Source organism: Mariniradius sediminis (assembly GCF_021491425.1).
Classification (GTDB): Bacteria; Bacteroidota; Bacteroidia; order Cytophagales; family Cyclobacteriaceae; genus Mariniradius; species Mariniradius saccharolyticus.
On record NZ_JAKEVZ010000009.1, the window covers coordinates 171728 to 229398 of the forward strand.

48 protein-coding genes (2 of these 48 running past the window's edge) are annotated in these 57671 nt (G+C 47.4%); 30 read left to right on the top strand and 18 right to left on the bottom strand.

Going from position 1 to position 57671, the window contains the following annotated elements; translation table 11 throughout:
- The 4 genes in view from L0U89_RS13100 to L0U89_RS13115 are tightly spaced (at most 44 nt apart) and all read right to left on the bottom strand, a layout consistent with a single transcriptional unit that may run on beyond the window.
- Positions 1 to 970, bottom strand: partial view of a TolC family protein gene (locus tag L0U89_RS13100; RefSeq protein WP_234861934.1) — the 5' portion only. It extends 335 nt beyond the left edge of the window; only the first 970 of its 1305 coding nucleotides appear in the window; the start codon lies at positions 968 to 970; its stop codon lies beyond the left edge, outside the window.
- A 44-nt stretch (positions 971 to 1014) separates the two neighbouring features.
- Positions 1015 to 4077 (bottom strand): efflux RND transporter permease subunit, encoded by a 3063-nt coding sequence (locus tag L0U89_RS13105; protein WP_234861935.1) that lies wholly within the window; start codon positions 4075 to 4077, stop codon positions 1015 to 1017.
- Between the two features lie 2 nt (positions 4078 to 4079).
- Complete coding sequence (locus L0U89_RS13110) at positions 4080 to 5180, bottom strand: efflux RND transporter periplasmic adaptor subunit (RefSeq protein ID WP_234861936.1); 1101 nt, start codon at positions 5178 to 5180, stop codon at positions 4080 to 4082.
- Positions 5181 to 5211: 31 nt separating this feature from the next.
- A complete protein-coding gene (locus L0U89_RS13115; RefSeq protein ID WP_234861982.1) occupies positions 5212 to 5991 on the bottom strand; it encodes an alpha/beta fold hydrolase in 780 nt (259 codons plus the stop codon).
- On the opposite strand from L0U89_RS13115, the gene L0U89_RS13120 reads away from it, so the two are divergent.
- Both L0U89_RS13120 and L0U89_RS13125 read left to right on the top strand, forming a co-directional pair.
- On the top strand, positions 5990 to 7651 hold the full coding sequence (locus L0U89_RS13120) for a T9SS type A sorting domain-containing protein (protein WP_234861937.1): 1662 nt from the start codon (positions 5990 to 5992) through the stop codon (positions 7649 to 7651). The genes L0U89_RS13115 and L0U89_RS13120 overlap by 2 nt on opposite strands.
- A complete protein-coding gene (locus L0U89_RS13125; protein WP_234861938.1) occupies positions 7648 to 8415 on the top strand; it encodes a hypothetical protein in 768 nt (255 codons plus the stop codon). Before L0U89_RS13120 ends, L0U89_RS13125 begins: the two co-directional genes overlap by 4 nt.
- 311 nt (positions 8416 to 8726) lie before the next feature.
- Here L0U89_RS13125 and L0U89_RS13130 read toward each other — a convergent pair whose 3' ends face one another.
- Complete coding sequence (locus L0U89_RS13130; RefSeq protein WP_234861939.1) at positions 8727 to 10904, bottom strand: S9 family peptidase; 2178 nt, start codon at positions 10902 to 10904, stop codon at positions 8727 to 8729.
- A 1015-nt stretch (positions 10905 to 11919) separates the two neighbouring features.
- On the opposite strand from L0U89_RS13130, the gene L0U89_RS13135 reads away from it, so the two are divergent.
- The 5 genes from L0U89_RS13135 to L0U89_RS13155 all read left to right on the top strand — a co-directional run bounded on the left by L0U89_RS13135 (position 11920) and on the right by L0U89_RS13155 (position 18522).
- Positions 11920 to 12237, top strand: a complete 318-nt coding sequence (locus L0U89_RS13135; protein WP_234861940.1) for a hypothetical protein — start codon at positions 11920 to 11922, stop codon at positions 12235 to 12237.
- A 1-nt stretch (position 12238) separates the two neighbouring features.
- Entirely contained in the window at positions 12239 to 12919 is a 681-nt protein-coding gene (locus tag L0U89_RS13140; RefSeq protein WP_234861941.1) for a hypothetical protein, read from the top strand.
- A gap of 712 nt (positions 12920 to 13631) precedes the next feature.
- Complete coding sequence (locus tag L0U89_RS13145) at positions 13632 to 14951, top strand: S8 family serine peptidase (protein WP_234861942.1); 1320 nt, start codon at positions 13632 to 13634, stop codon at positions 14949 to 14951.
- Between the two features lie 20 nt (positions 14952 to 14971).
- Positions 14972 to 15199 (top strand): hypothetical protein, encoded by a 228-nt coding sequence (locus L0U89_RS13150; RefSeq protein WP_234861943.1) that lies wholly within the window; start codon positions 14972 to 14974, stop codon positions 15197 to 15199.
- A gap of 197 nt (positions 15200 to 15396) precedes the next feature.
- Entirely contained in the window at positions 15397 to 18522 is a 3126-nt protein-coding gene (locus L0U89_RS13155; protein ID WP_234861944.1) for a WD40/YVTN/BNR-like repeat-containing protein, read from the top strand.
- A gap of 154 nt (positions 18523 to 18676) precedes the next feature.
- Here the strand turns inward: L0U89_RS13155 and L0U89_RS13160 are convergent, their stop codons facing one another.
- The gene (locus L0U89_RS13160) at positions 18677 to 19909 is read right to left on the bottom strand and encodes an ammonium transporter (protein ID WP_234861945.1); all 1233 of its coding nucleotides are present in this window, start codon (positions 19907 to 19909) and stop codon (positions 18677 to 18679) included.
- Positions 19910 to 19962: 53 nt separating this feature from the next.
- On the bottom strand, positions 19963 to 20301 hold the full coding sequence (locus tag L0U89_RS13165) for a P-II family nitrogen regulator (protein ID WP_008623944.1): 339 nt from the start codon (positions 20299 to 20301) through the stop codon (positions 19963 to 19965).
- Between the two features lie 350 nt (positions 20302 to 20651).
- On the opposite strand from L0U89_RS13165, the gene L0U89_RS13170 reads away from it, so the two are divergent.
- Positions 20652 to 21557, top strand: coding sequence for a nucleotidyltransferase family protein (locus L0U89_RS13170; protein ID WP_234861946.1), 906 nt, complete (start codon positions 20652 to 20654; stop codon positions 21555 to 21557).
- 266 nt (positions 21558 to 21823) lie between these two features.
- On the top strand, positions 21824 to 22912 hold the full coding sequence (locus tag L0U89_RS13175; protein WP_234861947.1) for a glycoside hydrolase family 43 protein: 1089 nt from the start codon (positions 21824 to 21826) through the stop codon (positions 22910 to 22912).
- A 44-nt stretch (positions 22913 to 22956) separates the two neighbouring features.
- Here L0U89_RS13175 and L0U89_RS13180 read toward each other — a convergent pair whose 3' ends face one another.
- Entirely contained in the window at positions 22957 to 24096 is a 1140-nt protein-coding gene (locus tag L0U89_RS13180; protein ID WP_234861948.1) for a TlpA family protein disulfide reductase, read from the bottom strand.
- 117 nt (positions 24097 to 24213) lie between these two features.
- Between L0U89_RS13180 and L0U89_RS13185 the strand changes: the two genes are divergently transcribed.
- The gene (locus tag L0U89_RS13185) at positions 24214 to 24627 is read left to right on the top strand and encodes a DoxX family protein (protein WP_234861949.1); all 414 of its coding nucleotides are present in this window, start codon (positions 24214 to 24216) and stop codon (positions 24625 to 24627) included.
- Here L0U89_RS13185 and recF read toward each other — a convergent pair.
- On the bottom strand, positions 24621 to 25733 hold the full coding sequence (gene recF, locus L0U89_RS13190) for a DNA replication/repair protein RecF (RefSeq protein ID WP_234861950.1): 1113 nt from the start codon (positions 25731 to 25733) through the stop codon (positions 24621 to 24623). The genes L0U89_RS13185 and recF overlap by 7 nt on opposite strands.
- A 105-nt stretch (positions 25734 to 25838) precedes the next feature.
- On the opposite strand from recF, the gene pdhA reads away from it, so the two are divergent.
- From pdhA to panB, 7 genes are all read left to right on the top strand, one after another.
- Positions 25839 to 26858 (top strand): pyruvate dehydrogenase (acetyl-transferring) E1 component subunit alpha, encoded by a 1020-nt coding sequence (pdhA, locus tag L0U89_RS13195; RefSeq protein ID WP_234861951.1) that lies wholly within the window; start codon positions 25839 to 25841, stop codon positions 26856 to 26858.
- 119 nt (positions 26859 to 26977) lie between these two features.
- On the top strand, positions 26978 to 27685 hold the full coding sequence (locus L0U89_RS13200) for a tetratricopeptide repeat protein (RefSeq protein ID WP_234861952.1): 708 nt from the start codon (positions 26978 to 26980) through the stop codon (positions 27683 to 27685).
- 80 nt (positions 27686 to 27765) lie between these two features.
- Entirely contained in the window at positions 27766 to 28242 is a 477-nt protein-coding gene (ribH, locus tag L0U89_RS13205) for a 6,7-dimethyl-8-ribityllumazine synthase (RefSeq protein ID WP_234861953.1), read from the top strand.
- Between the two features lie 111 nt (positions 28243 to 28353).
- Complete coding sequence (locus L0U89_RS13210; protein ID WP_234861954.1) at positions 28354 to 29673, top strand: aspartate kinase; 1320 nt, start codon at positions 28354 to 28356, stop codon at positions 29671 to 29673.
- A gap of 31 nt (positions 29674 to 29704) precedes the next feature.
- Positions 29705 to 30535 carry a hypothetical protein gene (locus L0U89_RS13215; protein ID WP_234861955.1) on the top strand — a complete coding sequence of 277 codons (831 nt, stop codon included), beginning with the start codon at positions 29705 to 29707 and terminating at the stop codon, positions 30533 to 30535.
- Between the two features lie 115 nt (positions 30536 to 30650).
- Positions 30651 to 31154, top strand: a complete 504-nt coding sequence (locus L0U89_RS13220) for a phosphoribosyltransferase family protein (RefSeq protein WP_234861956.1) — start codon at positions 30651 to 30653, stop codon at positions 31152 to 31154.
- A 6-nt stretch (positions 31155 to 31160) separates the two neighbouring features.
- Positions 31161 to 31982: a 3-methyl-2-oxobutanoate hydroxymethyltransferase gene (panB, locus tag L0U89_RS13225; RefSeq protein WP_234861957.1), complete on the top strand. Its 822-nt coding sequence runs from the start codon at positions 31161 to 31163 to the stop codon at positions 31980 to 31982.
- On the opposite strand, the gene L0U89_RS13230 is transcribed toward panB, so the two are convergent.
- Entirely contained in the window at positions 31976 to 34048 is a 2073-nt protein-coding gene (locus L0U89_RS13230; protein WP_234861958.1) for a T9SS type A sorting domain-containing protein, read from the bottom strand. The genes panB and L0U89_RS13230 overlap by 7 nt on opposite strands.
- Positions 34049 to 34178: 130 nt before the next feature.
- Here L0U89_RS13230 and L0U89_RS13235 point away from each other — a divergent pair, with 130 nt between their 5' ends.
- Complete coding sequence (locus L0U89_RS13235) at positions 34179 to 35477, top strand: UDP-N-acetylmuramoyl-tripeptide--D-alanyl-D-alanine ligase (protein WP_234861959.1); 1299 nt, start codon at positions 34179 to 34181, stop codon at positions 35475 to 35477.
- A gap of 45 nt (positions 35478 to 35522) precedes the next feature.
- On the opposite strand, the gene L0U89_RS13240 is transcribed toward L0U89_RS13235, so the two are convergent.
- On the bottom strand, positions 35523 to 36398 hold the full coding sequence (locus L0U89_RS13240; protein WP_234861960.1) for a helix-turn-helix domain-containing protein: 876 nt from the start codon (positions 36396 to 36398) through the stop codon (positions 35523 to 35525).
- A gap of 190 nt (positions 36399 to 36588) precedes the next feature.
- Here L0U89_RS13240 and L0U89_RS13245 point away from each other — a divergent pair, with 190 nt between their 5' ends.
- From L0U89_RS13245 to L0U89_RS13265, 5 genes are all read left to right on the top strand, one after another.
- Positions 36589 to 37479: a dihydrodipicolinate synthase family protein gene (locus tag L0U89_RS13245; protein WP_234861961.1), complete on the top strand. Its 891-nt coding sequence runs from the start codon at positions 36589 to 36591 to the stop codon at positions 37477 to 37479.
- Positions 37480 to 37620: 141 nt separating this feature from the next.
- Positions 37621 to 39066, top strand: coding sequence for an aldehyde dehydrogenase (NADP(+)) (locus tag L0U89_RS13250; RefSeq protein ID WP_234861962.1), 1446 nt, complete (start codon positions 37621 to 37623; stop codon positions 39064 to 39066).
- Positions 39067 to 39328: 262 nt separating this feature from the next.
- Positions 39329 to 40333, top strand: coding sequence for a 4-hydroxyproline epimerase (locus L0U89_RS13255; RefSeq protein ID WP_234861963.1), 1005 nt, complete (start codon positions 39329 to 39331; stop codon positions 40331 to 40333).
- Between the two features lie 122 nt (positions 40334 to 40455).
- Positions 40456 to 41637: a CynX/NimT family MFS transporter gene (locus L0U89_RS13260; RefSeq protein ID WP_234861964.1), complete on the top strand. Its 1182-nt coding sequence runs from the start codon at positions 40456 to 40458 to the stop codon at positions 41635 to 41637.
- Positions 41638 to 41699: 62 nt separating this feature from the next.
- Complete coding sequence (locus L0U89_RS13265) at positions 41700 to 42302, top strand: DUF2179 domain-containing protein (RefSeq protein WP_008624012.1); 603 nt, start codon at positions 41700 to 41702, stop codon at positions 42300 to 42302.
- A 59-nt stretch (positions 42303 to 42361) separates the two neighbouring features.
- On the opposite strand, the gene L0U89_RS13270 is transcribed toward L0U89_RS13265, so the two are convergent.
- A complete protein-coding gene (locus tag L0U89_RS13270) occupies positions 42362 to 42793 on the bottom strand; it encodes an META domain-containing protein (RefSeq protein ID WP_234861965.1) in 432 nt (143 codons plus the stop codon).
- Between the two features lie 519 nt (positions 42794 to 43312).
- Between L0U89_RS13270 and thrA the strand changes: the two genes are divergently transcribed.
- The 3 genes from thrA (at position 43313) to thrC (ending at position 48234) form a co-directional block, all read left to right on the top strand.
- The gene (gene thrA / locus L0U89_RS13275; protein WP_234861966.1) at positions 43313 to 45766 is read left to right on the top strand and encodes a bifunctional aspartate kinase/homoserine dehydrogenase I; all 2454 of its coding nucleotides are present in this window, start codon (positions 43313 to 43315) and stop codon (positions 45764 to 45766) included.
- Positions 45766 to 46695, top strand: coding sequence for a homoserine kinase (locus tag L0U89_RS13280; protein WP_234861967.1), 930 nt, complete (start codon positions 45766 to 45768; stop codon positions 46693 to 46695). Before thrA ends, L0U89_RS13280 begins: the two co-directional genes overlap by 1 nt.
- Positions 46696 to 46920: 225 nt before the next feature.
- Positions 46921 to 48234 carry a threonine synthase gene (gene thrC, locus L0U89_RS13285; RefSeq protein ID WP_234861968.1) on the top strand — a complete coding sequence of 438 codons (1314 nt, stop codon included), beginning with the start codon at positions 46921 to 46923 and terminating at the stop codon, positions 48232 to 48234.
- Between the two features lie 8 nt (positions 48235 to 48242).
- Here the strand turns inward: thrC and L0U89_RS13290 are convergent, their stop codons facing one another.
- Positions 48243 to 49400, bottom strand: a complete 1158-nt coding sequence (locus tag L0U89_RS13290) for a class I SAM-dependent methyltransferase (protein ID WP_234861969.1) — start codon at positions 49398 to 49400, stop codon at positions 48243 to 48245.
- A gap of 63 nt (positions 49401 to 49463) precedes the next feature.
- On the bottom strand, positions 49464 to 50453 hold the full coding sequence (locus L0U89_RS13295) for an aspartate-semialdehyde dehydrogenase (protein WP_008624027.1): 990 nt from the start codon (positions 50451 to 50453) through the stop codon (positions 49464 to 49466).
- 161 nt (positions 50454 to 50614) lie between these two features.
- On the opposite strand from L0U89_RS13295, the gene L0U89_RS13300 reads away from it, so the two are divergent.
- From L0U89_RS13300 to scpB, 4 genes are all read left to right on the top strand, one after another.
- The gene (locus tag L0U89_RS13300) at positions 50615 to 53986 is read left to right on the top strand and encodes a lamin tail domain-containing protein (protein WP_234861970.1); all 3372 of its coding nucleotides are present in this window, start codon (positions 50615 to 50617) and stop codon (positions 53984 to 53986) included.
- A gap of 56 nt (positions 53987 to 54042) precedes the next feature.
- Positions 54043 to 54201, top strand: coding sequence for a hypothetical protein (locus L0U89_RS13305; RefSeq protein ID WP_234861971.1), 159 nt, complete (start codon positions 54043 to 54045; stop codon positions 54199 to 54201).
- 115 nt (positions 54202 to 54316) lie between these two features.
- The gene (locus tag L0U89_RS13310) at positions 54317 to 54700 is read left to right on the top strand and encodes a TraR/DksA family transcriptional regulator (RefSeq protein WP_040478832.1); all 384 of its coding nucleotides are present in this window, start codon (positions 54317 to 54319) and stop codon (positions 54698 to 54700) included.
- Positions 54701 to 55261 carry an SMC-Scp complex subunit ScpB gene (scpB, locus tag L0U89_RS13315; protein ID WP_234861972.1) on the top strand — a complete coding sequence of 187 codons (561 nt, stop codon included), beginning with the start codon at positions 54701 to 54703 and terminating at the stop codon, positions 55259 to 55261. It abuts the gene before it with no gap.
- 2 nt (positions 55262 to 55263) lie between these two features.
- Here the strand turns inward: scpB and L0U89_RS13320 are convergent, their stop codons facing one another.
- The 4 genes from L0U89_RS13320 to era form a co-directional block, all read right to left on the bottom strand.
- On the bottom strand, positions 55264 to 55881 hold the full coding sequence (locus tag L0U89_RS13320) for a transcription elongation protein SprT (protein ID WP_234861973.1): 618 nt from the start codon (positions 55879 to 55881) through the stop codon (positions 55264 to 55266).
- Between the two features lie 73 nt (positions 55882 to 55954).
- Entirely contained in the window at positions 55955 to 56167 is a 213-nt protein-coding gene (locus L0U89_RS13325; protein ID WP_040478815.1) for a hypothetical protein, read from the bottom strand.
- Between the two features lie 80 nt (positions 56168 to 56247).
- A complete protein-coding gene (gene der / locus L0U89_RS13330; RefSeq protein ID WP_234861974.1) occupies positions 56248 to 57561 on the bottom strand; it encodes a ribosome biogenesis GTPase Der in 1314 nt (437 codons plus the stop codon).
- Positions 57562 to 57573: 12 nt separating this feature from the next.
- Positions 57574 to 57671 carry the end of a GTPase Era gene (era, locus tag L0U89_RS13335; RefSeq protein ID WP_234861975.1) on the bottom strand. It continues 793 nt past the right edge of the window, so only the last 98 of its 891 coding nucleotides appear in the window; the start codon falls outside the window, past its right edge; the stop codon is at positions 57574 to 57576.

Sequence of the window (57671 nt, forward strand, 5' to 3'; positions counted from 1 at the left end):
TTATCCGATCGATCTTGGCGTTTTGGATTCGGCGATTGATCGTGAAGCCGGTAAACAGATTCACGCCGACGGTCGCTCCATAATTGAACCCTTGTCGTTGGTTTTGGATCAAAAACCCAGCGTCCGACTTAAATGTATTATCGACGAAGGAACCATTCAAATTGACAAAGGGCAGTCTTAATGCCTGGGTTTCTTTAAGTGCGAGAAACGCGGCATTTTCTTGTCTCTGTGCCAGAAGAAAGGCTTTGTTATTCATATACGCATTTTCCACCAAGTCCTCGAGCGACAATCTCCCCTCTACGACGATAGAATCTTGTACCGAGAAGTCTGTTTCGGGAGTCAAGGCCAAAAGTTCGTTGACGTTGATTTTGGCGTTTTTTATCACAAGATCCTGGTTGACCAAGCGAGAAAGATCGGCGTTGTAATCTACCTGTGCGGTCAGGTAATCACTTTTCCCGGCCCCACCGAGTTCGTAGCGTGCCTTCGCAATGTCCAATCTGGCCTGTGAAAGGTCAAGCGTGGTCTTCAACACATTGTAGCGCTGTAGCTCAAGGACCAGTCGAAAATAGGCAACCGATATCGCAGCAACAGTATTTTCCACCAAAACCTTTGCCTGCAAGTCATTGATTTCTGCCAATTTCCCGAGCCTTTTTACGGTGTATATGGTTTCAGGTCTAAACCCATAAAACCCTACAACCGAAAACGCTTGGTTATTCGATTTTGCGCCGTTGATCTGTCTTGGATTCTCTGGATCTGAAACAAAAGTCTGCTCTACGTCTTCCCGACCGAACGACCGCACCCAGGTAGCGTCAATTCTTGGCATAAAGAAACTTCCCACACCGATCTTAACGTCCCGTTCGGCCATGGCGACGTTATTGGCTGCAATTTTCAGCCCAAAGTTTCGCTCCAAACCTGTCAACACAGCCTTTTCAAGATCCATCAATTGCGGTTCCTGGGCGAAAACCGACATGGTTGTCCCCAAAAGGAACAGTATCAAAAACATTGCTTTTTTCATCAGACTCTTGCCAATCTTCCTTTCTTGGAGGTTAAATAAGAATAAATTGCTGGGATCACGAATAGCGTGAGGATCGTGGAGAAAGTCAAACCACCGATGACGGCAACGCCCATCGGCACGCGACTTTCCGCACCTGCCCCCAAGGCCAATGCAATCGGAAGGATACCTAGGATAGTTGACAAACTGGTCATCAAAATCGGCCTAAACCTAGCACCCGCGGCACCTATGATGGCTTCATCGACGCTCATGCCTTGGGCCTTGCGCTGATTGGCAAATTCCACGATGAGGATACCGTTTTTGGTAACCAAGCCTATCAACATGATGATACCGATTTGGCTGAAAATATTCAAGGTGAAATCAAATATCCACAGTGAAGCCAAGGCACCAAATAAGGCTAGCGGCACTGTAAACATGATCGTCAATGGGTCCATAAAGCTCTCAAATTGTGCAGAAAGTACCAGATATATCAAAATCAAGGCAAACATGAAAGCAAAAATTAAGCTGTTGGAGCTTTCCCTAAATTCCTTCGATAAACCCGCTACGTCAGTACTGAAGCTATCATCCAAGACCTCGTCAGCGATACGATCCATTTCATCTAGGCCGCTTCCGATCGTGTAACCTGGCGCCAAGCCGGCAGAGACAGTGGCACTCACGAAACGATTGTTACGATAGAGCTGCGGTGGCGTACTATTCTCGCGAATTGTCACCAAGTTGTCCAATTGAACCAGCTGCCCATTTTCTGCGCGCACATAAAGCATCCTGAGATTAATCGGCTCATTGCGATCTTCAAGCTGCATTTCACCGATTACCTGGTACTGCTTGCCATTCATGATAAAGTAGGCAAAGCGCTGACCAGAGTAAGACAACTGGAGCGTGCGTGCGATCTCCTGTACCGATACGCCAATGTTTCTAGCCTTTTCCCTGTCGATTTCGACTTCGATTTCAGGCTTGGTAAACTTCAGGTTGATATCAGAAAAGCTGAAAATCTGGCTTTGTCCGACTTTTTCCATAAATGGAGGAATCACCTCCTTCAACTTGTCCAAAGTCGGTGCCTGTATGACATACTGCACTGGAAGTCCGCCCCGACGATCCCCAATCGACTGCGGTTGGGTCACAAACGCACGTACCGCAGTGTACTTCCTGACCATTCCAGAGACTTCGTTAAAGATCTCCATTTGACTCCTCTCACGGGTAGACGCGTCGGTAAGGATAAGTCTTACGAAGCCCGAGTTGGCACTAGCTGTTCCAAAACCTGGGGATGTAACCGTAGTAAATGCTTCCACTTCATCCTTTGAGAATTTTGCAGACATGTCGGCGTAGATATCGTCAAGGACTTTGTCCATATAACCAAAAGTAGCCCCCTCAGGACCTGTGACGTTGATCCTCATTTCTCCACGGTCTTCGACAGGTGCCAGTTCCGTTGGAATCACAGTGACGAAATAATAGATCCCCAAACCCATCACCAAAATGATCGCAAATGCGGACCATCTCACCTTCATGAATTTCTCCAATGCGCCGTCATACAGGTTATTCAGCCAAACAAAGAAGGGCTCGGTGAAATTGTAAAACGCATTTTGCTTTTCACGACGCTTCAGCAGCTTGGCACTCAGCATCGGTGTCATCGTCAACGCCACAAATGAGGAAATAATCACCGCCCCAGCAACCACAATCCCAAACTCCCTGAAGAGTCTACCCGTCGTACCTGTAAGGAAAATCACAGGCATAAACACCGCAGCCAAGGCTACCGTTGTTGCGATAACAGCAAAAAAGATTTCCTCGGAACCTTTTTCAGCTGCCGTATCAGGATGCTCTCCTTTCTCTATCCTTGTGTAAATATTCTCAAGAACGACAATAGCATCGTCAACCACGAGGCCTATCGACAAAACGATACCCAAGAGTGTCAGAACGTTGATCGAAAATCCCATCAAATACATCACAAAGAACACCCCAATCAACGAAATCGGGATCGTAATTACAGGAATGAATGTGGTCCTCCAGTCTCTCAAAAAGAGGAAGATGATGGATACGACAAGTATAAATGCGATGATGATCGTCTCTTGCACCTCGGCAATGGAGTTGCGGATAAACTTGGTGGAATCAAAACCAATATCCGTGATGATGTCCGCAGGAAGATCCTTTCTGATGGCTTCCAAACGCTTGTAGAATTCATCCAAAATCTCGATGTGATTGGATCCAGGTAGCGGTACCAATACGACACCGACCATGGGAATCCCATCTCTTTTCAAAACGGTACGTTCGTTTTGGGCAGCCAATTCGGCGCGGCCAATATCCTGGAAGCGAACAATGTTGTTTTGATCTTCCTTGACGATCAGTGTGTTGAACTCCTGTGGCGTACTCAGTCGGCTTTTGGTTCGTACGGAAAGTTCTATCGCGGAACCTTCGATCCTACCGGAAGGCAGTTCCACGTTTTCGCTTTGCACCTTGCTCAACACATCAAGCGGCGTCACACCATAGGATGCCATCTTCAAGGGGTCCATCCGCAATCGGATAGAGTATCTTTTTTCTCCCCAAATCTGCACGGAGTTTACGCCTGGAATCGTCTGTAACCGTTCCTTGATCACATTGGTAGCAAAATCAGTCAGTTCCAACAGGTTCCTCCCATTGCTCTGCACGGTCATAAACACGATCGGCTGCGAGTCCGCATCGGCTTTGGAAACGACGGGAGGCTCTGTATCTGGCGGAAGGCTTCGCATAGCGCCCGATACCTTATCCCTGACGTCGTTGGCCGCAGCTTCCAAATCAGCGCCCACATCAAATTCTACAGTGATATTGCTCGTGCCATCGTTACTGACCGAGGTTAGCGACTTGATACCTGCAATTCCATTGATGGCTTCTTCCAGTGGTTCAGTGATCTGCGCCAAAATGACGTCAGCGTTGGCACCCACATAGGCAGTCCGCACATTGATGACTGGCGGATCAACCGAGGGAAATTCGCGCACGCCCAAAAAACTCACACCGATGATCCCAAAAAGGATAATCGTCAAGGACATCACGATTGCTAAAACCGGCCTTTGGATACTTATATTCGATAACCCAGACATAATCAATTGATTTTGGTGTAGTTGACAAGCATTCCTTGCCGCGCCTGCAATACTCCGGTGGTCAATACCAGATCACCTTCCTTCAATCCATCTACAATTTGGACCTCTCTTTCTGTCCTTGTTCCAATGGATACCTGTCTGTCTTCCACTTTATTTTCAGCGTTTACCACATACACCTTATAGCCGTTCAGTTCGGGAATAATGGCCTCCGCCGGCACAAAATAGGCATTCGCCAATGTGCCCAATACATATTTAATCCTCACAAACATCCCTGGCAGATACGCTCGGTTGCTGTTTGGACTTTGCGCACGAATTTTCAAAGTTCTTGTCCCTGCGTCGATGTTTGGCTCAAATGCATAGACGGTTCCCTCTACATTTTCTCCACCAGCATCATTTGTAAAATATATTTTAGAGCCAACCTTCACCTCAGACGCATAACGCTCCGGAATGGAGAATTCAATCTTAATCGGATCAATGTTAACAATGCTAGCTATAATATCGTTGGGGCCGATGACACTGCCTTCTGAAATCTGTCTTAATCCAAGCACTCCGTCAAATGGCGCCCTCACCACCGTCTTGTTCAACTGGACCTGTAACAACTTTATATCCGAGAGGTTGGTATTGAATTGGTTGAGGACGATGTCATACTCTTCTTGGGAAATGGCCTCTTTTTCCAATAGTTGCTTTTGCCTGTTTTCCTGGCTTTCAAATAGTTTCTTGGTGAATTCAAGTTTCTGCAACTGAGCCCTCAACTCGTCGTCATTGAGGTACAAAAGCGGCGTGCCTTTTTTCACAAATTGACCCTCTTGGAAGGAAACCTTGGTCACCAAGCCAGAAATCTCGGTCCTGAGGTTTACTGTTTCGTTGGGAATAATCGTTCCAGTCACGCTCAGGTTATTTTCGAATACTTTGGGTGCTACCTGCACGACGTTCACAGGAAGTGGCTGTGCCCCACCTCCTCCAGGTCCTCCCGCTGAGGGTCCTGCTGCAGGTCCGCTTGACGGACCGCTTCCAGTTATCTGACCCCAGCGAGGGTAGAGAAAAATAAAAGCCAAAACCAGGACGATGGCAACAGTTAATATTACTTTCGTTTGTTTTTTCATGCGAATAGGTAGAGAAAAGGATAATGCTGGTTTATTGGTTTTTGATAAATTCCAATGAGTATTGATTGAAAATCTCGGGGCGCTCAACGTTCACCACATGCCCACAGTCTTTGACCACTTTGAGTATCGAAAGTTTATGCTCGCGGACGATTTTTTTGACTGGTTCCAAAAACATGATGTCCTGCTCCCCCATGATATACAGTGTCGGAACAGGAATGTCTTTCTCCTTGAAGTATTTCAACAGCGGATTGATGTCCTTGGTCAGTTTAAACCATTTCAAAAACTCCTTTTGGCAAAGCCTTTTGGCCTCCCGGACAAAAAGGTTGCGGGACTCGGCATGATTGGCGCGAGGCATGATGATCCAAGCAAAAAGCCTGTAAAGCCACATATACGGCAGGACGTTTTTGAAAGTATTTCCAAAAAACACCAAAAACCTGGAGGTCACTGTCAGGCGAGTCACCGCACCTGCCATCACCATGGACTTGACCCGGTGGGGAGCGATTTCGGCCAACTGACGCGCCAGAATCGTTCCGAGCGAAACACCCATCAGGTGCGCCGGCGGCAAGGCCAAATGCTCCAACACCTCGATGATGTCCTTGGTCACCGCTTCAAAGGTATAGGCCTCGTTCCAAAGGTTTTTGATCTGGTTGGCGGACTTGCCGTGGCCGCGCAGATCGATCAGCAGGAGGTTGAAATTCTCCCGAAATTCTCGGATTTGCTTGTGCCAAACGGCCGAGGAACCCCCTGCCCCGTGGATAAACACCACCCATTCCTCGCTGGAAGGATGCTTGTAGGTCTTGTAGTACAACATGCCCTTTTTCATTGATCCAGAATATAACTTGGGGATGGATGCGATGTTTATCAATCCGAAAACTACAGCCAAACAAGCGCCTTTGAAACGAAATACATACGGGTGGCGATTGCTGTCGATTAATGGTCTTTTTCAGTCCCAGGGGCTCCTTACCATACACATTCTGCCGGATAATCGAAATATCAATCAATGTCTCCCAGGATTGATTTCCTCGTATTTTCGATCCTTCCCGACCACAACCCAAACGGAAAAAGCCAAATTCTGCTCCTCAAAAAAATATAGGTCAAACAATAGTTTTTTGATTCGTTTTGTTTTAGTTTTAACAAAAAAAGAATTCAAAATGAAGTACAGTCCAATTCTAGTCCCTTTCCTTTTGACATTTTTTGCAAGTCCGTGTTTTTCCCAAAGTTTTTCCTGCTATGCCCCGACAGATGATCTTTATTGGAATATTGGTTCCCAATACGGCTCAAAAAGGCTTTCAGAGTGCAGTTTGTCTGCCGATTACAATTGTCACGGTTTTGCGATGGCTTTCTTTGAAGTTCCCTGTGCAGCACCGAGCTGGAACTTTCCTGGACCTAATCCTTACATCTGCCCGACATCAGGATATTCACTGAAAACCTCTCCCGAATACAAATTTGATAACAGGTATGTCAGAGTCTGTAATGAATCGGATTGCAAATTAGTGTTTTACAAAACTACTGATGCTCAATCCCAAGACCATACCTCGGTTAGGGACCAAACGATAAATTTTCCACCGTTCAAATATATCTCTAAGTATGGGAAATCTGGTCCATTGGTCGCGCATAACCTTCATGGTTCATTTTACCACATCAACGGAAATGTTGATATTACACAAACTGAATTCTGGACTTATGTCGGACAGATAACCACCTCCAACCCGACGCTACCGCTCCAAATCGGGGTGACAAAATCTTTTGCAGTACAGCAAGCATCTGGGGTGACCTATACTTGGACCTCGATCTACGGTAAATTTAATATCTCTTCGGGTCAGGGCACCAATGTCGTAGTCATTAACCCCGTATATTCTGGCAACGATATCCTTCGGCTCACCGTTTCCTCGGGTAACTGCGGAAGCGGAAGCACTAAGGTTCAGGAATTCCCAATCACAATCACTCCAAAATGCATGGATGGAACCTATTCGCTTGGATCGACAAGTAACATCCCCATGAATTCAGTGAATTTTATCGGCACTGGGCAGGTGATTACTAAAATTACCTGCCCAAGTGCTGCTTCAATCACTTGGGTTAAAACATCCGGAAATTTGATCTTTACTCCTTGGAATATCACAAACGTACTGTTCAATATGACATCAGGGGGAAGTATCAGCTTTACCGCCACAGCACGTGATGCCTCAAATCAAATCATCCAAACAAGGAATATTTCTTTTTATAACATGAGTTCCTTTAGCGCATATCCAAACCCATCAAGCGACGAAATTTCTCTTGATCTACCACAGGAATTGGAATTTGAAGTTTACCTGATAGATCTCAGAAATGGAACAAAATACGATTTTCAAACGAAACAAATCTCAGAAGGGGTGATCAGTATTGGGAACATTCCAAACGGAGAGTATCTAATTGTTGTAAATCACGATGGAAAGCCAGTAGCTGAACAAAAACTAATTATTCAAAGGAAATGAAAAAGTGGTTCATCATAATCCTACTTGTTTTTCCCTCATTGGGAAAAGCACAGGGCAGCTCAGAGAAGTTCAACCGCTTTTCCGTTGATTTCAAAGTTGGTGCGGCAATCCCGGTGGGTGCATTCGCCTCAAAGTCTACGAGTAACCTGACGAGAGATGACGAATATGTCAACGGAGGCAGATACATTGGTGTGTTTACAAAAGAAGGAAACGGCTTTGCCAAACCTGGGTTCACTTGGAGCGGTGCGGTCACCTACAGGTTTGCCAAGGCTTTTTTCGGTGGGCTGATGTACCAAAGGGCAACCAATCCCGTGGACCTTGCTGCCGTCAACGACTATCTTCGTACACTCGACAACCGCGTCACCATGCGCCAAGACGATTACATGGCCACATTTTTTGCCCCAATGGTCGGATACCAAACAATGCGCGGAAAATTTGATTTCCGCATCTCCCAGGCGATTGGTAAGTCGGAGCTTGTATTTCCCTACTTCGAAATGGAGTTTGACGCGCCACCCCCGAATATCTTTAGACATCTGTACGAACCAGAGATATTGAGCTCATGGTTTTCAAGGACAGAAATACAGGCAAACTATCGGGTACATAAATACCTGCATGTGGGTGCCCACCTTTCCTACCTTTACAGCAACTTTGACTACAACTTAACTTTAGTCATGTTTCCAGGTGGTTCGGGAGAATTTCGCACACCTGACACCGTCAACCTGCGCCTGCTGAATCTCGGGCTTCATCTTGGAGTCGAATTTTGATAGTCCCTTCGTTGCTATTCGCATTTCTTCAAAACCAAAAAAGCGCCCAACTCGGACGCTTTTTGGTTTTATCCTGTTTCTTGCAACTTGGAATATAACGCCAACTTCAGGATTCATCGTTCGGCGTTCATTTTTCTTGATTCTGATTTCCTTTGAATATCGAATTTCGAACACCCAACTCCGAATTTCGAATGGAGGCCCACTTCAGGGTTCATCATTCGGCGTTCTTTATTCTTGATTCGATTTTTTTAATTTCGAATGTTCAATATCGGTGTAGCCCTCGTACTTCTAACCCCATACTTCCGTCTTTTTTACAGCTTTCGCTTGATAAAATCCGTCATCATGCTGTACAGGTGCCAGGTGGTATTGCCCCCGTAGATTCCATGGTTGCGGTTGGGATAATACATTGTCTCAAACTGCTTGTCGGCCTTGACAAGCGCATCGACCAGATCGACGGCATTTTGAAAATGCACATTGTCGTCGCCCGTGCCATGCACCAAGAGCAAATTCCCTTTCAGCTTGTTGACATGGGTGATGGGGCTGTAGTCATCGTAGCCCGCGGCGTTGATTTGCGGAGTCTGCAGGTAGCGCTCGGTGTAGATCGTATCATAATACCGCCAAGTCGTCACAGGTGCCACGGCGATGGCTGCTTTGAATACATCATTCCCCAGCATCAGGGAAAGCGAAGACATATAGCCCCCGTACGACCAACCCCAAATCCCAATGCGAGCCGCATCAACATAAGGCAAAGTCCCGAGGTATTTGGCTCCGGCGATTTGGTCTTGGGTTTCATACTTGCCCAAATTGGCGTAAGTGACATGCTTGAAATCCCGACCACGGGCTCCCGTGCCACGGTTGTCCACGCAGACCACGATGTAGCCTTCCGCCGCCAAGTGATGGTGCCAAAAATCCCGCGTGCCGCCCCAGGCATTGATTACGTTTTGGGAACCCGGTCCGCCATAGACATACATCAGCACGGGGTATTTCTTGGCCGGATCAAAGTCCGCAGGCTTGATCATGTAGCCGTTGAGCGCCGTGCCATCCATGGTGTTGAATTGGAAAAACTCCCGGCCCGAAAGCGTGAATCCTGACAGACGTTCCTGAAGCTCGGCATTGTCTTCCAGGACCTTGACCATCTTGCCAGAGGATTCATGCAGCGATACCCGCAGTGGCTGCTGTGCATTGGAATAATTGGCGATGAAATATTTGAAATCATGACTCATGTTGATGCCATGTGTCCCTTTTTCGGGAGTCAGTAGCTTCTTCCCTTTCCCATCCATCCCGATGACAAAAAGATTCCGCTCCATGGGCGACTGCTCGGTAGAGATAAAATAGATCTTTTTGCCCTTCTCATCGATACCCACGAGACTCGAGACCTCCCAATTGCCGGAGGTAATCTGTCGGATCAGTTTGCCGTCGTTGGCATGGTGGTAGATATGCTTGAATCCATCCTGTTCGGAGGTCCGGATAAAGCCCTTTTCTCCCGCCAAAAACCGCAGGTCGTCGTTGTAATCCAAATCTATATAGGTCTTCGATTCCTCGCGTAGCACCAAGGTCGTACTGCCTGTTTGGGTATTGGCATAGAGCAGGTCGAGTTGGTTTTGGAGCCTATTCAGGCGAATAAAGGCCAAAGTATTGGATTCGGTAGTCCAATAAATCCGGGGGAGATAAATGTCCTTCTCTGCACCGACCTCGGCCTTTACGGTTTTTCGGCTACCCAAATCATAGATATGGATGCTGACTTCGGCGTTTTTTTCCCCGGCCTTGGGGTATTTGAAGCGATAGTCTTGGGGGTACAATTTTCCCCAAGTCTGCATGTTGAACTCCGGCACATCAGTCTCATCAAAGCGGATAAAGGCAATCTGCTTGCCGTCGGGCGACCATTCGAAGGCTTTGGACATTGAGAATTCCTCTTCGTAGACCCAGTCTGCCGCACCGTTGATGATATGGTTCCACTTGCCATCGGCAGTGATTTGGGTGATTTTGCCGGAGGCCAAAGTCAGATAAAAAAGGTTGTTGTCCTTCACAAATGCGACCTTGTCATTGTCGGGCGAAAGCGTGGCGTACATGACTTTCTCCCCATCGATAAGCTTCTGCACTGTCCCGGATTGTAGGTCAAGCACATGAAAGACCGCTTTGGAAGAGCGTCGGTAGATACTTTCTACCTCTGAAGCCAACAGGGCCTTGGTCTCATCGCTGTTGAATTCGTAGGACGAAAAATTGACTCCCAGCTTTCCCCCGTCGATCAAGACAGCTTCCTCGGCACCGGTAGCGATGTTCATTTTCACGACCATAGGCCCGGCAATGCCGCGCTTGAGCGCTGAATAATATTGTCCGTCATTCATCCAATTGATGCCACTGACGGATTTTTGGGCGAAGGTATTTTTCTTGAATACATCCTCAAGGCTGACTTTCTTTTTCTGCTGCGCAAAAGCAAATCCAGCCCAAAGCAGGCAGGCGATGAGGAACAGGTTTCTAGTTGGTTTCATTTGATATCATCATATAATCGGCCGGTAAAGTAAAGAAAATGCAGGAGGCGGAAAAATGGATTTTGGCGAAAGCAACAATCCACACTGATATCTGAAACCTTGCGCACCATTGGTTTCCCCGCAGTTGCACCGCCGGACTGTCTGGTACGTTTGCCTGTGGCGATGGGAAGTGCTTCATATTAGCATTTCTGGGTTTTTAAATGCTTGGGGCTATCCTGCGTTTCCGGAGGCAAGATTCCTTTGAAATCAGAACCCATTCGATCAAATCGCCTCTCCGAGGCTCGGGAATCCATATTGTGACTGTTTGCTACAATCAGAGCGCCCCGACGGGGCTGATGTTTTCGTTTAATCCTGAGTTGAAATCTGGGAGATTCCTCCTTCGTCGGAATGATGCGGCGGCTATCAAAACCAACCTTTCAACCTTACAACCTTACAACTTTTAAACCTCCTAACCTCCCAACCTTTCAACCTTGAAACTTCCTAACCTCCCGACTTCCCAACCTCCCAACTTCCTAACCTCCCGACTTCCTAACCTCCCGACTTCCCAACTTCCGAACCTCCCAACCTTTCAACCTTGAAACATTTTAACCTCCCAACTTCCTAACCTCCCAACCTCCCAACCCTAAAACTTTTCAACCCCTTAACCTCATAACCGATTCACTTCCTTCCATCCCGGTACTTAAACCAATTAAACAAATCTTGTAAAAACTATTTATTAAACTGTACTGAACAACCTGTGCCATGTAAACGCTAAGCAGGATTTTTTTAAGGAGCTGACGGGAATCACCAAACGATCGGAAATAGGGTGAAATAAATCATTTTCAGTTAAAATAGTATAAAAATATATAATATTTAAAATAAAAATTGATTATGTTTTAAGAATAAAGAATTTAATTTCTTCATTTCCTAAAACATTATCAGGGTCTTTTGAGTAAAACAGACCAAAGGAATAACCAAAACTGTGTATTTTTTAAATGGCACAAATTTCACATCTTAACAACATAAAAGTAAAAGGATGGTAGCTTGTTGTGAAAGGAAATGGGATAGGAATCCGGACTTTGGGGAGAGATCCAGAAGCGCGTTTAGTGCGGGCTGGCAACAAAGTGCCCTCACCACCTCAGCCAATACCCTCAGCACCGAGACGGGGAGTATGAAAAACACAGGGACACATGGCCTGCAGAACGTCGCCGCCAAACTCCAGTTGTTCGACGGTTGGAACGTCGGACTGTCTGGTACTGTCGCCTGTGGTGACCTCAGTTTCAGCGTCTATTACGGCTACAAGCAGGCCTCTTTCGGTATCAAATCGATGTTTTACACGTATCTGTACTGGTGATATGAAAAGGCTGATACTGCTTATTGTTTCCGCTTCATTGGCTTCATGCGGTGGGTTTGATGCGTTCAAAAGACACGATCATTTATCGAGTGTGGTGCAAAGGTCTTACTCCAACCAAGAACTTGTCTTAGCTGACTACTTCTTTTGTGCCCACCAGAGACAAAGTGTTCTTGCTTTCCGGGTCTTCGAAAAAATGGAACTGGACGCCGATAGCCTCATGGGATTGTTCCAAACAGGACTATCGAATCAGGGTGTAAGGCTAAGGGTGGATAAAGGACAGAACCGGGCTACTTCATTGCTTTGTGATAGAGAGGTTATTTCTTTGAAACGGATGAAAAAGGACTTCCTAACTGAAGCTGACCTAGGCGATCAAGGAACCAGATATCTCGTGCCCGTGGTCAACTTTGCGGACATTTATCGATTTACAGGATATGTCACTTCGGGCGGTATGTGGGGAGACTCGGGGTATATGAGATTTACATCATTGAGCATTTTGATTATTGTAGTAGAGAATGGGAAGGTTATCTACGCGGACAGTAGAAGTTATGCCTCCGAGAGATCTTGGGCTAATACCCTGGAGGGAGTCAAGGCAATCCCTCCCGCGATCGAGGTGCGCAAGGAGCATATCGACGAGCTTGTCCGTCGGGGGATGCGGCGGTATGTAAGGAGGTTGGAGAAGTGACAAGGAGTGGTATGGAAGAAAATATGGAAAAGACCAAGCAAAGACCCAAATTCCAGTTGTTCGCAGGTTGGAACGTCGGACGGTCTGGTAATGTCGCCTGTGGTGATGGGAAGTGCTTCATATTAGCATTTCTGGGTTTTTAAATGCTTGGGGCTATCCTGCATTTCCGAAGGCAAGATTCCTTTGAAATCAGAACCCAATCGATCAAATCGCCTCTCCGAGGCTCGGGAATCCATATTGTGACTGTTTGCTACAATCTGATCGCCCCGATGGGGCTGATGTTGGCGGTCCATCATGGGCTGAATTCCCGGAGATTCCTCCTTCGTACCAATGACAGCGAGTGGGGCGTCACCCTGAGGTCCCGATTGTTATCGTGGAGAAGGGTCTGCTCAATTTTGGAGATGCTTCTCCCGTACGGCTGTCGGGATCCGCAAGCTACGGTTCAGCATGACGGGACCCAGCTGTCATCGCCTTTCTGTAAATGCCCAATTTTAAAAACTCAGAATGACGCAGCAGCGAATAAACCCAAGCTCCTAACCTTTCAACCTTATAACTTTTTAACCTTCTAACTTTCAAACCTCCCAACCTTATAACTTTGTAACCTTTCAAACCTCCACCCCTCCCAATTTCATCTAACTGAAAATCAATATTTTAATATTTTTGATTAAATTGGGTCATTCTTTTCTATCCTTCACTTTTCATTTCCTATACCATGGCCGACCAACCCACCAATCAAGACCCTAAACCGGAGTTTACCGGAAGGCGACTCGTCATGTATACGCCTGAAGCTAAGCTTCGCAGTATCGAAAAAGCCGCAGAGGATGCCTCCCTGCGCTTAGCGACGTCCAGCGACTTTAAATCCCACGAAGAAGATTATGTCAAGGCGTTCTCGGAAGCCGATGGAATCATCTTCGAGCGCTTTGGCGTGGCGGTGATCAATGAAAACCACGATTCCGAAATCGGGGCCTTGACGACCTCTGCCCGTACCAAAGACCTGTTTCTTTATGATGAGCCCGAAAGGTTCCTCTACGCTATCGAAAGCCAGGCGGCAGGCGGAGGGTTTTGGCAGTGGTTGATGCGGTTGCTGGGTATTTTCCCCAAACCCAAGCCACCGGTGCCTACCCCAGGACCTGGTCCTCAACCTGATCCATCGCTTCCCAAGTCCTTTGCCGACGACTCCAAGGCCTATTGGGGCGTGCACGCCGTTCGGGCACTCACAAGCAGATTTACGGGAAAAAACATCCCAATCGCTATACTCGATACGGGCTTTTTGCTGAGCCATCCAGACTTTCAGACACGGGTCATCTCCAGCAAGTCCTTTATCCCCGGAGAAGAGGTCAACGACCTCAATGGACATGGCACCCACTGCACGGGCAATGCTGCAGGGGGACTCCGAGGCTCCAACCAAATCCGCTACGGCGTTTCGTTTGAGTCCAACATTTTTATCGGAAAAGTATTGTCCAATGCCGGGTCAGGCGCGGACTCGGGAATCTTGGCAGGCTTGGACTGGGCCATGACCAACGGCTGCAAAGTGGTCTCCATGTCCCTGGGCGCGGCAGTCCGGCCCGGTCAATCCTATTCGAGAATCTATGAAGACATCGCCAAAAAAGCCCTTGCCAACGGGACGCTTATCATCGCCGCGGCTGGCAACGAAAGTAGGCGCTCCTCGGGAGACATCCGTCCTGTCGGCCATCCCGCCAACTGTCCCTCGATCATGGCTGTGGCCGCAATCGACAGGTTTCTAAAAGTCGCTGACTTCTCCTGTGGCGGCATCAACGACGGTGGCGGTGAAGTGAACATCGCCGGTCCGGGCGTGGCTGTCATGAGCTCCTACAAAGCGCCCCAGCAATATGCCTCTCTCAACGGAACCAGCATGGCAACGCCTTTTGTTTCGGGTGTAGCGGCCCAACTTTGGGAACAAAACCCCAACGCCTCAGCCACCGAAATCTGGAACAAATTGGTGCAAAATGCCAGAAAACTGGACTTGCCCGCCAGTGACGTAGGTGCAGGTTTGGTACAAAGCCCACAATAATGCCAAAAAACTGAAATCTTATGGGACACAAGCCAACCAAGTTCATTGCAGCAGTGGAAGAAGCGGAAATTTCCAACATCCAAGCCATTGCCCAGAAACTACGCGAAAAAGGCTGCGTGATTCGTGATGTTTTGTCGTTTACGGGTGTAATCTCCGGGACCACGTCCGGAAATGAGTCCAAGCTGGATGATTTGAAGATTAAGGGCATCAAGTACATTGAGGAAGATGGGGAGATAAGGGCTTTGTAGTCCGTTTCTCCTTTTCCTTTTGCCAATTCCCCAAATCCTCTCGGAGTACCTGAGCGTCATCAGGACAGGTTCTTTTCTTTTGAAATCCCTCAGTTGCGCATCAATTTTTTGGGTATTCATCCCGCCACCAAAAATCTTGTTTGGAATGCTTCGAGAAATTTGGAACTTCATTGCTTGACTTTCCAACCAAACTAGCAATGAGAATTCTTTTCACTTTCCTGCTGGGGATTTCTACGACCATCCTGATCGCCCAAACCCAGCTTCCCATGAAATATAGAAACATCGGCCCACACCGCGGCGGTCGGTCCGTCACGGCGACTGGCGTGGTTGGTGACCCGCTCACTTACTACATGGGAATCACTGGCGGTGGTGTTTGGAAAACCTCCGATGCCGGGCAGCTTTGGGAGAACATCTCCGATGGCTATTTCACGACAGGGTCTGTGGGCGCGATCGCCGTCTCCGAAAGCCACCCCCGCATCGTCTATGTCGGAATGGGCGAACACGCACCCCGGGGCGTGATGACCTCCTATGGCGATGGCGTCTACAAATCCATCGATAGCGGCAGCACTTGGAAAAAGGTAGGTCTTGAGAAAACCCAACACATTTCACGGATCATCATCCATCCCGAAAATCCCGATATTGTCTATGTTGCTGCGCAAGGTGCGCTCCACGCCCCAAATGAGGATCGCGGTATCTTCAAAACCACCAACGGCGGGGAAACTTGGGAAAAAATCCTCTATGTGGATACCAAAACAGGCGCGGCGGAACTTTCCATGGATATGAATTATCCGGAAATCCTTTATGCCGCCATGTGGGAGCATCAGCGCTTGCCTTGGAAAGTCATCTCCGGCGGCCCAAGTTCTGACTTGTACAAGTCCACGGATGCCGGCAAAACCTGGAAGAAGATCAACCAAGGCCTTCCAAAAGAGAAAGGGAAAATGGCCATAGCCGTTTCCCGCGCCAATTCTTCCAAGGTCTATGCATTGATCGAAAGCGACTCCAACAAGGATCTTGGGGGATTATTTGTCTCCAATGATGCAGGTGAAAACTGGACCTTGGCGAGTGGCGACAACAGACTGACACAGCGGGCCTGGTATTACATCGAGGTTTTTGCGGATCCAGGTGATGAAAATACGGTCTATGTACTCAGCGCTCCGGCCTTGCGGTCCATCGATGGTGGAAAAAACTGGGAAGTGCTACCCAACGCGCATGGTGACTACCATGACCTTTGGATCAATCCCAAAAACTCCAAAAACATGGTCATTGCCGATGATGGTGGGGCCGCCATTTCCTTCAACTATGCCAAGACTTGGTCACGCCAAGACAATATGCCCACTGCGCAAATGTACCGCATCAATACCGACAACCAGTTCCCGTACCGCATCTACGGTGGGCAGCAAGACAATACCTCCCTTGTGATCAACAGCATGGCCTTGGGACGGGGCGGAATCACGCAAGAGCATTGGAACTACTCAGCGGGTGGTGAATCCGCATTTTTGGCTTTTGATCCAAATGACCCCAGGTATGTTTTGGGAGGCGTCTATTTGGGAACGATTGAGGTGTTGGACACCAAGGCCCAAGCGGGGACCAATATCATGGCTGCTCCGATTCTATACTTGGGTCGGGATGCGAGCGATATGAAGTATCGGTTCAATTGGAATGCGCCGATCATTTGGTCACAGCATGAACCCAACACCTTCTACCATGCCGCCCAGCATGTGTTGCGTACCCGGGACCTGGGTACAACTTGGGAAGAGGCTTCCCCTGATTTGACCAAAAACGAAAAAGAAAAACAAGGCAAAGGCGGCGGCCCCTACACCAACGAGGCAGTGGGCGCGGAAAACTACGGCACGATCGCCTACCTCATCGAATCACCCCACGAAAAAGGCGTGATGTGGACTGGTTCGGATGACGGCTTGGTCCACCTGACCAAAGATGGCGGGAAGACTTGGGAAAACGTCACGCCCAAGGGACTCCCCGAAACACTTGTCAATGCTATAGAGGTATCTCCCCATGATGCTGCCACTGCCTATATCGCCACGACTCGCTATAAGTTCAACGATTACACGCCAGCCATTTACAAGACCACGGATTATGGAAAAACCTGGATCAATATCAGCAAAGGCATTCCCTATGGTGCATTTACACGGGTCGTGAGGGAGGACACCCAAATCAAAAACCTTCTTTTTGCAGGAACAGAAACAGGAGTCTACATTTCCAGAAATGGTGGCCAATCATGGGATCCCTTTCAACTGAACCTTCCCGTCACGCCCATTACCGACCTGAAGATTGTGCACAATGACCTGATAGTGGCCACCTCGGGCCGTTCCTATTGGATCTTGGATGATTTGCAACCGGTGAGGGAACTGAAGCCAAAAGTCGAAAAGCCGCTCCTCTATACACCAGACGATACGTATAATGGTAGCTGGTATTCCTCGCTCAACAGCAACAGCGCCACAGGAAAAGACCCACTCGTCGGCGTCAACCCCGCTTCGGGGATGGTATTGTACTACCATTTGCCCGAGAATCATGTGGATAGCATCCCCGTGACTTTGGAAATCCGGAATGAAGCGGGAGAAATGATAAGGAGGTTCAGCAGCAAGAAAGACGCTTCTTTCATTTCCTATGATGGAGGTCCATCTCCCGAGCCAGTGATTGCTTCGAAAAAAGGAGTCAATCGGTTCGTTTGGGACCTGAGACATGCCACCATGCCCGGAATTCCAACTGCCTTCATCGAGGGGAGTTACAGGGGCCACAAAGCTATTCCAGGAAGCTACCAAATCAAGGTCAAAGCAGGAAACGATTCCAGCCAAGTTTTGGCGAAAATCATCCCCAACCCGCACTTTGGACTGACCCAAGATGCATATGTGGAATATGACAGATTCATGTCAGAAATGGAAAAGGAACTCACCGCGATGCACCGAATGGTCAATACGGCTATGGCTTACCAAAACCAACTCAAGGCCCTGATGGACCAAATCAAGACCGATGCAGATCGTAAAGACCTATACCTCGCCGCCCAAACACTCCAAAAAAGGATACAGGCTTGGGACGAATCGATGGTACAGCGGAAATCCAAGGCCTATGATGATGTAGAAAACTTTCCCAACAAGTTCACCGCCAACTATCTCTACCTCATCAATCAGTCCGATAGTGAGATCCCTAGGATCACGCAGGGATCGAGGGATAGATTGGCCGAACTCAACGCAGAATGGGTGAAACTCAAAGCAGAAGGAAATGCTTTGTTGCAGGAGGAAATACCCAAATTCAATGCTTTGGCACAGGAAAAAGGTGTAGGTGTATTGTTTGTGAAGAATGAATAAACTCGGAAAATCAATTTTTGGTGATTACGATCGCCAAATTTCGCAAACCGAAATAGTTCGAATTTGTTGTCTACCCCAACTTAAATCAAGCATTCATAAAAAAAGAGGCTTGGGAATAGCTCCCGAGCCTCTTTCTTTTATTGGAAATATTCAATTAATCCTTTGAAGCAAAATCAGGATAAGCTTGCATGCTGTGCTCGTTGATATCCAAACCTTCCCTTTCTTCTTTTTCATCCACACGGATACCGATTGTCCGCTTGAGCGTGAAAAAAATCAGCCAGCTTGTTACAAAACAGAAAGCACCGACGATAGCTATTCCCTTCAATTGGGCAATAATCTGCGGAAGACCTGCCAAATCACCGAACAAGCCAACGGCCAAGGTACCCCAAATCCCGCATACCAAGTGCACCGAGATCGCGCCCACAGGATCGTCGATTTTAATTTTGTCAAAAAGAACGACTGCAAAAACGACAAACGTACCCCCTATCAGTCCGATCAGAGCCGCTTCTCCGACGCCCATTTTGTCTGCACCAGCGGTGATGCTAACAAGTCCGGCAAGGATACCGTTGAGCACCATCGTGATATCATAGGTTTTGAATTTGAAATAGGAGGAAACCAGCGCTCCGAAAGCACCTGCTGCACCCGCAATCGCAGTCGTGACAAATACCTTGGATACCGTGCCAGGGTCGGCAGTTAGTACGGAACCGCCATTGAACCCAAACCAGCCGAACCACAACAAAAACACGCCGATGGTCGCCATAGGCAGGTTATGACCCGGGATCGCCTTCATGCCGGTAGGCGTATATTTGCCAAGTCTTGGGCCGAGGAGAAACGCACCAACAAGTGCGGCCCAACCTCCCACGGAGTGTACAATTGTAGATCCCGCAAAATCATAGAACGGTGTTTCCATGGTATGGAGGAAGCCTCCCCCCCACTTCCACATGCCGACGATGGGGTAGCAAATACCCACATAAATGACGGAAAAAAAGATAAATGGTCCCAATTTGATCCGTTCGGCCACCGCACCTGACACGATCGTAGCGGCAGTTGCAGCGAACATGGCCTGGAAGATAAAGTCTGTGAAGTAGGTGTAGCCCGCATTGTAATTGGAAGAGTCCCAACCTTCGGGAAGTGATAAGCCAAATCCGGAAAATCCAAACACCGATCCGGCAAAATCCGCACCGGGATACATCAGATTGAACCCGATAAATGCGTAGGTCAAAAGACCCATCGCCGGGATGATTGTGTTCTTGAACAAGATATTGACAGTATTCTTGGCGCGGGTCAGTCCGGCCTCCAATGTCGCAAAGCCCAAGTGCATGATAAAGACCAACAACGTGGCCACCATCATCCACAGGTTATTGATGGTAAATAATTCCTGAGTCATAGGTTGATAGGTTTGTTAGGTTTTATATTTATTGTATCGATGGTTTTCTCGGTTTAAAGGGCATCCACGCCTTTATCATTGTTTCTGATACGATAGGCCTCGAGCGCCTCATAGACGAAAATCTTCCCGTCCCCGACTTCACCAGTCTTACCCATTTTTAGGATACAGTCAATCACGGAGGGCACAAGTTCATCTTCGGTCACAATCTCAAGCTTGGTACGTGGTATATAGGCTGGCTCATAAGCCACACCACGGTAGGTTTGCATCCTTGCATGCTCCATGCCCATGCCTTTGACTTCGTAGAAAGTCAGGAATTTCACTCCCAATCCGGCCACGCACTTATGGATTTCATCAAATTTTGATGTCCTAATGATTGCTTCGATTTTTTTCATTTTGTCTAATTTTTTGGAGGGTTTAATAGGAAATCTGCGCTAATCTAAGCGAAAAAATGAAAAAAAAATATTTGATGGTTATTTTTCAACCCAATTTTGAAAAATTTTCCACTTTATCTTCAAAATCAGGCATTGAATTAGACCATAATTATATCACTCATGCATTGTTTTTTGATTTTTAGCCTCAAATCGCTACCAAGAATGGGGAAATCTGAAAAAAAGCAGGTTAGTGGGAGAAAATTTGTCATTTTATCTGCACAAAAAACCAAATCCCTATCCGGCAAAATATTCTCCGCAAAGTTTGATACCCAAGGGAAAAACCTAAATTTGGCACCTGAATTTTAGAGAACATGAACAAAAAACCAACACTTTTGGTCCTTGCGGCAGGCATGGGCAGCCGCTATGGTGGCAATAAGCAGATTGATGGATTCGGACCAAACGGCGAAACGATATTGGAATATTCCATCTATGATGCCATCAGGGCAGGATTTGGAAAAGTAGTACTAATCGTACGTGAAGAAATCCTACAAACAGCAAAAGACCTCCTTCTGCCAAAATTGGAAGGAAAAATTGAAGTGGATTTCGTCCTTCAATCCATCAAGAGCTTTGTGCCTGAGGAATTCCAAAATCCAGATAGGGTAAAGCCTTTTGGCACAGCCCATGCGGTACTTTGCGCAAAGGATGCGATTGCGGAACCGTTCGCGGTCATCAATGCGGATGATTTTTATGGCAAGGAAGCTTACGATGTATTGGGTAGTTTCCTGCAAAACGAGGTAAAGCCTGACCTCCACGCCATGGTCGGCTATGCCATCCAAAATGTACTTTCCGAGCATGGCACAGTCAGTCGTGGCGTTTGCTCCATGAACGCAGCGAACCAACTTATTGGCATGGTAGAGCGAACTTCCATTGCTCGTGAGGGTGAAAAAATACTGGCGAAGGGAGATGGGGAGGTGATCGAAATCAAAGAAGGAACACCTGTTTCCATGAATTTCTGGGGATTCCATCCGGATGTTTTTGCGGATATCGAACAGATGTGGCAAGATTTCCTACCCGCCAACAAAGAAAATCTCAAATCCGAATTTTATATTCCAACCGTTGCCAACAACCTTATCCAAGCGGGAAAAGCCGCATTTGAAATCTTACCCGGCGGCAAAACATGGTTTGGAGTGACGTATACAGAGGACAAGCCTGTCGTCATAGAGGCTTTGAAAAAACTTCACGATGCAGGGGAATACCCCGCGAATCTTTGGAAATAGACCACCAACCTGAAGGCTGCCATGGGCGGCCTTTTTTTATGCGTAAGCCGGAGTTAGGTTATGCTGCTATTACGAATGCATCCGAGGAATCCTCCTACTTTCAAAATTCGATATTCGGCGTTCTTCATTCATTATTGGAATAAATGAAGAATATCGAATGGGCCGATTGCCGTTCCGAGGCAAAGCGGTAAAGCCCAAATAGAAACAGACATCCGAAATCCAAACACTTTTTCCTAATTTGAGGCCAATTTCAACCTATTGTAACCATGAAACACAACCCAATCTACCTCATGCCATTGGCAATGCTCTTGGCATACTGCGGGCCAAAAACCGAGACACAACAAGAACCGGTCGAAACTGTCACCGAAAATCCATTTGTAAATCCACCAATCGTGAGTCATGTGTACACAGCCGACCCGTCGGCCCATGTGTTTGATGGAAAATTGTACATCTATCCATCACATGATGTCGAAAGTGCCGCGGCACAGGATGACATGGGTTCTCATTTCGACATGAAGGACTACCATGTCTTCTCTATGGACAGTCCCAGCAGCGAGGTCACCGACCATGGCAAGGTCTTGGCCTTGGAAGATGTCCCTTGGGCCAGCAGGCAACTTTGGGCACCGGATGCCGCCGAGAAGGATGGCAAATACTACCTCTACTATCCCGCAAAAGACAAGCAGGATGTCTTTAGAATCGGCGTTGCCGTCGCCGACAATCCTGCCGGACCATTCAAAGCCGAACCCGAACCCATCAAAGGTTCCTACAGCATTGACCCATCAGTGCTGAAAGATGCCGATGGCAACTATTATCTGTATGCGGGTGGAATCTGGGGCGGACAGTTGCAGCGATTCAAAAACGGCAAATACCAAGAGGGCCTAACCGGTCCCACAGCCGGCCTTCCCGCTGACAGCCTACCAGCCTTGGGACCTTATGTGGCCAAACTTTCGGCCGATATGAAGTCTTTTTCAGAAACGCCAAAGGAAATCAAGATTCTCGACGAGTCCGGAAATCCGATCTTGGCGGGTGACAACAACAGGAGGTTCTTTGAGGCAGCTTGGGTGCACAAATATGGGGACAAGTACTATCTTTCCTACTCCACGGGCGACACACATTTCATCGCTTACGCCATCGCAGACAATCCTTACGGTCCATTCACTTATAAGGGAATCGTGCTACACCCCGTCCAAGGCTGGACCAACCACCACTCCATCGTCGAATGGAATGGGAAATGGTATCTCTTTTATCACGATACCGAACTTTCCGGAGAGACGCACCTCCGCAACATCAAAATGACCGAATTGGTCCACAAGGAAGACGGTACGATCGAACCGATTTTCCCGATGAAAAAATAAAAGCGAAAGCCTTCCGAATTTGGAAGGCTTTTTCATTTCCTAATCTATATTCCCCCTATCTGAATCAGCGCTTCATAGGCCTCATCACCCGGCCGTGGGGCATTCACGTCGATGATCTTGTTGTCTTTTCCCAAAATCAGGTAGCGCGGAATCCCCCATACCTTGAAGTAACGGACAATCTCCGCCTCAAATCCCTTGCCTGCAAACAAGTGAACACCGCGCATGGGGTTTTTGCTGAGGTAATTTTTCCAAGCTTCGGGCTTCTCGTCAATCGACACATACATCAGCACTACATCATCCCTCTCCCTCAATTTTTGCTCAAAAGCGGGCGTTTTGGTCCTGAAAGTATTGATGCAGGGTCCGCACCAGCTGGCCCATAGGTCGAGGTAGATGATCTTGTCCTTGTAGTCTGCCAGACTTACCTTGTTGCCTTCCATATCCTCAAAGGCGAAATTTTCCACGACTGCACCCTCCCTCAACTTTTCCAAGGAAGCCAATCCCCTCTGCAACTGGGGCAAAAATCCAGACTTTGGATACAGTTGCTCAAACTCGGTCACCTGCCGCTCCGCCACTTCATAGCCGCCTGACAGCATCACCGTTTCGTTGAGGATCATCGCAGCACGGTAGAGTTCCTGCTTTGGCTCGGGAAGGCTCTCGATGTAGTTTTCGATTTGGTAGTTTGGTACGCCAAAAGGAATTCCCATGGCAGAATGCAGCGACATCATCAGTGACCTCGCCAAGTCGTCAGACAGTTCGTTGATTTCTTTGTCCAGCCCAATTCCGGAAAGATAGGCATCCAAAAAGGCGATCTTTTCTTTGGGCTCCAATTCCTGGGCACGCTCCATATAGAGTTCTCCCAATTGGATCATCATGGCTTGGGTGTAAAGCCTGGCGTTTGCCATTTCCTTGGCTTCAAGTCCGGCGGAGTTTTGGCTCACAATCTGGTCAAGGTTGGACTTGACGCCCTTGCTAAATCCGATGTAGCTATCGACGGCAGGTGCTTCCTCCACGTCAAAAAGGACCTTGGAAACTTCCGAATACAATTCCTGTTGGATATATTTATCCATGCTCTGCATGAGCTTTTGGTAGGCAGGCGAGGTGCTTTGTGCATATCCAAACGCTGACACAAAAGATAAAAAAAGCAATAAAACTGACTTTTTGAGATAGATGGTGTGCGATTTCATCGTTATGAAATGGATTGAAATGGGTGGATGATATGCTGCCAATTTAACGAGTGTCTTGGATAAAATGGCTACTTTTGAACAAATAAACTAATTCCGGGTCACTTTGATTTAAAGAAAATGCAAAAGCTTCTTTTCTCCACAACTGAAATCGCCAAGGATTTGGCGCTCGCATTGCTTAGAATTGGCGCGGCGCTGATGCTGCTGACACATGGCTGGGCCAAGATTTCCGACTTCACCGGCTACCTCGCCAAATTCAGCGATCCGATCGGACTCGGCCCCGCGATTTCGCTTCAGCTTGCCATTTTTGCGGAGTTTTTCTGTGCGATTTTGGTAGCGATCGGTTTTTTGACCCGGCTTTCGCTCATCCCAATGATCATCACGATGTTGGTCGCGGCACTGATCGCCCATGCGGATGATCCATTTTCATCCAAGGAAAAATCGTTGCTGTTTCTGTTGGTATTTATCGTGTTGTTTTTGCTCGGTCCCGGAAAGTACTCCGTGGATGCCCAGATCAAAAAGCGCAATTATTGATCAACGGCGGCGACTTTCCCCTTTTCGATCGAAAAAAACCGAACATCCGTCTCTATCATTCCTGAAAGAATCTGACGCGAGCGCTCCGGTCTGGCGTCGGTAATGAACAATTGGCCAAACTGGCGGTCGGCGACCAACTCCATCAATTTACCGATCCGCTTGTCATCCAGCTTGTCGAAGATATCATCCAAAAGCAGCAAGGGCTTGGTTCCCTTTTGTTGGTTAAGAATTTGAAACTGGGCAAGCTTGAGGGCAATGACGTAGGATTTCTGCTGCCCTTGGGAGCCAAACTTTTTGATTTGAAAGTCATTGATCGAAAACAAAAAATCATCCTTGTGGATACCCATATTTGTCCGGCGGGTGGCAATGTCCTTTTGGAGGCATTGCCCAAAGCTATCCACGAAATTCTCCTCCATACAATCCGTTTCATAAGACACGCCCACGGGTTCCTGCGCATCGGAGATGAAGCGATAAAACTCCCGTAGCTTGGGCTCAAATTCCAGCAAAAAATCGCTTCTCACACCCGCAATGTACTTCGATAGCGACACGATTTCCCTATCGTAAGGCTCGAGGTACGCCGGCTTCCAGTTTCCCCGCTCCGCAAACTGCTTTAGCAGCGCGTTTCTTTGTTTGAGGAAATGCTGGTAACGCATGAGCTTTTCCAGGTATTCATGGTTGACCTGACAGATCATCCCATCAAAAAAACGCCTCCTTTCCTCACTGCCATCTTTGATCAGCATCGTGTCATCCGGTGCAATCAGGACAATCGGCAGCAGCCCAATGTGTTCACTCATTTTCTCCACGGGCTTACCCTGCCGCAGCAGTTGCTTTTTCTTCCCATTTTCCACTACCAATCGTATCTCCCAATTTTTTCCCTCCAAGTCAAACTCGCCGGATAAAGTAAAGAACTCCCCGCCATGCAGGACGTTGAGGTTGTCCATGCTCTGGAAGGCGCTTTTGGTAAGGCAGAGGTAGTGGATGGCATCCAGCAGGTTGGTCTTCCCACTACCGTTGATACCGAGCAGGCAATTGATCTCCGGGGAAAAATCCAGGTCCGCCTTTTGGTAATTCTTGAATTGGTGGAGCCGGAGATTTTTGAGATACATGATGCGGATACTGTGGGGTTTTTGGTTAATTTCGCAGGCAGCCTCGAAATTCAGCCCATTTCGCTATATTTGGGGCCTAATTTAGCATATTTTACCACATTGGATATGGCAAAGAAAAGTACCACCACCAAGTCAAAAGCGAAATATTCAAAAGAAACTTACGCGTATTGGTATGAAAGCATGCTTTTGATGAGGAGGTTTGAGGAGAAGGCAGGACAGTTGTACGGTCAGCAAAAAATCAGGGGTTTTTGTCACCTTTATATCGGTCAGGAAGCCTGTGCTTCCGGTGCCATCACGGCATTGACCAAGGATGACAAGTGGATCACAGCCTACCGTGACCATGCCCATCCGCTTGGCTTGGGAACAGACCCGGGCGCCATCATGGCCGAGTTGTATGGAAAAGCGACCGGTACCACGAAAGGAAAGGGTGGCTCCATGCACATTTTTGACAAAGAAAGAAACTTCATGGGTGGCCACGGAATCGTGGGTGCGCAAGTGCCTATGGGCCTTGGAATTGGCTTTGCGGAAAAATACAAAGGAACCAAAAACCTTTGTATCTGCTACATGGGTGACGGTGCCGTCAGACAGGGTGCCGTACACGAAGCATTCAACCTCGCCATGCTATATAAAGTCCCGGTGATCTTTGTCATCGAAAACAACGGCTATGCCATGGGTACATCCGTAGAGAGGACCTCCAACGTGACCGAACTCTACATGATCGGAAAAGGGTATGATATGCCGTCTTTCCCGGTCGACGGAATGAACGTAGAAGCCGTCCATGAGGCAGTTGCTGAGGCTGCTGAAAGAGCAAGGAAAGGTGACGGACCAACCCTCTTGGAATTCAGAACCTACCGCTACAAGGGGCACTCCATGTCCGATCCACAAAAATACAGAACCAAGGAAGAGGTCGAAGAATACAAGCAGCGTGATCCCATCGAACAGGTAAAAAAGACCATTCAGGACAACAATATCCTTACCGAGGAGGAAATCGCCGAAATCGATGCCCGGGTGAAAAAGCAAGTAGACGCATCCGTGAAATTTGCGGAAGAATCGCCTTGGCCTGACGGGATGGACGCATTCAAAGATGTTTATGTACAGGAAGATTACCCGTTTGTGATGGAGTAAATTTCTCAAATCGACTTGGACTTCAGCCACGGCCCCACCAGGAAACGTGGCTGATTTTTTTGATCCCAATTTGTGTATTAAGTAAAAGCCTTATATTTGCGGCTGCAAAAAATCAAACAATGGCTAAGAAAACGACGCAAAAAGCTTCTGGTGTGGAAGATTTGTTGGAAAAACCCGAAGAAATCGCAAGCAGACTGGAAAGAGGCGAGGCCTACGTAAAGCAAAACTCAAAACTGGTTGGGGGTATTTTGATTGCGGTGATCGTCGTGATCGCCGGTGCACTCTACTTCCAGATTGACAATCAAAACAAAAACGAAAAAGCACAGGAGGAAATGTTCCAAGCTGTGTATTATTTCGAGCAGGACAGCGTGGATTATGCGCTCAATGGCGATGGTTCCAATCCGGGTTTCCTGAAAATAGTAGACCAATACGGCAGGACTGATGCGGCTAATTTGGCGCATTTTTATATCGGGTCTATTTACCTTTCCCAAGGAAAATTCCAAGACGCAGTGGATCACTTGAAGAAATTCTCGTCCGACGACTATTTTGTTCAAGCGAGAGCATTTTCGCTCCTGGGAGACGCATACTTGGAATTAGGAAATACGAGCGATGCAATTTCGTCCTACAAAAAGGCTGTTGACCACAAGGAAAACAAATTCTTTGCACCGCGGTATTTGAGCAAATTGGCTGTTGCTTATGAAGAGGCAGGCGATATCGAAAATGCTATCAAGACCTACAGCACCATCGAAGAGAAATATTTCGAATCATACGAATATACCAATGCTCGAAAGCATAAAGCGCGCTTGGAAGGCCTTGCCTCTAAGTAATGCTTCGACAAAAAGCAGCATTCCAAAAGAGTAGGGCCTAGGTTCTGCTCTTTTTTGTTTTTATCCAAAACAGAAATACCATGGCAACATCCCTCAAAAGTCTCAGCCAATATTCCGACAAAAACCTGGTGGATATGTCCACCAAAAAATTTGGCATCGTCGTCTCCGAGTGGAACGATGAAATCACCGAGGCCCTGTACAAAGGTGCCTTGGAGACGCTGCTGAAACACGGGGTAAAGAAATACAACATCTTGCGAAAAAACGTCCCGGGTTCATTCGAACTGTCGCTGGGGGCACAATGGCTCGCCCAACTTGACGAAATTGATGCTGTGATTTGCCTTGGTTGCGTGATTCAGGGCGAAACCCGCCACTTTGATTTTATTTGCGACGCGGTGGCCCACGGCATTACCAATGTCAGCCTCAAATTTAACAAACCGGTCATTTTTGGGGTTTTGACTCCGAACAACCAACAGCAGGCGCTCGACCGGGCAGGCGGCAAACACGGCAACAAAGGCGACGAGGCTGCCATCACTGCGATCAAGATGCTTGGATTTTAAATTTCAGATTTGAGACGCGAGATTTTAGATTTGAGTATTTCGTCATTTCGAACTTCTGACTTCCACCTTCGCACTTCTTACCAAACCTATTGACAATCAAATTAATTAACCATGAAAATCATGAAATTCGGGGGTACTTCTGTCGGCAAACCCGAGAGAATGCACCAAGTAAAAGACCTGATCACGCGGGATAGCCAGAAAAAAATCGTCGTGCTATCCGCGTTATCAGGAACTACCAACGCCCTAGTATCCATCGGCGAAGCGCTCGCCGAAGGCAAAAAAGACCTCGCGAAAGAGCGCATCGATACCTTACACAAACATTACCAGGCATTTTACCCAGAACTCCTCAAAACCGAGGCGGCAAGAAAAAAGGGTGAGAAAATCATTCAGGAACATTTTGAGTTTCTCAATATCTTACTGAAAATATCTTTCAATGAAGCCATCAACAGGGATATATTGGCACAAGGAGAGTTGCTCTCCACCAAGTTATTCTACACGCTTTTGCAGGAACTAGACATCAAGGCAGTATTTCTTCCAGCCTTGGACTTCATGAGCATCGACGAGAACAACGAACCTGAATTGAAGAAAATTAGTGAGAAACTGAAATCAATCCTGGCAAATTATCCACAAGACAGAATTTTTGTTACTCAGGGCTATATCTGTAAAAACCACCGCAATGAGGTCGACAACCTCAAGCGCGGCGGTTCGGATTATTCCGCCTCCCTTATCGGCGCAGCTATCAACTCAGAAGTCGTTGAAATCTGGACAGACATCGACGGCATGCACAACAACGACCCTAGGGTTGTCGACAAGACCAGACCAATTGCGCAGCTTTCATTCGATGAAGCGGCAGAATTGGCCTACTTCGGAGCAAAAATCCTCCATCCGGCTTCCATCTGGCCAGCACAACATGCCAACATCCCGGTGAAATTGCTCAACACCATGGAGCCCAATGCTCCGGGCACAACCATTACTTCAAAAGAACAAGGGACTGGCGTAAAGGCCTTGGCGGCAAAGGATGGGATTACAGCCATCAAAATAAAGTCCACGAGGATGCTGTTGGCATATGGCTTCTTGCGGAAAGTCTTCGAGGTTTTTGAGAAATACAAAACCTCCATCGATATGATCACCACTTCGGAGGTCGCCGTCTCAGTTACGATCGATGATTTGACACATTTGAAACAAATCGTCAAGGAACTCGAAGCTTTCGGAACCGTGGAAGTGGACAAAAACCAAACCATCATCTCCGTCGTTGGTAACATGATTGCCGAATCCAAAGGTACGTTGGCAAAAATCATGGACTGCCTCAGGGATTATCCAATTCGGATGGTATCCTATGGCGGAAGCAGACACAATGTCTCCTTGTTGGTGGAAGCAAAATACAAGAATGACGCGCTTAGAAGCTTGAACGAGGGCTTGTTTTCCTGGTAAAAAATCTCTGAAGCACGGAAAATTGAAAGTTATGAAAATGAGAAAAACGATTTGGATTGCATTGTTTGGCCTTTTTGGAATGGGACTATTTTCCTGTGAAAACGAACCTGAAACGCCCACCGACCCACTGTTTGAGCAACAGGTATTTGCGGTATCGGAAGTGATGTTCCAAAGATTCCTGATGGAAATCAACCTATCGTTTTTCAAAGGACTTTCAAAAAACGACCTAATCGGTGACATTTTGTTGAATCCCGCCGAAGTCGATTGTGCAAATACAACCTACATTTGGAACCCTGCTGCCCGGACCATGACAATAGATTATGGTCAATCATGCACGCCATCGACAGGATTCCGCAAATCGGGTAAAATCGTCATATCGATGCCAAGCGGTTCATGGACGGTTGGGTCTTCGGCTACATTGACTTTTGAAAACCTCATCATGGAACAGCGAAAGTTTGAAGGTTCAATCAAGATTGACCACGGGAACATCGTTTTTGGCGCGACCTACCGACAAACAACATCGTACCAGAACCTGCGATTTACACATGAAGACAACCAGGTCTCAACCCTCTCCGGAAATTTCAGCTCCCAAGTAAATATCGGTGAAGTCCTTACCAACTTTGATATTACAGGACAAGGAACTGGCAACTACAAGGGCATCGGAAATTTCCAAACGAACGTTACCGCCCCCTTGGAATATAGGCTCGTCTGTAGGGATTTGGGCAACAATGGATTCGCAAAGGGGGTTCTCGAATCAACATTTGCGGCAACCAACATACAGACTACCCCGGGAACTGGACCGCAATGCAGTGAAAGCCTTACGATCCGAATCGGAGATCAAATCAGGACCATCGCTTTCTAAACATTGCTGAAAAACAAACAGCGGCTACAAATTCCCTAAAATAGGGAGATTTGTAGCCGCTTCCGTTTGAATCCAATTCCAATTGCTTTAATTTTCGTTTCTTATTATCTGAAGCATGAGCGACATCAAGACCCTGGTATTGACAGATCGACAGATCCGCCAAAAAATCACCCGGATGGCCTACGAAATCTACGAGCGAAACCTCCATGAGGAACAAGTCGCATTCGCAGGGATCACCGGTATGGGCCATCGATTGGCTATTTTATTGGCGGATACACTTGCTGGCATTTCGCCAATCAAGGCCGAAGTCATCGAAATAGTACTGGACAAAGCAAACGTCGACAAGAGTGAGATCAAGTTGTCCAAGAGTCCAAGCGCAAAAAGCCACTGCGTGATCATCGTCGATGATGTGCTCAATACAGGAAAGACCTTGGTCTACGCGTTACAGCCGTTTCTGAATAGTGCCGTGAAGAAGATTGAAGTCGCGGTATTAGTCAACCGTTCTCACAAACTCTTCCCAGTCACTCCCGATTACACCGGGCTTGAGCTTGCCACCACGCTGAGCGAACATATCTCAGTTGATTTGCAATCCGAAAACCATACCGTACACCTTCACTAAGCTGAGATGTCTGTCCACAATTCGTCCAATATCAAGAGAATCACGACCCACATTCTTCAGGAAATGAAGATGCGGGGTGAAAAGATATCCATGCTCACGGCCTATGATTTTTCGATGGCAGGCATTATCGATAGCGCAGGAATCGATATCATCTTGGTCGGCGACTCCGCTTCCAATGTGATGGCCGGACATGAGACCACGCTACCGATCACTTTGGATCAAATGATATACCATGCCACCTCCGTCGTGCGGGGAGTGAGACGGGCTTTTGTGGTTGTAGACATACCGTTTGGATCCTATCAGGGAAACAGCTCTGAAGCGCTCCGCTCCGCCATCAGAATCATGAAAGAATCCGGCGCCCATGCCGTGAAAGTTGAAGGCGGCGCAGAAATCCGGGAATCTGTGGTGAGAATCCTCAGTGCAGGCGTCCCCGTGATGGGCCACTTGGGTCTGACACCCCAGTCGATCTATAAATTCGGAACTTATACCGTACGCGCAAAAGAAGAAGCCGAAGCCAAAAAACTCCTGGATGACGCCAAACTCCTAGAAGAATGTGGCTGCTTTGCAATTGTATTGGAAAAAATCCCCGCAGCCCTCGCCAAGCAAGTCGCTGAGACAGTTCAAATCCCTGTAATTGGAATCGGGGCGGGTCCCTATGTAGATGGGCAAGTGCTCGTTGTCCATGATATGCTCGGTATCAACCAAGAATTCAAACCAAGGTTCCTCCGGCAATACGCCAATCTGCAGTCTATCATGACTGAAGCGGTGCAGGGTTACATCAAAGATGTAAAGTCCAAATCTTTTCCATCTGACAAGGAAAGTTATTGATTGACCCAGATTTTGCGTATCTCCCTATCGCCTTCCACGCTTTCTATTTGAATCAGGTACAATCCCGGTGCCATGAATGGATATTGAATCTGTACGGGCCGATTGGCTGTCATTTCTATATCCTCCATCAAGATCTGTCCGAGGCTGTTGATCAACCTTGCTTTTGAAGTTTTTGATGCCATGATGAAAAATTCCCCCTGATTTGGATTGGGGTATACTTTTGTGAGAAAATCAGGGCTGGACGGATTGTCGCCCGTGGACTTCAAATATTCCAAACCTCCCGCTGTATTTCCTAAAACCAAATCGTGGCTATTGCCAAAGGCAGCAGCTATCGAACTGATCCATGTACTTCGACTCAATCGGGTAGGAACCTTTTCCCCTTGTCCCAAATCCAACTGTACGGGAAAATTCTCTGCGCTGCCCATAAAATCCCGTATAAGACGCAACTCGCCATTTTGGTCCACAAGGTATAACGAAGGCTCAGGACCTTGTATGACATGGACAGACAGGTTGCGTCGTGCAGGATTATCCGACAGTCCAAGGAAATTCCGCTCCAACAATTCCAAGCTTATACTTTCTCCGCGAACGACCTCGAAAAGCACCAACTCCCCCGTTTGCCTTGCCAAAAGCAGATAATCTTTTCCATTGTAGGCAAACGGCTCTACATGGTCCAAAGTCCTTATGCCCGTGCCGGCGAAAACAAGCTCCTGCATTTGGTCCTGAATGGCATTTTCACCGACCCAAACCCTCCTTTGGAGAAGGCCGGCGACCGTATCAATGCCTGATATCCAATACTCCCTGCCTCCTTGGCCTTTTACAAATTCGAAATACTGCAACTCCAACAAATCCCATGCAGACAATCCCAAATAATCCCTCTCCGCCAAAACCCAGTCATTTCCCTTTATATCAAGACGATATGCCAGGCCTACAACTTTTCCCTTCCACTTTGAATTTGCCGTAACGATCAGCGTTCCGTCTTCCTTCACCCCCTCAAAAAAGGGCCGTGAACTTTCCCCCAAATCCAACATCTGGTCCTGCAAAAACGGGCTGTAAACAGCTGACTTGGTTCCAAAACGCGGAAGAACAAAGATATTTTGTGAAAAATCGGCTTGAAATATCACCGATATCTCGGAAGTGTTGCTGCTTACGATCAATTCTGCCCGGTCCAAAAAAGCGGTGTGAAAAATCGGGAACTGCGGCAGCGGTCCGTAGCCAGGAAGCTCTTGGGAAAAGGACTCAAAAACCGGATCGTTGTTGCTGCCAAGGTTTGGAAGAAAATACAGGCTGCCGCATTCGTCCCTTCCCAAGAGTAGATCCCGAATCCCGTCCCCATCAAAATCCTCAAACAGGATCGAATGCCCGCCCGCATGTTGGACTCGTTTGTTTTCGTCAAGCCTTGCGAAAGGTACTCCCAAGCAAGAAATCCCAAAGCTAAAGGCACCGCAACCACAAAACTCAAAACCTCCCCAATGGCTTTCGGGAAATGCAAAACCGTCCACGTCGGCTTGCCCTTTGCGCTCCACGCTGGTATTTCTGTAGTATTCGAGGTAATCACCCGAGGCAAAATTGAAGGTAACGATATCCAGGTCGCCGTCTCCATCCAAGTCAGTAATTAAAGGAATATCGAGGTTATTTGCCTGGAGATTGGAGCCGTTGTCCAAGCGGAGAAAATTCTGGGCAAGCGTCCACTGCGGCTTGCTGGCACCCTTTGGGCTGCTATTTCGGTAGACTTTTATGCCGAAAGGACTGGAAGTGAAAATGTCCATTTTCCCATCTCCATCAAAATCCCGAAGGACCAAAAAACCGCTGATATCAGACGGAAAAGAATAGGCCAATCCTGCACGGAAATTGAATGACTCATTGTTTTTTGAAAAGACCAACACCCGTCGGGAATTGATGTCCCAAACGATCCACTCTTCAGTTCCATCCCCATCGAGGTCCATTTGCTGAAACTGGGCCGCATTGATACCAACGGCAAACGGCATTGGTAATTGTTCGCCATCAACAGAAATCGAAACTCCCTCACCAAAAGTAAAAACCTGCTGCGCCCAAGCGGGAAGACTCATGCAAAAAACCAAAATATACAAATAGAATGTTCTCACAAATCAAACTGGGCTTGGCGTACCAAATTAAACGAATGGACTGATAAAAGATGTTCCGCCTTTCCTTTAATTTTAGCCTGCGATTTTGACAGCTATGAACATCCCAAACCTCTACCAGCATTTTCTCCAGTCTACGGGCGTAAGCACAGATACCCGAAAAATCAATCCCGGGAATATCTTTTTTGCACTCAAGGGCCCCAATTTCAACGCCAATGACTTCGCTTCGAAGGCCTTGGAAATTGGAGCGGCCTTGGTTGTAGTCGATGAGGAACGGGTAGTTCCAGCGGGAGACGAACGCTATTTTCTTGTAGCGGATGCCTTGACTGCCTTGCAGCAACTGGCAAACCACCATCGACACCAACTCCAAATCCCAATCATCGGACTTACAGGAAGCAATGGAAAAACCACTTCCAAAGAACTCCTGAACGCGGTACTCAGCCGCAAATATAAAATCACTGCCACGCAGGGCAACCTCAACAACCATATCGGCGTGCCCCTGACCTTGCTCACGATCGGAAAAGACAGCGAGATCGCCATCATCGAAATGGGCGCCAACAAACAGGGTGACATCAAGGAACTCTGCGATATCGCGGAACCGACCCATGGATTCATCACCAATATCGGCAAAGCACATCTCGAAGGAATGGGTGGGCCGGAAGGTGTCCTGAAAACAAAAACCGAACTCTATCAGCATCTGCGGGAAAACAAAGGAACCGTATTTATCAATACGGCCGACCCGATTCTTTCGAACATGATCAAGCGGTTTGAAAACCCTGTCCTTTATCCGTCCACAGGGGATTATTGCGAAGTGTCTTTCGTTGAAGCTAATCCCTTCGTAAGTTTTAAAGTGGAAAATGATGACACGGTCCACCAGAGTTCACTGATCGGGGAATACAACTTTGGCAACATTGCGACAGCAATCACGGTCGGGAAATTTTTTGGTGTGCCGATTCATGAAGCTGTGAAGGGAGTGGTCCAATATGTACCCGCCAACATGCGCTCCCAACTCATGGAAAAACGCAGCAACCTGATTATCCTAGATGCCTACAATGCCAATCCCTCCAGCATGGAGGTCGCCATCAAAACGTTTGCCTCGATGAACAGGAAAAAACACAAGATGGTAATCCTTGGAGATATGTTTGAACTCGGTGAACATACCGAAGCAGAGCATCAAAAAATCGGCGAAATTCTTTCCCAATTCGGATTCGACAAAATCTGCCTTACCGGAAAACACATGCAGGCCGCCCTGTCCAAGGCTCCGATCTCCACCCTGTATTTCCCGGATCCGTTTTCCTTCCGAAATTGGCTGCAGGATTCCAAACTGGAGGATTATCAAATCCTTATCAAAGGCAGCCGCGGTATGAAGCTTGAAACCTTGGTGGATTTTATCTGATCCCCAAATAGGTATGGAGATTTTGCTATCTGCCCTGGGTGCAAATCAAATACCCAACAACTTAATTCGGTATTCTTTCGGAGTACTCCCCCCAAGTTTCCGAAAAGTCCTGTTGAAATACGAAAGATTCTGAAATCCAACCTGAAATGCGATCTGGGAAATTGACAAGTCAGTTTCCAGGAGGAGTTGGCAGGCTTGCTGAATGCGAATTTGGTTGAGAAATTCCGTGAAGGTTTTGCCCGTTCGTTCCTTGAAAAACCGGCAAAAAGCTTCTTTACTCATGATTGCGACATCGGCGACCTCCTGAAGCTGAACATTCCGGTGGCTTTGAGCCAAAATGTAGGACATGACCTGCGCCATTCTTTTCCCCTCGGACTCAGTAAAATCCCGCAAAGGTGTCAGCCTGTTAAGCAAACGGAGGCTTTTGGAATCCTGTAGACGCTGTAGAATCCCAAAGGTGGCCATTAACCTATCCCAACCTTGTTTGGAATCAAAAACCCTGAGTTGCTCTCCAACCAATTGCTTGATTCCTCCCTCCAAAGCATAGCAACCCTTGGTCTGGTGAAGCCATTGTTGCAAAGGAAAAAATTCAGCCACTTCCCACACGCCCTTTCCCAAGGCCTCAAAATCCAGAAAAAGGGAGTGCCCTAAAGAAAGTTTGTCGCTTTGCGGGTCAAAGTATTCAGGATCAGACCTGAAGACGTGGGGCATATTGGCCGAAAACAAAAACACATCCCCGGGTTCAAATCGCCCCAAATAATCCCCGACCATCAACTGCCCCCTTCCTTCCAAAATCATAGTCAACTGCCATTCGGGATGCTGGTGCAGTTTGTCGTAAAAATGCTTTTCAGCATCCACTTGGAAGCGCACGAACTCCTTGCTGGATTTTGGGATTTTAAAGGGAATTACTTTACTACCCATTTGCATTTTTGCGTCTAAAGTCAATCCAGAATTGCCTACTGCCAAATCGGACAATTCATTTTTGGTATAATATTAATCGATTTGAATTATTCAAAAATATATTCAAGTCAATATTGTACCAATAAACCCCAATTGGGTGCGGGACTGGGAGACAGGACTGAGCTAATTTTGATAAAAAAAAACAGAAACTATGAACTGGCAAGGCGTATTTCCGGCAGTGACGACCAAGTTCCACTCTGATGGAAGCTTGGACATGCCGTTGTTTTTCAAAAACCTAGATGCTCAACTTGAAGCCGGCGTCCACGGCATCATTCTCGGCGGCACGCTCGGAGAATCTTCAGTACTCAATTTGGAAGAGAAAATCCAGCTGACAACTCAGACCGTAAAGTACATAAATGGACGAGTACCGGTGGTACTCAACATTGCCGAGGGAGCGACCAGAGATGCAACCTTCTGGGCGGAGAAAGCTGAAGAAATGGGCGCTTCCGGACTGATGATTCTCCCTCCCATGCGCTATGCTGCGGATGCGCGGGAGACAGTGACTTATTTCAAAGACGTTGCAAAGAACACCAGCCTTCCCATCATGATCTACAACAATCCGGTGGATTACAAGACTTTGGTGACTTTGTCTATGTTTGAGGAATTGACTTCCATGCCCAATATCCAAGCTGTAAAGGAATCCACACGGGACATTTCCAACGTCACCCGGATGAGGAACCTATTTGGCGATAGGTTCAAAATTCTATGCGGGGTAGATACCCTTGCGATGGAAGAACTGCTGATGGGCGCTGACGGCTGGGTAGCCGGATTGGTCTGTGCCTTTCCGAAAGAAACCGTGGCCGTATATAACCTTTGCAAAGCAGGTAAAACCGAAGCAGCGCTTAAAATCTACCGTTGGTTCCTGCCCTTATTGGAACTCGATATCCATCCAAAACTGGTACAATACATCAAATTGGCTGAGCAAATGGCTGGAATCGGATCTGAGTATGTACGTGCCCCAAGACTTACTCTCATCGGGGAAGAGCGGGTAAAAATAGAGAACGTCATCAAGCAGGGTTTGGAGCACAGGCCGAAGATTTGAGACCTTCGACAGTTTCGATTAAGGACTTGGCATAAGCATCATGCGATCTAAAGTCGCTCTTATCCCCGTTCAACTCAAATTTCTTTGACGTTGGGTTCGGGATGATTACCTTATGACCGATTAAAATATCTCTCTTTCCATATGAACCTAGACCACATCTTCCGATCTGCCCAGGAGGCGTTCCTATTCTACAAAAATGTAACCGGGAAAGAAAAAGGTGCTTTCCTTCGCAAAATCGCGGATGGGCTCGAGTCTGTTAAAGCGGATTTGATCCCATTGGCTGCACGTGAGTCTAACCTGCCCGAAGGTAGAATCACAGGTGAACTTGGCAGAACGGTAGGCCAGATTAGGTTGTTTGCCAATTTGGTAGAAGAAGGAAGTTGGGTTGAAGCAACGATCGACCATGCCGACCCCAACAGAAGCCCCATACCCAAACCAGATATCCGTAGGTTTCTCACACCGCTAGGTCCAGTGGTGGTATTCGGCGCCAGCAATTTCCCCTTGGCTTTCTCGACCGCAGGAGGCGATACCATTTCTGCCCTGGCAGGTGGATGTCCGGTCGTCTACAAAGCCCACCCGGCGCATCCGGAAACGTCTTTGTTGGTCGGAAAAGTAATCCAAAGAGCCATTCAGGATTCAGCATTCCCCGAGGGAATTTTTACACACGTAGTCGGAGGAATTGCAGAGGGACAAGCCTTGGTACAGCATCCATTCGCCAAAGCGGTAGCCTTCACCGGCTCACACAGGGGTGGGATGGCATTGTTTGAGTTGGCTAGCAGAAGACCTGAACCTATCCCCGTCTATGCCGAAATGGGCTCTGTAAATCCGATTTTTACTTTTGAAAAAAAACTGGAAAAGGATATCACCGGCTACGCCAAGTCATTTATCGCTTCGCTTACATTGGGTGTCGGTCAATTCTGTACCAACCCTGGATTGATTTTCGTCCCAAGATCACAGGAAGCTGCTTTTTCTGCTGCCATTAAGGCCGAATTGGAAGAGATCGCCGCGGCACCCATGCTGCATGAAGGCATCGCTTCGGCCTATTATGATGCCCTGCAATATCTCCAAAGTCGACATGAACTCGAATGGGTGAAAGTAGCCGCCGCAAAAGACCTCATCAAGGGTCATCCGGCATTGGCAAAGATCAAAGCGACAGATTGGCTGAGTGACAACAAATTCCAAGAGGAAGTCTTTGGTTCCTTTGCCTTGATGGTTGTGTACGAATCGGAGTCCGATCTGATGGAAGTCGCACAAAAACTTCATGGCCAATTGACGATCACCATTTGGGCTGAGTTGAGCGAACTGACCGATAAGCTTTACCTCATCAATTTATTGGAAGAAAAATGCGGGCGTATGCTCTATAAAGGAGTGCCAACCGGAGTCGAAGTCGGATACGCAATGCAACATGGAGGTCCTTATCCGTCCACTACGGATAGCCGAAGTACCTCCGTCGGAGTACATGCCATCAAGCGCTTTGTACGTCCGATCGCGTTCCAAGACATGCCGGAAATCCTTCTCCCCGATGCACTTCGTGACGACAATCCGTTACAAATCTGGCGAATGGTCGATGGGAAATGGGGGAAATAAGGATAAAGGCTAGAAGTACGAAGTTAGAAGTTAGAGACAAGTCAGCAGATTCAAGACTTATGGTTTGAGGAATGATAAGAGAGACTCCTCACCTTCGAACAGTAAAAAACGAGATGATTGCCTGCGTCAATCTAGCGCTTGCAATTCTTATGCAGGCAAATAACCTTGTAGCATTCCAAACCTTTCAACGTTGAAACCTGATTGCCACTGATCCCAATTTTCCAATCTTCCAATTTTCAAATCAACCAATCCGTTTCTGCCCATGCCTTCTAGACATACTTTCTCCTGCATCGATGCACATACCTGTGGCAATCCAGTAAGGGTTGTCTCGGGGGGAGTCCCTTTTCTAAAGGGGAACAGCATGCTCGAAAAACGCCAGTATTTTCTTGAAAACCTGGATTGGATACGGACAGGGCTCATGTTTGAGCCACGGGGACATGATATGATGTCTGGCTCCATGCTATTCCCGCCCCACGACCCGGAAAACGATTTTGCGGTATTGTTTATCGAAACCTCGGGATGTTTGCCGATGTGCGGTCATGGCACGATTGGCACGATCACGGTCGCTATTGAGGAAGGATTGATTCATCCAAAGACTCCTGGCTTTCTTCGAATGGAAGCACCTGCGGGCTTGGTTTTGGTCGAGTACAAGCAGGAAGGCAAAAAGGTCAAATCCGTGAAGCTTACGAATGTCAAAAGTTATCTAGCAGCGGAAGGACTGGAAATCGAAATCGAGGAACTGGGAAAACTGACCGTAGACGTGGCCTATGGCGGGAATTTTTACTGCATCGTCGATCCACAGGAAAACTTCGCCGGATTGGAGCATTATAAAGCGGAGCAGCTGATTTCATTGGCGAGAAACCTACGGCAAGAAATGAACAAACGCTACGAATTTGTCCATCCCGAGCATGAAAAAATCAGGGGGCTATCCCATGTGCTTTGGACGGGAAAAACCATCGACCCAACAAGCACTGCAAGGAATGCCGTCTTCTACGGTGACAAAGCCATTGACCGATCCCCATGTGGGACGGGCACTTCCGCGCGCATGGCCCAATGGCATGCGAAAGGTTGGCTGAAACCGGGAGACGAATTCATCCACGAAAGCTTCATCGGGTCCAAATTCATCGGAAGAATCGAGCAGGTAACCGAAATCGCGGGAAAGCCTGCAATCGTGCCGAGCATAGAAGGCTGGGCAAAGGTCTTCGGCTACAACACGCTCATACTTGATGATGACGATCCTTATTTGCATGGTTTTCAGGTGATATAGAGAGAAAAGAAGCGAGAGCAAAGAACCACGATTCTGAACTGCTAAACTCAAAATGGACTTGCACGCATGAAAATTGAACGATCCAGTTGCCGGGGGCATTTTGGGAATATCCATTTCTTTAAATGAAACTATCACCATCGCCGCAGCAAAACCTTGGCTTTTTGTTTTTTGGGATTCTGCTGGTTTCCTTTAACCTCCGTCCGTCGATAACCGCCGTAGGGCCGTTGATTCCGCTGATACGGGAAGATTTGGGACTGAGCAATGGATGGGCCGGCTTTTTGACCACCCTTCCTCTGTTGACGTTTGCTACTTTCTCGTTGTTTGCTGCAGGAATAGGAAAAAGACTGGGCCTTGCTAGGGCGATCTTTGTAGCACTTTTTGTTTTACTCGTGGGAAGTATCTGGCGGGTGTCGGGCGGCAAGCTTTCACTGTTTCTTGGAACCAGCCTGACCGGTATCGGAATCGTCATCTGCAACGTACTCTTGATTCCATTGATCAAAAAACGCCTGCCGGGTAAACTTGGCTTGGTGACTGCCTCCTATACGACAGGCATGTCATTATTCGCGGCGATTGGCTCGGGTATTTCGGCCCCTTTGGCTACTGATTGGAGCTGGGGATGGAGGGGCTCGCTGTTGTTTTGGGTGGGCTTACTCATCGTCGGATTGGCAGTTTGGTTTCCCCAAATCAGTTTTGACAATGAAAAATCCCCGACAACAACCACACAAAGCCCAAAGGTAAATGTCTGGAAATCCCGCCTGGCTTGGAACGTATGCCTTTTTATGGGGGTGCAATCGATGCTTTACTTCACCATCATTGCTTGGCTACCGGATATGCTCGTGGCAAGAGGCTATAGCCTGGGACGGGCTGGGCTTATCCTGTCTTTGATGCAAGTGGTAGGGCTATTGGGATCCTTTTTTGCGCCCATGTTGGCGGTGCGATTCCGCGACCAAGTCGGTATGGTCATCGGTATTGGCCTGATGTATTTGCTAGGGTTTTCCAGTCTACTGTCAACGACGGCCCTTATCAACTACGCCGGGCTGACACTGGCAGGGCTGGGTTTGGGCGCATCCGTATCTTTGGCCTATACCATGATTGGCCTCCGGACCGATTCCGAACAAAGCACAACGGCACTCTCGGGCATGGTCCAGTCGACGGGCTATTACATGGCCGCATTGGGTCCGGTGCTTTTTGGGATTGCGTTTGATGTATTTGGGGATTTGAACCTGCTCATCGGATTGATGCTGGCCTGTTCGGTCCTGTACATTTACTTTGGGACTAAATCAGGCAAATCCGAACTGATCTAGACTTTTTCCTACAAGCCGTGCCGACAAAGGTGTTAACTTTGTACCAAAACCAAGAAACCGAGATGGAGGAGCATTTGCTTTCATTGGGAGTGCCAAAAGAAGTGTTCGATTATGTGGTGATGCCGCTCTTGATATTCTGTGCGCGAGTCATGGACGTATCGATCAACACCCTGCGCATCATGTTCGTGATGAATGGGAAAAAGAAAATCGCGCCGATTTTGGGCTTTTTTGAATCGCTGATTTGGCTTCTTGCAATCGGTCAGATTTTCCAAAACGTCAACAATCCCATGTCCTATGTGGGATACGCGGGTGGGTTTGCGATGGGAACCTTTATCGGAATGACCATAGAAGAAAAACTCGCGCTCGGTAGAGTTTTGGTTCGCGTGATCACCCCAGAACCGATGATCGAACTGATTGACTACATGAAGGAGCGGAATTTTCGTTTCACCAACGTGGGCGGGGAAGGACGATTTGGCAAGGTTAATCTCCTATTCACAGTGATGAAACGCGAAGACCTTCAAGAATATGTGGAAAAGATAAAATCCATCAACGACAAAGCATTCTATACCATCGAAAGCGTGAAACGCATCAGCGAAGATGACCTCAACGTAATGGAGGATAGGCCAAGGTTTACAACCAAGTTGAGAGGTCTGGTTCGGAAATAAAAAAACCCTTCGGCGTACATCCACCGAAAGGTTTGATAAAAAAAGCTACGTATTGATTTTTATTTTGCCTGGGGAATAAAGCTCATCAGCTCTTTTGCCCCATCCATGAGCGTGAGTTTGTCTTTTCCGACTTTCAGATTTTTAACTTGTGCGAGCGCACCCAGAAAATCCGTCTCCATTTTCCCTGCATCGCCCGCACAGGCCATTTTCGTCATGGCACCGGGGTCGAGACTCAAATTTTTCCCATCCAATGCAAACTTCCCGTTGAAGTTGTTGCAACCGGTGTTCCCGGCCAGCTTTCCCCCATCAAGGAAACTGAGGCTGGGTATCTTTCCAAGTAGTTTGCTAGGATCGAGCGCCTTTCCCATGAGGGAGTTCAGGACCCAATTGTTGCCCGTGAGTAAACTCAGGGGATTCAAACCTCCCAAGGAACTGCAGGAGGAAAAGCTCAGAAAAACCGCGAGCAGCAGAACAGAAGAATACTTTTTCATAAATGATTTATCGATTAATAACCCGTGAAAGGATAAAATTATAAAGATAAACTTGAATATTTTTGACTTCATTCACATTTTTTGAAATGATAGCAACAAAGTATTTTCTCTGGCCAAATCCGTTTCCAGCCAGATCAATTCTGGCTTCTTGAACTTGATTGAAATAAAGTTTTGCTTTTACAATTAATCAATGGACAATTTTTCACTCAATTCAATAAAGAAAAAACAATCTATCCATCGATCATTTGAAAAAAACACAAATTGGTTTTGGATTGTGGGTTTTTGTACTTAAGATTGTCGCATCAAAAAAATGGGTTATGTTTTTAGCCAACTCCAGCAGCCTTAGTGCCTTTTTCTGTATGGAAATGCAGGAAAGTAGCTGCCATATTCGCATGACCCCTGCTACATTTTTCACTACCACCATTACGGGGTAGTCCCGTTCCAGCCACGATATAGCCCCAGTTCGAGTGGACCTAGATAGGTTCATTGTCCTTGATATACATTTTACATCCAGCATTTATGAAAATTCTCAAATTCGGAGGTTCATCGGTAGCCAATCTCGAAAATATCAGAAAGGTATTTGCGATCATCCAAAAACAGATCAAAAAAGAGGAAATAGCGGTTGTTTTCTCGGCTTTGGGTGGCGTGACGGAAATCCTGCTCCAAAGTGCCCAAAAGGCCAAAGAGGGCGACAGATCCTATATTGATGAAGTCAAGATACTGGAAGATCGGCATTTTGAACTCGTCCGCCAATTGATCCCGATCCAGTCGCAAAGTACTGTCTTGACTTATGTGAAAGTCAGGTTCAATGAACTGGACGATCTGTTTCATGGAGTGTATTTGATCAAGGAATGCTCTGCCAAGACACTGGATTATGTAGCAAGTTTTGGGGAGCGGCTTTCCGCATTTATCCTTGCCGAGGCGCTGAAGATCGAAGAACTACCCGCTGTATTCGTAGATGCGCGGGATTTGGTACGAACAAACAATCGGTTTGGCAATGCCAAGGTCGACTTTTTCACCACCAACGATCTCATCGCCGATTATTTCCATAGCCATCCGGGCCTGAAGATCATCACTGGCTTCATAGGATCTACAGAAAAGGGAGAAACCACCACCCTCGGCAGAAGCGGTTCCGATTATACAGCAGCCATTTTCGCATCTGCACTCAATGCTGATTCGCTCGAAATCTGGACCGACGTATCAGGGGTTTTGACCTCCGACCCGAGGTTGGTCTATTCCGCATTCACCATCCCGCAGTTGACCTACAACGAGGCGATGGAGCTTTCCCATTTTGGGGCAAAGGTGATTTTCCCGGCCACCATGCAGCCAGCGATGCGGAAAGGAATCCCAATTTACATCAAAAACACCTTTGATCCCGAAAATCCCGGCACCTTGATCAGCAATGAATCCGGCAACGGGAAATTGATCAAGGGGATCTCTTCCATGTCGGGTATCTCACTGCTCAATATCCAAGGTGCAGGTCTCATCGAAGTAGTCGGCGTGAGCCGAAGGGTATTTGGTTCGCTGGCAGACGCCGGAATCAACGTCATCCTGATCAGCCAGGCGAGCTCTGAGCATAGCATTTGCATCGCCATCAAGACCACGGAGGTCATTGCTGCCAAGGAATCCATCGAAAAGGAGTTCCTGTACGAAATCAAAAACGGCGAAATGGATCCCGTTTTGGTTGTTTCCGAAATGGCCGTCGTGGCCGCGGTCGGCGAAAACATGAAGCATAACCCCGGCGCAAGCGGACGGATGTTTCAGGCATTGGGCAGGAACAATGTCAACGTCTTTGCCATTGCCCAAGGAAGCTCAGAGCTGAACATATCGGCGGTAGTATCTCAGGCGGATTTGCAGAAAGCCCTGAATGCACTCCACGAAGCGTTTTTCCTTTCTGACAACAAAGTACTTCACGTATTTCTTGTGGGTGTAGGACTGATTGGCAAGACACTCATCCGGATGATCGCCCAGCAGCGAAAAAAACTGATGCAGGAAAATGACTTGGATATCCAAATCCACGGAATTGCCAATTCCCGCTATATGGCCTTCGACGAAGACGGATTCGACTTGGCAAACTGCCCACTTCCGCAAGATGCCAAAGGCGCCAAGCCGATGGATATCAAAAAATTTGTGGCACAAATGGAAGAGATGAACTTCTCCAACTCGGTGTTTGTAGATTGCACTGCCAGCCAGGACGTAGCCGATGTCTACGAACAGGTTTTGGAAGCAAAAGTTGCCTTGGTGACTCCTAACAAAAAGGCTAACTCCGGCAGCCTCGAAACCTATAAGGGCCTTAAAAAACTCGCCTACAAGCGTGGCGTGAAATTTCTCTACGAAACTAATGTCGCCGCGGGACTTCCCGTGATCAGCACGCTCCAGGATTTGATGCTATGTGGAGATAAGGTGCTCCGAATCGAAGCAGTGCTGAGCGGATCCATGAACTTCATCTTCTCCGAATTGGAAAAAGGGACTCCTTTCAGCGAGGTAGTAAAGCAAGCCAAAGAAAAAGGGTACACCGAACCTGACCCTCGGGACGATCTGAGCGGGATGGATGTTGGCAGGAAAATATTGATCCTGGGGCGAGAGGCGGAGCAAGACCTCCAATTTGAAGACATCCAAATACAAAGCATGGTCCCCGCCGACTGCGTGGATGCGCAGTCCGTGGAAGAGTTTATGGCGAAACTTCCAGCCCATGACGCTGAGTTTGCCCACCTCCTCGCCGAAGCAAAATCCAAAGGAGAAAAACTCCGATTCATGGCTACCTTGGAAAATGGAAAAGCGATGGTCGGACTCAGAAGTATCGACAGCAGCCATCCATTTTATACCTTGAAAGGATCGGACAATATGATCCTATTCACGACCGAGCGGTATCACGACTTTCCGATGATTATACGCGGACCAGGTGCAGGCGCCGATGTAACTGCGGCAGGTGTATTTGCGGACGTGATCAGATTGGGAAATTTCTCCAGATAATGAAAAAAACCGTCACCGCCTTCGCTCCGGCCACCGTGGCCAACGTATCCTGTGGATTTGATATCCTCGGTTTCGCCATCGACCAAATGGGCGATAAGGTCACCGTTACGCCCAACGATCTCCAGCAACTCAGGGTCATTGGCATCAGTGGTGACGGCGGTAAACTTCCCCTCGAGCCGGAGAAAAACACTTGCTCCGTGGCGATCCAAGCAATGTTGGATCATTTGGAATCCAATCAGGGAATCGACATTTACTTGGAAAAAGGGCTGCCACTAGGTTCTGGTATGGGTTCATCGGCTGCCAGCGCTGCAGCAGCATTGGTCGCCGCAAATGAATTGCTCGGAAATCCTTATAACAAAATCGGCTTGGTGCCTTTTGCCATGGAGGCCGAACGTATCGCCTGTGGTTCTGCCCATGCGGATAACGTTGCCCCATCGATTTTGGGAGGCTTTGTACTGATTCGTGATTATCATCCATTGGACATCATCCCCTTGCCGGTACCCCAAAACCTGTTCTGTACCCTCGTTCATCCACATATAGAACTCAGGACAGCCGATTCGAGAAGCGTTTTGCGCAAACAACTTTCGCTCAAGGAAGCGGTCATGCAGTCAGGAAACATTGCGGGCTTCATCGCCGCTTTATATGAAAACGATCTCGCGCTTTTGGGACGTTCTTTAAAGGATGTAATTGCTGAGCCATCAAGAGCGCTACTGATTCCTGGGTTTTATGAATTGAGGTCAGGAATCCAGTTCCTGGGCGCGCTCGGTTCCGGAATTTCCGGTTCGGGACCCACGATCTTTATCCTCTCTCCCGACCAAAAAACGGCCGAAGCCGTTGGCGGGAAAGCGAAGGAAGTATTCGCGCAAATCGGCCTTGGTGTCGATGTGTTCGTCTCCGAAGTGAATAAGCGGGGCGCGTTTGTGATTTGAGGCAACAGACACAAGACACAAGAAGTAAGACACAAGACTTAAGGTAACTCAATCCTTTCATTGCCTATCAACTTGGGCATAGTTACAATAGACTAGATTCAAACCGCAAGGACCAAAAACCGCTCTGGATCACTCAGAATCAAAACCAAAACATCGCATAAATTGGAAGGTAATTTCTCAATCTTCCAATTCTCAAGTTTTCCAATATTTAACAACCTTCTCCCCATGCATTTCTACAGCACCAACAATCCAAACCACATCGTCAGTCTCAAGGAAGCTGTGGTCAAGGGACTTGCGCCGGACCAGGGTTTGTACATGCCGGTTAATATTCCCAGACTTCCCGGGCGGTTCTTCAATGAATTGCCAAGAAAAACCTTTCGTGAGATCGGTTATGAGGTGATTGGGGCACTTTTTAAAGAAGATCTGAGTGACGCGCAGATCAAAGAACTCGTTGACCATACCTTGGCATTTGACGCGCCTTTGGTAGAAGTTGAAAAGGATGTCTATTCACTGGAGCTTTTCCACGGGCCGACATTGGCATTCAAAGATTTCGGCGCTAGGTTTTGCTCGAAGTTGATGGCCATGTTGATGCAGGGTGAAAATCGCAAAGTCAGGGTACTTGTCGCCACATCGGGGGACACAGGGAGTGCTGTGGCAAACGGATTTTTCAAAGTGGAAGGCGTAGAAGTCATCGTCCTGTATCCGAAAGGAAAAGTGAGTGAGTTACAAGAAAAACAGTTTACGACCTTGGGGGAAAACATTACCGCTTTGGAAGTAGACGGGGTTTTTGATGATTGCCAAGCTTTGGTGAAGCAGGCTTTTCTCGACCCAGAATTGAACGAGAAAATGCTGCTCACTTCTGCCAATTCAATCAACGTCGCTAGATGGATTCCCCAGTGTTTGTACTATTTCTATGCTTACTCCCGATTGTCAAAGACGGACAAAAGAGTCGCAGTTTCCGTCCCAAGCGGTAACTTCGGCAATCTCGGTGCGGGAATATTGGCCGAAAGGATGGGCCTGCCCATCGACATGTTCATTGCTTCGACCAATGTAAACCGTGTGGTGCCTGATTTTTTGGCGGGAAGTCATTTTGAAGCCAAGCCTTCCATCGCTACCATCAGCAATAGCATGGACGTGGGAAATCCTTCGAATTTCTTCAGGCTATTGGCTTTGTATGGCAATGATGAGGCACTTTTCCGCAAAAAGGTAAAGGGCTTCTACTTCGGTGACCAAGACACACAGCGTGCCATGGTCAAAATCAAGGAAGAAACCGGTTACATCATGGACCCACATGGTGCCGTCGGCTATCTTGGATTAAGGAATCTCATGAAAATGCATCCAGGTGAGTTTGTCGGGATATTCCTCGAGACTGCCCATCCCGCCAAATTCAAATCCGTCGTAGACGAAACCTTGGGCATCGACCTACCGATTCCAGAGAGATTGCAGGCGTTTATGAAAGGCAAAAAAGAGGTTGTGGGTATGGGAAAGAGCTTTGGGGAGTTTAAGGGGATTTTGATTGGATTGGATGGTACCGCTTAAAGAATCCTTTACCTCATTTCGCAAGCGTACAAAACATAGCCTCCGCCAACCTTCGTCCCGATCAAGAAACTATCTCCTCCATCGCTGAGCCTATACTTCTTCTTCAATTCATCGGCCGAAAGGGCATAGTTTCGGGTAATCACGTTCACCTTTCCGTCAGGAAAAAGTAACTTAAGTTGCTTCTTGTGATCCTTGATTTCCTCTTTGATTTCAAATACCCGGCCCGGCACCTCTCCCTTCAAGTCATCACAAGAATACAAGTGGGAATTGGGATGGAGTTTTTTCAATCCGAACCTTTTCCCAAAACTCCGGAAGGCTCCTGCTTTCAATATGGCGGCATTCGGTTCGACGAGGAACTTCCCAACAAGTCCGAAAATACTTTCACTCGTTTCCTCCTCCTCATAGGTGAATGAAAACTCTGTAGCTGCATTGGCAGGCAAGTCTACAGCCCTAATCACTCGATCTACTTTCGATGCGTCCCTCTCCCAAAAAAGCAGAACCTCTTTCACCTCATTTTTGACCGAAACGACCCAGATTTGTTGAACATCGGGGATTTCCGAAATCGCCTGCTTGATATCCAACATCGGTGAACTCTTGATCAGGATGGATTTTGATTTGGATCGCAGCAGGTTCCAATGTCCGACCACATCCGGTTCGCAATCGGCTAGCTTGTACAGTTTTTGGTTCCCCTCCCCCCTTCGCGCCGGATCGACATAGGTCAGGTCGAACACCCGATCCGACTTGGCAAAAAATTCCAAAGAATCCCCGGTCACTACTTCAAGTTTCCCAGGCACCATCAAGTCAAAATTGTGTCGGACGGTATCCGCCAAATCCGCATTCCGCTCACAATAAATCGCCTGCTCGAAATGCTTTGATAGAAAAAAAGTATCCACGCCAAACCCTCCCGTCAGGTCGATCATCACCTGGCCATGCCCTAGTTTGGATTTGAATTTGGCAGTTTCCTCCGAAGAAGCTTGCTCCAAGGAAAGGCTTGCAGGGAAAACGATATCGAGGTTTGCCACCCAAGTTGGCAGCTTGCTTTTCGCCTTTTGCCTGGCCTGTATCTGCTGCACAGCAAACTTCAGATCAAAGTCGACCTTTCCGGAATACCTAAAAAGCAATTGTGCAGGATCCTCCCGAAGATGGTCCTGCACAAATTTTTTCATTGATTCCGTATATGTCGATTGATTCATGGGCCAGATCAATGGACAAAATATGGATTTTTTTTCTTAGGCCATGCTATGTTCCAACAGGTATTCGGCGATTTGTACGGCGTTGGTAGCTGCGCCTTTGCGGAGGTTATCGGCCACGATCCACATGTTCAGGGTATTTGGCTGGGATTCATCCCTTCTCAGACGCCCTACAAATACCTCGTCACGCTTGTGGGCAGTGAGCGGCATCGGATAGATCTTGTTGGCTGGATCGTCCTGCAGCACCACTCCCGGAGTATTTGCCAGGATCTCCCGGACTTCGTCCAAGTCAAAATCCTTGTGGAACTCCACGTTGACAGACTCTGAGTGCCCGCCCATGGTTGGGACGCGGACGGTTGTCGCAGTCACTTGGACGCTCTGGTCGCCAAATATCTTCTTGGTCTCATTGACCATCTTCATCTCCTCTTTCGTGTATCCATTGGGTTGGAAAACGTCGATATGGGGAAGCACATTCATGTCAATCCTGTAAGGATACACCATTTCAGCTGGCTCTCCCGCACGCTCGGCCATCATTTGGTCCACCGCTGCTTTTCCTGTTCCGGTCACAGACTGATAGGTAGACACAACGATGCGCTTGATACCATATTTCAACCTGAGTGGGTTCAACACCACCACCATTTGGATGGTTGAGCAGTTGGGATTGGCGATGATGCGGTCATCAATCCTTAGGTCCTTGGCATTGATCTCCGGAACCACCAGTTTCTTGGTAGGATCCATCCTCCATGCCGAGGAATTGTCGATCACAATCGTGCCAACTGCCGCGAACTGTGGAGCCCATTCCAAAGAAGTGCTTCCACCTGCGGAAAAAATTGCGACGTCAGGCTTCTCGGAAACAGCCTGTTTCAATCCTATCACCTTATATTCCTTACCCTTGAAGGTCATGACCTTGCCAACAGACCTTTCGCTGGCGACCAAGAGTAATTCGTCAAAGGGGAAGTTGTGCTCATCCAGCACTTCTAGGATTTCCGAGCCCACCAATCCGGTGGCTCCTACAACGGCTAGTTTCATTTTTCTAAATTGTTAAATGGATTTTTTGAATTGAACCGCAAAGGTAAACCAAGAATTCCCATTTCTAACAGAAAATCGGGAAGAAATTGGGTTTCTTTCAATGAAACGGCCAAAATCCTGAAAAATATTGAACAGAAGGAAGTTAAACGTTTACAAACGGGATGAAAACGGAGAGATTCTTTATTTTCATCCCGATGGTTTTGTCTGCGAAAATAACGATCGTTCCAGTAATCCTTGCCTGGGTGATGTTGGGGTTTGTTCCCAAAGTAGCTGCTCAGGTACAAGGATTTGAGGATGCGTTCGAAATTGTCAGCCATCCGGAGGAGTTTTTGCCATTTTGGTCTGCCAACGAGGTGAGGAGCACCAGCTCAAGGATTTTTCAGGCGCCGGGCAAAGGAAGGAACGATTCCAAAGCCTTGGCAATTCAGCCGCTGAGCACCTTCGAAGGGCAAGTATTTTTCCGAATCGAAAACTTGGATTTCCAAAACCCCAAATTGGCCTTTTTCGCCCGGACGGAATCCAACGGAACGGGCAACCGACCTGCTTTGCTTTTCCTTTCGTTTGCCAGGGAAGGAGAAACGGTGTTCACCAACAATATACAGATCGGAAATTCCGAAACTTTTCCCAACAAGAACACAGCATTTCAACTGTTCGAAATCCCAATTCCCGAACCATTCAAAAACCTGCGAAACTTCACCATCCGGTGGTCTATTTCGGTCGGGCCGGGAACTGGTTCTGCTGCGAGGGTTTTCTTGGATGATATAGGCCTGTGGGAATCGGATGCGGTTGTGGATCCGATAAAATTCCTCCAAACCAAGCCTTTGAACCCCTTCTGGGTGGAACTCGGTGCTGACCGAGAAATGGATGAAATCGGGCTGAATCAGATTCGTTTAAATGGAAATCCACCATTTTCGGTTATTCAGCCAAACGATACGCTAATTTGGATAGAGTCATCCGAACCACTGCCAGCCTCCCCGATCGACATTGAACTCTATGAAGTAAAGGAAAAATCAGGCGCTATCACTCCCGAGGTTCTTATTTCCATTCCAAACGATGTAATACGGCTAGGCAGAATTGCCCCCATTTCCCCCGAAGTGCTTTTGGTGCAGTTTTCACATCCCTACACACAGCCCTCTGTCAGCCAGACTGCAAAATTCCTCATCAATGGAAAAAACCCCAAAGACGTTGAATTGTTGGCTGATGGCTTTTCGATCAAGCTCAGGCTGAGCGAAGAACTTGTCCCAGGGAAGTCTTTCATTCTTGAATGCAGGGAAATTACTTCCGCATTGTCAGGCGGCACAGCTCCAATCCTTCGAGAAACAGCCTTTTTTGTGGATGGCATTTCGGAGGTCCAAGCAATCGATCCAAAAAGCATTTTGATTTCCCTGAAAGAGCCGGTCCGTACAGAAGATGTCGGCAAGGAAAAGTTTGGATTCCAAGATAGCCCCGAGATCGCATTCAAATTGGAATTTCCAGACCATAAGACCATCTTGCTTCGGACGGAGTTCGAATTGGAAGAAGAGAAAGAATATCTCCTCCAAATTCCCCCGATGACAACGGTTCGGGGCTTTACTTTACCGGGAATCTGGAAGACCGTCGTTTGGGATAAATCCCCACCCGAGTTGACCTATGTGGTCCCTGTTCAGACAAACAAGCTTATGTTGGTCTTTTCCGAAAATTTGGATCCTGCCTTTGCCCTCAACAAAGATGCCTATCGGATTGGGACAGATACTCCCAGCTCCGTCGAACTTCAGCCAAAGCCCAACCAAGTGCTGACTGCTTGGAAACAGAGTTTCTTGGAAGGTTCAGACTATCTTTTAGAAATCTCCGGCATTTTCGATCTGCAAGGAAACCAAAACAACTTGCAAAAATTCCCATTCACCTACGAAAAACCCAATCCGATAGGCTTTAAGTCTATCGTCATCAATGAAGTTATGCCTGCGCCAAGGGCAGGAAATAGTCTTCCCAACGCCGAATATGTCGAAATAATCAACACCGGTGAAAGCCGAATCTTTCTTGGCGGGATGCAATTGGCCAATTCGAGAAGGCAAAGCCAAATACCTTCCATTTCCCTGGATTCAGGCGAACTCCTCATCCTTTGTTCACGCACACATGTACCGCTATTGAGCAGATATGGCATGGTGCTCGGACTAAGCAACTGGCCAAGCTTCCTCAATTCGGGAGACAATATCCGATTGATCTCAGCAGAGGGTGAAGTTTTGGATAGCCTCAAATACACGACCGCGAGTTTTGGGGGAAGCACCTTTGCAGGCGGAGGATACAGTCTGGAAATCGTCAATCCGTACTTGGAGTGCTTTTTACCCACCAATCTCAAGGCTTCCCAAGCGCCGGAAAGGGGAACTCCCGGAAAACAAAACTCAGTCTTTGACCCGAGCCCGGATTTGACACCGCTCCGTTTTATCGAAAGTCTGGTGATCAATGATAGCCTCGTTGTGTTTCGATTTAACAAGAACCTGCAACCAACAATTTCGAAGGTAGATGTGGAAATTACACCAAGGATCGACATTCGGAAAATCAGTTTAGGTTCCGAGCCAAACGAATTGTTCCTCGAACTTTCCCCGGGAATTTTAAAAAACACAATTTATCGTCTTGCGGTAAAAAATCTCCGCGCCTGTACCGGCAACGCGCTCGAAGATGACTCCCAAATCGTTTTCGTCAAGCCTTCTAAAGGCGAAACAGGAGACTTGGTCATCAATGAGGTGCTGTTTAATCCAAGGACGGGCGCACCAAAGTTTGTCGAGATCTACAATACCTCAGAAAAATACATCAATCTCAGGGACTGGAAATTGGCCAACTTGGACGGTGATGGAATGGTCGCTAACCGAAGAGTGGTTTTTGATACAGACTATCTACTAGCCCCAAAAAGCTATCTTGTTTTCACCACCGACATCGAACAACTAAAGGCAGAATACCCAAAAGGTATCGAGAGCCAGTTTGTAGCGCTAAACCTGCCAAGCTATCCGGTTCAGGCGGGAAACGTTGTTTGGATGAATCCGGATGAATCAATTCAAGAAATATTCTCCTATGACGAATCAATGCATCACCGCCTTTTGAAAGAAAAGAAAGGTGTCTCTTTGGAAAGATCTTCGCCCTGGATTCCCGCATCCGATCCCAACAATTGGAAGTCCGCATCAGCATTCGAAGGATTCGCAACGCCGGGATATCGGAACTCCACAAACTATGAGATGAATTCAGGAGTTGGAATTACCGTCGAACCAAAGGTCTTTTCACCCGACGCTATTGGCGGTGAAAGGTATACCACGATCGGTTATTCGCTGGATCAGGCCGGCTTCATCGGCACAATAGCGATTTATTCAGCCGGAGGTACACTCATCAAAGAGATTTGCCAAAATGCGATCCTTGGAAATTCGGGGATTTATACCTGGGATGGGACAGATCAAACTGGACGCAGAGTGAGGGCAGGATACTATGTGGTCTGGATCGAGCTCTATGACCTAAATGGAAATATCCAACAAATAAAAAAGACTGTTGCCGTTGGTACAAATTTCTAAAAACCAATTGGTTACAAATCTGTTTTTTAGTAAATTCAGGAAACCTCCTCACCAATATGATGCTCAACGATATAATAAACCAAACTTTAAAAACCTACTATATCCAAAAAGGAAAAGCGATTGCCGTGATCAGGCGATACCTTGGCCTGAAGTACCGGATATTTGTAGATGAACAATCCCTACGGCGTCGGATTTCGCAAATGGGTGCAGTCTAAAAAAAACCGTCTCAAGGCGGTTTTTTTATTTTGTTTTTAAAATGAGCACCGTATTTTAGGGGACTTTTCAATCACCCTCGCTTTGATTGGAAGCAAAAAACCTAATGAAAAAGCCATGAGCCAAGAAGGAAAAACCGCTTATTCTCCCGAGGAACTAAAGGAATTCGAAGAAATCATATTGCAGAAACTTAGTGTTGCCAGAGAAGAGCTCGCTTCGTTGAAAGAGACGCTGAGCAAGAAGAACGACTCGGGAACCGACTTTACGGCATCCACGTCCAAGTTGCTTGAAGACGGCGCGGATACCTTGGAAAGGGAGAGTCTGAGCCAATTGGCCGCGAGACAGCAGAAGTTCATCATCAACCTGGAAAATGCACTCATCCGCATCAAGAATGGAACCTATGGCGTGTGTGTGGATACAGGGAAGTTGATTGCCAAGGAGAGGCTGAAGGCCGTGCCCCATACCATGCATTCCATTGAGGCTAAGTTGGCCAAAAAATAGTTGGACTTTCTACACCGCCATATTGAGGCACTGATTTTCTGCGCTCCTGCGCCCTTGGGCTTGGAGGAGATACAACGCTGTCTATCAGAGATGTTCGGTTCGGAAATACCTTCGGAACACGTCTCTGAGGCAGTCGAGGCCCTGAGAGAGAAGTATTCAAAAGATGAATATTCCTTCACGATAGAAAATCTTGGCGGTGGTTACCAATTTTTGACAAAACCCGCCTATCAGGCCAGTATTTCGATCCTTTTGCGGCAGCAATCCCATAAAAAGCTGTCTACCGCCCAACTGGAAACATTGTCCATTATCGCCTACCGCCAACCTGTCACCAAGACCGAAATTGAACATATACGCGGCGTCAATTGCGATTATTCCATCCAAAAGCTCCTCGAAAAAGAACTGATCGCCATCAAGGGAAAATCCGACTCGGTAGGCAAACCGCTTCTATATGGAACGAGCATCAAGTTCATGGAATATTTTGGAATCAACTCTCTCCATGACCTGCCACAGCCGAAAGATTTTTCACAGGAGGAAAACCAAATCGGAGAGATCAAAGAGTAAGTCTACTCAATCTTTTTGACCGATGCATGGGCGGAGATAAGGTATTTTCGCCCAGTGTTCAATTCAGCGCAAAGTATCCTGGTCCGCCGAGTCAATTCCTTTTTGAATCTCCGGCCTTGCAGTTCAAAAATCCCACCGACAGGCAAATCTACCAGCAAAGCCCCTCCGGCATCCGACTGCTCGTAGCCCCGCATCACCCGACCCAAAAACAAATCCGCACCCGAGCTCGCCTTTGGGTTTTGCATATGACGCTTGAGGGCATGAAGAATATCCTTTGGAAAAACCGCATCATTCAAAACTGGCACCATTAGTTCCCTAAAGGTCATCTTCCACTCCAAGCCATGGGGAAGTATTTCCAGTCCATATTTCTCAAAAGCGCGAAAATGCGCCACTTCATGGATAAAGGTCACCAGAAACTGATAAGGATGCAGGTCATGGTTGATTGTGATCGTCTGAATCTTCCGGTCACGGCGATAGCGAAAATCCCCTAATTTGCTTTGCCTGGCCTTTGTGATAAAAAAATTGAAGGGTTTTTCCTTCCACAAATTCCAACAATACTGGGCCGCAGCCTCAGGCACATGCTTTTGAAAGGCTGCAAAGAATTTATCCTCGTTTTTCACGACGGAATTTATACAATTCCAAAAAAAAAAGTCCTACATCACTGCAGGACTTTTCTTTCAGAAGGAAGTTGAATTAATTTTTAACTTCTTCTTTAACTTCTTCAGTAGCTGTCTCAACAGCACCTTCTACTTCTTCAGTAGCTTCTTCTACTACTTCTTCAGTAGCAGCAGGAGTTTCTTCGATGACAGTTTCAACTTCAGTAGACTCTTCAGTTACTTCTTTGTTGCCGCAAGAAGCAGTGAACAACAAACCTGCTACAGCGAACATTGCAAATACCTTTTTCATAATTTTGTTTGGTTTTTTGAATAAGCACGCAAATGTAATTCCATATTTCAGATTAACAATGCGCCATTCAAAAAATTATTCTATTTTTTCTTATAGGTAATCTTTATCGGAACTCCCTCAAAGTCAAAGTTTTCCCGCAATCGATTTTCCAGGTATCTGGTGTAGGGTTCCTTGATATACTGTGGCAAATTGCAGAAGAAGGCAAACACAGGATTTTTGGTTGGCAACTGGGTTATGTACTTTATTTTGACATATTTTCCCTTCCATGCCGGTGGTGGATACTTCTCAATCTCTGGCAGGAGCTTCTCGTTCAACTTGGAAGTAGGTACCTTGTGGGTCTTGCTTTCAAATACTTTCACCGCCAATTCGATTGCCTGGAAAATCCGCTGCTTCGTTTCAACAGATGTAAAAATGATCGGAATCCACTTGTTTTCCCCAAGTTTCTCGATCATCTCTTTTTTGATCTTATCCATGGTCTTGTGGTCCTTTTCAACCAAATCCCATTTGTTGACCATGATGATGATGCCTTTGTTGTTTTTGATACCAAGCGTCACCAGGTTCATGTCTTGGGACTCAAATCCCCGTGTGGCATCCACCACGATGATCAATACGTCAGAGTCCTCGAGTGTACGCAGTGAGCGCATGACCGAATAAAACTCGATATCTTCCTTTACTTTGGCTTTCTTCCTGATACCCGCCGTGTCGGTGATGATAAAATCTTTACCGTAAAGTTTGTACCTCGTGTGGATCGCGTCCCGCGTCGTACCTGCCTCATCTGTTACGATGGCGCGCTCTTTTCCTAAAAGGGCATTGAGAAAGGAGGATTTGCCCACATTGGGTCTACCCAAAATGGCAATCTTTGGGATTCCTTCATCTGGATCTTCCACACCTGGGTCAGGAAAGTGCTTAATCACCTCGTCCAGCAGATCACCGGTACCGCTACCGCTGATCGCAGCAATAGGGAATACCTGATTTTCTCCCAAGCCTAGTTCATAAAACTCTGCAGCATTCAATACCTGCGTGGCGGTATCGGCTTTGTTGGCCACAATATATATGGGTTTCTTGCTGGAACGAAGCACCTGCGCAAACTCCCTGTCCAAATCTGTCAATCCATCATGGCAATCCACCACAAACAAAATCACGTTTGCTTCCTCGATGGCCAATTTTACCTGTTTCCTGATTTCGGCTTCAAAGACATCCTCCGAGCCTGTCACATAGCCACCGGTATCGATGACAGAAAAAAACCTGTCACCCCAAGTCGCATGCCCATAATGCCGGTCCCGGGTGACGCCACTCACGTTATCTTCTATGGCTTTTCGCTCTTCCACCAGCCTGTTGAAAAAGGTGGATTTGCCCACATTCGGTCTCCCGACGATTGCTACTATGTTTGCCATTTTGTTTGTTCTTTATTGGTCGTAACCAAATTTCCTTAACTTGTTTTTGTCCTTTCTCCAATCATCCTCGACTTTCACGAACGTCTCCAGGAATACTTTTTTCCCAAAGA

What these genes read in the sequence shown, in the direction of transcription:
- L0U89_RS13105 (WP_234861935.1), bottom strand. Translation starts at nt 4,077, where the DNA reads ATGTCTGGGTTATCGAATATAAGTATCCAAAGGCCGGTTTTAGCAATC.
- L0U89_RS13110 (WP_234861936.1), bottom strand. Translation starts at nt 5,180, where the DNA reads ATGAAAAAACAAACGAAAGTAATATTAACTGTTGCCATCGTCCTGGTT.
- L0U89_RS13120 (WP_234861937.1), top strand. Translation starts at nt 5,990, where the DNA reads ATGCCCTTTTTCATTGATCCAGAATATAACTTGGGGATGGATGCGATG.
- L0U89_RS13115 (WP_234861982.1), bottom strand. Translation starts at nt 5,991, where the DNA reads ATGTTGTACTACAAGACCTACAAGCATCCTTCCAGCGAGGAATGGGTG.
- L0U89_RS13125 (WP_234861938.1), top strand. Translation starts at nt 7,648, where the DNA reads ATGAAAAAGTGGTTCATCATAATCCTACTTGTTTTTCCCTCATTGGGA.
- L0U89_RS13130 (WP_234861939.1), bottom strand. Translation starts at nt 10,904, where the DNA reads ATGAAACCAACTAGAAACCTGTTCCTCATCGCCTGCCTGCTTTGGGCT.
- L0U89_RS13135 (WP_234861940.1), top strand. Translation starts at nt 11,920, where the DNA reads ATGGTAGCTTGTTGTGAAAGGAAATGGGATAGGAATCCGGACTTTGGG.
- L0U89_RS13140 (WP_234861941.1), top strand. Translation starts at nt 12,239, where the DNA reads ATGAAAAGGCTGATACTGCTTATTGTTTCCGCTTCATTGGCTTCATGC.
- L0U89_RS13145 (WP_234861942.1), top strand. Translation starts at nt 13,632, where the DNA reads ATGGCCGACCAACCCACCAATCAAGACCCTAAACCGGAGTTTACCGGA.
- L0U89_RS13150 (WP_234861943.1), top strand. Translation starts at nt 14,972, where the DNA reads ATGGGACACAAGCCAACCAAGTTCATTGCAGCAGTGGAAGAAGCGGAA.
- L0U89_RS13155 (WP_234861944.1), top strand. Translation starts at nt 15,397, where the DNA reads ATGAGAATTCTTTTCACTTTCCTGCTGGGGATTTCTACGACCATCCTG.
- L0U89_RS13160 (WP_234861945.1), bottom strand. Translation starts at nt 19,909, where the DNA reads ATGACTCAGGAATTATTTACCATCAATAACCTGTGGATGATGGTGGCC.
- L0U89_RS13165 (WP_008623944.1), bottom strand. Translation starts at nt 20,301, where the DNA reads ATGAAAAAAATCGAAGCAATCATTAGGACATCAAAATTTGATGAAATC.
- L0U89_RS13170 (WP_234861946.1), top strand. Translation starts at nt 20,652, where the DNA reads ATGAACAAAAAACCAACACTTTTGGTCCTTGCGGCAGGCATGGGCAGC.
- L0U89_RS13175 (WP_234861947.1), top strand. Translation starts at nt 21,824, where the DNA reads ATGAAACACAACCCAATCTACCTCATGCCATTGGCAATGCTCTTGGCA.
- L0U89_RS13180 (WP_234861948.1), bottom strand. Translation starts at nt 24,096, where the DNA reads ATGAAATCGCACACCATCTATCTCAAAAAGTCAGTTTTATTGCTTTTT.
- L0U89_RS13185 (WP_234861949.1), top strand. Translation starts at nt 24,214, where the DNA reads ATGCAAAAGCTTCTTTTCTCCACAACTGAAATCGCCAAGGATTTGGCG.
- recF (WP_234861950.1), bottom strand. Translation starts at nt 25,733, where the DNA reads ATGTATCTCAAAAATCTCCGGCTCCACCAATTCAAGAATTACCAAAAG.
- pdhA (WP_234861951.1), top strand. Translation starts at nt 25,839, where the DNA reads ATGGCAAAGAAAAGTACCACCACCAAGTCAAAAGCGAAATATTCAAAA.
- L0U89_RS13200 (WP_234861952.1), top strand. Translation starts at nt 26,978, where the DNA reads ATGGCTAAGAAAACGACGCAAAAAGCTTCTGGTGTGGAAGATTTGTTG.
- ribH (WP_234861953.1), top strand. Translation starts at nt 27,766, where the DNA reads ATGGCAACATCCCTCAAAAGTCTCAGCCAATATTCCGACAAAAACCTG.
- L0U89_RS13210 (WP_234861954.1), top strand. Translation starts at nt 28,354, where the DNA reads ATGAAAATCATGAAATTCGGGGGTACTTCTGTCGGCAAACCCGAGAGA.
- L0U89_RS13215 (WP_234861955.1), top strand. Translation starts at nt 29,705, where the DNA reads ATGAAAATGAGAAAAACGATTTGGATTGCATTGTTTGGCCTTTTTGGA.
- L0U89_RS13220 (WP_234861956.1), top strand. Translation starts at nt 30,651, where the DNA reads ATGAGCGACATCAAGACCCTGGTATTGACAGATCGACAGATCCGCCAA.
- panB (WP_234861957.1), top strand. Translation starts at nt 31,161, where the DNA reads ATGTCTGTCCACAATTCGTCCAATATCAAGAGAATCACGACCCACATT.
- L0U89_RS13230 (WP_234861958.1), bottom strand. Translation starts at nt 34,048, where the DNA reads ATGAGTCTTCCCGCTTGGGCGCAGCAGGTTTTTACTTTTGGTGAGGGA.
- L0U89_RS13235 (WP_234861959.1), top strand. Translation starts at nt 34,179, where the DNA reads ATGAACATCCCAAACCTCTACCAGCATTTTCTCCAGTCTACGGGCGTA.
- L0U89_RS13240 (WP_234861960.1), bottom strand. Translation starts at nt 36,398, where the DNA reads ATGGGTAGTAAAGTAATTCCCTTTAAAATCCCAAAATCCAGCAAGGAG.
- L0U89_RS13245 (WP_234861961.1), top strand. Translation starts at nt 36,589, where the DNA reads ATGAACTGGCAAGGCGTATTTCCGGCAGTGACGACCAAGTTCCACTCT.
- L0U89_RS13250 (WP_234861962.1), top strand. Translation starts at nt 37,621, where the DNA reads ATGAACCTAGACCACATCTTCCGATCTGCCCAGGAGGCGTTCCTATTC.
- L0U89_RS13255 (WP_234861963.1), top strand. Translation starts at nt 39,329, where the DNA reads ATGCCTTCTAGACATACTTTCTCCTGCATCGATGCACATACCTGTGGC.
- L0U89_RS13260 (WP_234861964.1), top strand. Translation starts at nt 40,456, where the DNA reads ATGAAACTATCACCATCGCCGCAGCAAAACCTTGGCTTTTTGTTTTTT.
- L0U89_RS13265 (WP_008624012.1), top strand. Translation starts at nt 41,700, where the DNA reads ATGGAGGAGCATTTGCTTTCATTGGGAGTGCCAAAAGAAGTGTTCGAT.
- L0U89_RS13270 (WP_234861965.1), bottom strand. Translation starts at nt 42,793, where the DNA reads ATGAAAAAGTATTCTTCTGTTCTGCTGCTCGCGGTTTTTCTGAGCTTT.
- thrA (WP_234861966.1), top strand. Translation starts at nt 43,313, where the DNA reads ATGAAAATTCTCAAATTCGGAGGTTCATCGGTAGCCAATCTCGAAAAT.
- L0U89_RS13280 (WP_234861967.1), top strand. Translation starts at nt 45,766, where the DNA reads ATGAAAAAAACCGTCACCGCCTTCGCTCCGGCCACCGTGGCCAACGTA.
- thrC (WP_234861968.1), top strand. Translation starts at nt 46,921, where the DNA reads ATGCATTTCTACAGCACCAACAATCCAAACCACATCGTCAGTCTCAAG.
- L0U89_RS13290 (WP_234861969.1), bottom strand. Translation starts at nt 49,400, where the DNA reads ATGAAAAAATTTGTGCAGGACCATCTTCGGGAGGATCCTGCACAATTG.
- L0U89_RS13295 (WP_008624027.1), bottom strand. Translation starts at nt 50,453, where the DNA reads ATGAAACTAGCCGTTGTAGGAGCCACCGGATTGGTGGGCTCGGAAATC.
- L0U89_RS13300 (WP_234861970.1), top strand. Translation starts at nt 50,615, where the DNA reads ATGAAAACGGAGAGATTCTTTATTTTCATCCCGATGGTTTTGTCTGCG.
- L0U89_RS13305 (WP_234861971.1), top strand. Translation starts at nt 54,043, where the DNA reads ATGATGCTCAACGATATAATAAACCAAACTTTAAAAACCTACTATATC.
- L0U89_RS13310 (WP_040478832.1), top strand. Translation starts at nt 54,317, where the DNA reads ATGAGCCAAGAAGGAAAAACCGCTTATTCTCCCGAGGAACTAAAGGAA.
- L0U89_RS13325 (WP_040478815.1), bottom strand. Translation starts at nt 56,167, where the DNA reads ATGAAAAAGGTATTTGCAATGTTCGCTGTAGCAGGTTTGTTGTTCACT.
- der (WP_234861974.1), bottom strand. Translation starts at nt 57,561, where the DNA reads ATGGCAAACATAGTAGCAATCGTCGGGAGACCGAATGTGGGCAAATCC.